The following is a 55,061-nucleotide window of genomic DNA, read 5'->3' on the forward strand; positions in this document are numbered from 1 at the left end:
AGTTCGGACGCCAGTTTCAAAGAAGCTAGATCGGGAGCGCGATTTGCGTCGATAGGGGTTGGCACGGCGACGATGAAGAAAGTAGCGCCTTTCAACATCTCCCGGTCGGTGGTCAGCCCTATCGAGGTCTCCTTGAGCGCCGTTGCGTCAACTTCCCCCGTACGATCGACGCCGCCACGCAATTCCCCGATCCGACGCTCGCTGATGTCAAAAGCTATGGTGCCGGGGAAAACCTTCCCAAAGGCAATGGCTACCGGCAGGCCGACATAACCCAGGCCGATAACTGCAATGCGTTCGGACATCCGTGGGGTTCCTCGAGCCACCTGTTGAGCCGACGTGCTTGTATGGCAGGCTGTTGGCCAATTCAACGATGCTCTATCGCGAAGAGGAATGTCTCACGAAAAATGGTCGTTGCCATTTTCATGTTGCCATCCGCCGATGCCATCGATGTTGTGGATAAAATCCAGCAGGACCGGGTTTCGAGCCACTCTCTGCTGCGGATTGGGGTGAACCGTCAGGTTCTGCCGGCCATCTACGCAGCGGCGGCCCTGACGACAGGGCTGATATTCTCTGCTGCCAATCCATAGGCCACTATCGGCCTCAATCGTGCCTTCTGATCAAACCAAATGCCGGGATCGGAATTCGCATCGGCACCGAGCGGATCTGCGAAATTTCAGTTTGGTCCTTGTGCATTGGCTGCGGACACGGCGTATCCTGCGTGTGGCGACCGATATCTGGTCGATCAGCATTTGCCTGGGAGCAGAAATTGGCCAGACTCTATGACAGCCGCAGACGCATTCTCGTTACCGGGGGCGCAGGGTTTATCGGCTCGCATCTTATTGACCGCCTGTTGGAACGAGGCGACGAAATCTTGTGTGTCGACAACCTTTTCACCGGATCAAAGCGCAATATCGACCATTTGGCCAAGCATCCCCGCTTCGAATTCATGCGCCATGACGTGACCTTTCCGCTCTACGTCGAAGTCGATGAGATTTACAACCTGGCGTGTCCGGCCTCGCCTGTTCACTACCAGTACGACCCGGTTCAGACGATCAAGACCGCCGTGCACGGCGCCATCAATGTTCTTGGATTGGCAAAGCGGCTGAAATGCAAAGTCTTTCAGGCCTCCACCAGTGAGGTCTATGGTGACGCGTCTGTGCATCCGCAGCCCGAGAGTTACTGGGGCAATGTAAACCCGATCGGGCCGCGCTCATGCTACGATGAAGGCAAACGCTGCGCCGAAACGCTGTTCTTCGACTATCACCGACAACATGGCTTGTGGGTCAAGGTCGCGCGGATTTTCAATACGTTCGGGCCGCGCATGCACCCGGCAGACGGCAGGGTTGTCTCAAATTTCATCGTGCAGGCGCTTCGTGGTGAACCGATAACCATTTCGGCGACGGCTCACAGACAAGGTCGTTTTGCTACGTCGACGACCTGGTGAGCGGCATGCTGCGCCTCATGGATACGGGGCCGGAGGTGACCGGTCCAGTAAACATCGGCAATCCAAGGGAAGTAACGATCAGGCGCTTGGCCGAACTGACGACGCAGATGACCGGATCAGGTTCGGATACAATTTACCGCGATCTTCCGCAAGACGATCCGCGGCACCGCCAGCCCGATATCACCCTTGCCAAAAGGCTTGTCGGCTGGGAGCCGACGGTGACTTTGGAAGCCGGGTTGCAACAGACGATCGACTATTTCAAAGCCCTGCTGCCGAAGGTTTCCACAAACTCGCCTTGACCCGGCACCGCAGTGCAACCGTCAGGTCTACCGATCACCGTCGTGGTAGCGACGCCTTTTGCAGTCGATTCCGGTAGGCTTGAAGTTTTTTGAATTCTAATTATTTTAAGCTTGAAGTTATTTGGCAGAATCCATGGCGCTTCATCCGTCCGAGCCGGGACACCGGCATTGGCGGAGAGCAGAAGGAGGAGGAAGATTTGCCGTTGTTCCGGAATAAAACTCCATGAACACAGCACGATTTTCCGAGAGTGTCACAGGCAAGATCGTCGATGGCGTTCTCATCGTCACGATCGAAAATCCGCCGGTCAACGCGCTGTCCCTCCATGTCAGGGCCGGACTGATGGCTGCGCTTGGGCGTGCGGCGTCGGATGAAGTGTCTGCCGTGGTGCTGACCGCCATTGGACGCACCTTCATCGGTGGCGCCGATATCAAGGAATTCGGCAAGCCCGCTATCGAGCCCACACTGCCTGAAGTGATCGAAGCGATCGAGAGCTTCGCGAAACCGGTCGTCGCGGCAGTAGGCGGCGCGGCGCTCGGCGGCGGCTGCGAGATTGCGCTGGCCTGCCACTATCGGGTGGCCAGCAAGGCGGCCAGCTTCGGCCTGCCCGAGGTCAAGCTCGGGTTAGTGCCTGGAGCCTGCGGAACCCAACGCCTGCCCCGCCTCATCGGCACGGTCGCCGCAATTGACCTGATCGGCACGGGTCGGCCCGCAAATGCCGACGAAGCGCTCGCTCTCGGTCTGATCGATACCATTGCCGACGATCTTCCCGAAGGCGCGCTCGATGTCGCCCGCCGTCTCGTTGGCCAACCGTTGCGGCGCACGGGCGCGCTTTCCGTCCCACGCTCGCAACCCGAAGCCGAAGCGGCAGCCGCAAGAAAGGTGCTTTCCCGCAGCCGTGGACAGATCGCGCCTGCAGAAGCCGTGAGATTGGTCCAGGCTGCGTCCACGGCCAAACTTGAGGACGGTCTTGCGGACGAACGCGCGACCTTCCTGCGCCTCCGGGATTCTCGCGAAGCGGCAGCGTTGCGCCACGTCTTCTTTGCCGAGAGGCAAGCCAGCAAAGTCGACAGGCTGGAGGGTGTCACGCCTCGCAAGGTCGAGACCGTCGGTATCGTCGGAACCGGCCTGATGGGTGCAGGCATCGCGGTCTCGGCCTTGAATGCCGGCTATGGCGTAATCGGCGTCGAGCAGACGGACGACGCCGCGGCAAAAGGATACGCGCGTATCGCCGGCCTTCTCGACAAGTCAGTCCAATCCGGCCGTCTCACCGATCATGCGCGCAGGGAGGCGCTGAGCCGGTTTGAAGCGGCCAGCGAAGCCGACAGGCTGGTGCAGGCCGATCTGGTCATCGAGGCAGTGTTCGACGATCTCGCGGTAAAAACCGAACTCTTCCGGAAGCTCGAACGTATCGTCCGCCCGGACGCCATCCTTGCGACCAACACCAGCTACCTCAACCCCGACGAGATCGCCTCTGCAACCGCCCGGCCCGAACGGATCGTCGGCCTGCATTTTTTCTCCCCGGCCAACGTCATGCGGCTCACCGAAGTGGTGGATTGCGCGGCGACGGCGCCCGATGTGCTCGCCTCGGCGATCGCCTTCGTCAGGAAGCTCGGCAAGCTGCCTGTCGTGTGCGGCGTTACCGAGGGTTTCATCGGCAACCGCATCTATTCCGCCTACCGCCGCGAGGCGGAGTTCATGGTGGAGGATGGCGCAGCACCCGATGAGGTGGATGCCGCGCTGGAGGCCTGGGGCTTCCCGATGGGGATCTTCGCGGTCAACGATATGGCTGGGCTGGAGATAGCCTGGGCGCGGCGCAAGCGACAGGCGGCGATGCGCGATCCGCAAGCACGTTATGTCGAAATCGCCGACCGGCTGTGCGAGGCCGGCCGCTTCGGCCGCAAGACCGGGCGCGGCTGGTACGATTATTCGGACGGCGAACGCAGGAGCGACCCGCAAGTAACGGCGCTGATCGAGGCCGTGCGAGCGGCCAACGGCATCGTGCCGCGCCGCTTTTCGTCCGATGAGATCGTCACGCGCTTACTGGCGGCAATGGCCGAAGAGGGCAAGGCACTGCTGGCCGAAGGCATCGCGGCGCGTGCCTCCGACGTCGATCTGGTGATGATCAACGGCTATGGCTTCCCGGCCCACAAGGGCGGGCCGATGTTCCACGCCGGAGACATCTGACGATCGAGCTAAGACAGCTTGGCGATGACGGCGCGCAGGGCTTCGCCGAAACGCCTGACCTCGTCGACCGTGTTGTAATGAACCAGCGAGGCGCGGATGGCGCCGCTGTCCATCGACAGGTTGAGACGCTTCATCAGCCGGGGCGCATACATATGGCCGTCGCGGATGCCGATCTGCATGTCAGCCATTTCCTCGACGATCCGCTGCGGCGACAGCTTGCCGATGTTGAAGCAGAATGTCGGCACGCGTTCGTTGATGCGGGCTTCCTCGGCGACGCCGTAGATCGTGGCATTGCATCCCTTGAGCACGGCGAGCATCTCGCGCGCCAGGAGCATTTCATAGTCGCGGATGGCGCCCATGCCGGCAACGATGTTGTCGCGCCGCGAGCGGTTGTTGGAGGGCGCCAGATTGCGGCCGATCAGTTCCAGGTACTGCACCGCGGCATCCATGCCTGAGACGTTCTCGTAGATGAAGGTGCCGGCCTCGACCTTGTAAGGCGGCTCGTCGGGGATGAAATCCTCGCGGAAGGTCGGCAGCCGCTTCAGCGTTTCGAAGCGGCCCCACAGAAAGCCCATATGCGGCGAGAAATTCTTGTAGCCGGAGCAGACGAGATAATCGCAGTCCCAGGCCTGCACGTCGATCAGCCCGTGCGGTCCGTAATGCACGCAGTCAAGGAACACTTCGGCGCCGGCCGCATGCGCGATCGCGGCCACCGAAGCGACGTCGACGATCGAGCCGATCGAATGCGCGGTCACCGTGCAGGCGACGAGACGGGTGCGATCGGAAACCAGCGGCTTGAGGTCGTCGACATGCAGGTTGCCGTCCTCGCGCATGCGCCACCATTTGAACTTGGCTCCGGCGGGCTCCAGCGCCAGCCACGTGGCGATGTTGGCGTCGTGGTCCATATCGGTGATGACGATCTCGTCGCGCTCTGTGTCCTTGGCCAGCATCTGGCTGATGCCGAGGCTGACCAGGCGAATGAACGAGGTGGCGTTCATGCCGAAGCAGATTTCCGACGGACTGTAGGCGTTGATCAGCAAGGCCACGCTCGTCCGAGCATCCGCAACCGATTGGTCGACCGTGACCGAGCGCCCATAGCGACCACCACGCTGCACATTGTGCGAGACCAGGTGATTGGTCACCGCGTCGAGCACGCTCTGCGGGATCTGCGCGCCGGCGGCGTTGTCCATGAAGATGAAATCACCGGCGCGCTGCAAGGCCGGAAACATGGCGCGGATGGTGTCGACCGGAAAGCCGCCGGCGGCTTGGGAATTGCTCAACTGTATCTCCTGCGAATGGCTTGGGAAGCGGGACGGTTGATGAGGTCAGCGCGTCTTCTCGGTCTTGAAGCGGTCTTCGAGCAGGCTGACGAGGCGGACCATGGGCCAGAGGAAGATGAGATAGACCAAAGCGGCGCCGATCAGCGGCGAGGGATTGGCATAGAGCGATTGCGCGTTGGTCGCTTCCTTCAACAGTTCAGGCAGCGCAACGGTGGAAGCGAGCGACGTGTCCTTGAACATCGAGACGCAATTGCTGGTCATCGGCGGGATGACGACTCGGATCGCCTGCGGCAGCACCACCTTGCGCAAGGTCAAAAGGAAAGGCAGGCCGAGCGCCTGTGCTGCCTCGAATTGGCCTTTCGGAATGCTCTCAATGCCGGAGCGGAACACTTCTGCTGAATAGGCCGACATGATGATGGCGAACGCCGTCACGGCGGAGGCCCAGGACGACAGACGGATGCCGAGGAAGGGCAGCGCATAATAGATCAGGATCAGCACCACCAGCACCGGCAGGGCCCGGAAGATGTCGGTGTAGCCGACCGCCAGCCAGCGCAGCGGCTTCGGCGCATAGAGCCGCAACAGGCTGATCCCCAGGCCAATGGGAATGCCGATGCCGATACTCAAAATGCCGAGCAGCAGCGTGTTCAGGAAGCCACGCAACAGCGCCGGCAGGCTGGACATGATCACGTCAGGATTGAAGAAGGTGTCGATCAGCGACATGGGAGCGTTCCCGAACCCCAGAGCAAAGGATGCTCAAGTTAAAACCAATCGACCTTGCCTCCGATGAGGCTATCCGTGTGGCAGCAGGCGCCGGAGCGTGAAATGAATCGTGCCGGCCTGGGAGCCGGCACGATTTAAGTGCATTGCCGGTCAGGCCTTGGGCAGCGGCATTTCCTTGACCGTCGAGGAATCGGCTGGCGCGTCGCTGCCGAACCACTTCTTGTGGATCGCGGCCAGCGTTCCGTCCTTCTTCATCGCGGTCAGCGCGTCGTTCAGCTTGCCGAGCAGCGGATGGTCCTTGCTCATCATCAGGCCGTACTGTTCGCCGGTCTTGATGCGCTGCTTGACCTTCAGGTCCTTCATCTTGGTGAAGGAGTATTCCATGCCCGGAATATCGCTGACGGCGGCGTCCACGCGGCCCGCGCTGAGGTCGAGCAGAAGATTCTGCTGCGTGTCATAGCCCTTCACGTCGCTGTAGCCGTCAGCCTCCTGATGCGCCTTGACCCAGGTCTCGCCGGTCGAGCCTGAAAGCACGCCGACGATCTTGCCCTTGAGGTCGGCCTCGGTGTTAACAGCGCTATCGGTCTTCGTCGCAATGCCCATGTCGGAGTCATAATAGGGCTGGGTGAAGGACAGCGTTTTCAGTCGCTCCGGCGTGATGGTGATCGAGGAGATCGCGACATCGATGCGGTTGGAACTGACAGCCGCGAACAGCGCCTGGAAGCCGAGGTCGGCAATGTCGGTGGTCATGCCGGCACGCTTGGCCGCTTCGTTGACGATGTCGACTTCAAAGCCCTCGAAAGTGCCGCTCTCGTTCTTGTATTCGAAGGGCGGATTGGTCGGGTAGGCGCCGACATTGAGCACATCGGCGGCAAAGGCGGTGGCCGGGCCGGCAGCGATGCCGATCGTGGCGGCGAGAAGAAGCAGGTTGCGACGAGTGAAGCTCATTTTGTGTTCCCTCTGGTTGTGATCGGGCGGGTTTGCTCCCGCACGGTTTGTTGCCGTCCCACCTCCCAGCGGGGCGTCAATTCATGGCGGCGACCATGCGCTCGAGCGCGGTCGCTATCTGGTCGCGTTCACGGCACACGCACATCCGCAGGAAGGCCGCTGCCGAATTTCCAAAGAGGTGGCCGGGAGCCAGCCCGACGCGCGCCGTCTCCAGTATCCTGGCGCAGGCCTGCCGGGCGTCGCTTTCGCCGTCCATGGCAAAGAAGGCATACATGCCTCCGCGCGGTTTCGTCGGCAGGATGATGCCGGGAATCTGGGCCAGTCTGTCATAGGCAAGGTCGAGGCCGGTTTTGATCCGCTGCCTGATCTCCTCGACCAGCGGCTCGCCTTGGCGGATGGCGGCGACAGCGCCTGCCTGGATAGGCGCGGCGGTGCCGCTGTTGATGTACTGCGTCATGGCGCCAAGCTGGTCGGCCACCCCCGACGGATGCGTCAGCCAGCCGATGCGCCAGCCGGTCATCGCCCACGCCTTCGAAAAACTGTTGACCGACAGCACCCGGTCGCCATCCTCGGCGATCTGCAGGATGGAAGGAGCAACATTGCCGTCGAAATAGAGCCGGCCATAGACCTCGTCGGAGATGATCCAGATGCCGGTGCGCCGACTGAAGTCGAGCAGCGCCTGCATCTCCTCGCGCGACGCGGTCCAGCCGGTCGGGTTGGACGGCGTCGACAGGAAGATCGCGCGTGTGCGCGCATCGCAAGTGGCGAACAGCCGGTCGAGATCGAGATGCCAGTCGCCCTTGAAGTCGAGCGAAAACGGCCTTGGCTCGCCCCCGATCAGATGGATGGCGTTGTGGATGTTGGGCCATTGCGGCGCGACATAGACGACGTTGCTGCCGGTATCGACCAGCAGTTCCAGCGCCAGGTACAGCGCCTGCATGCCGCCGGGCGTGACCGTGGTGCGCGCAATCGGGATCGTCCGCCCGTGAATGCGCGTTTGGTATTCCGACAGCGCCTCGTTCAGTAGGGGGTGCCCACGCATGTTAGGGACGTAGAACGTCTGGCCTTCATCGAAGGCGGCCTTCGCCGCGTCGCGGATGAAAGCGGGCGTCACCATGTCGCCTTCGCCGTACCAGAGCGCGATCACGTCGCCCAGTTCTCGGGCGCGCACGGCAAGGTTGGCAATGTTTTCGGTGTGCAGGTCACGGATCTGGGCACGTACGCCGTCGAAAGCATAACGCGCGCTGGACGATGACTGGGGCAGTATGAACGACAAGGACTGAAACCCCTCCCACCCGGAGCACCGCGACGGACTGCCCGGCAAGCCCCACCGGCACGACAGTCGCCATCGAGTTTGGATGCTATCCAATGTGCTGCGCTTTTCAAGGAAAAAGTTTTAAGCTTAAAAAGTTCTTGCCCGATCCCGCCCGTCTACCGCAGCTCGGCGCGCGCAGCGGTGCAGTTGGCCGCAGCGCCGGCGCCAAGAAACATCGTATCGCTGGCCAGCACGAAGAAGCTCGCGCCGATAGCGGCCCACTGGCTGATCGTCTGTGGGCTGGCGCAAAATATGCCCGATGTCCTGCCATGCGCGACGGTCGCGCGGATGATCCTTGTGATCGCCTCATTGAGCTTGTCCACGCCTTTCGGCCCGATCGCATCGATCGACACGGAGAGATCGCCGGGGCCGACGAAGACCACATCGATACCGTCTATGGCCGCGATCGCCTCGATGTTGGCCAGCCCCTCCGATGTCTCGACCTGGACCGCGACGACCACCCTGTCATTGGCCGCGGCCAGATATTCGGGAATGCGATAGCCATAGCCGGCCGCGCGGCCAGGCCCGACGCCGCGCTCGCCCAGCGGCGGATAGCGCGAGGCTTTCACCGCCGCCTCGGCCTGAGCAGCGGTCGAGACGCGCGGCACGAGCACGCCTTGTGCGCCGCTGTCGAGCGCCGCCTGGATAGCTTCCGGCGCATGACCGGGAACACGCACCATGGCCGGCACGCGATGCACGTCGGCCGCGCGCACCATGGTTTCGATCGTGTCGCGCGCGATCTGGGCATGTTCCCAGTCGATGCAGACGAAGTCGAGGCCGGTGAGCGCCATCACTTCGACGGCGACGGGATGGGGAATAGCGGCGAAGGAGCCGACGAGATTGGTCTTGCCGATGCACTTCTGACGGAACGCGCTCATATCCATCCCCCTTTTTTCCCCTCCGAATTTGATATCCGCAATCGGCGGCGAGGCGAAGCTATTTCAGGCTTGAAATATTTTTGCGCGGCCCTAGCGTGTCGGTCTCCCGCCACGAGTTCCCATGATGATCAAAACGCATCCCCTGCACGGCCCGAACAAACTGAAGCTGGGCGTCTTCTCGACCAATGCCGATGGCGGTCTGGCCATCACCGATGTGCCGGAACGCTGGACGGCAAGCTGGCAGGACAATCTGACGGCGGCGCAGATCGCCGACCGCGCCGGGCTGGAATTTATGCTGCCGATCGCGCGCTGGCGTGGCTTTGGCGGCCGCAACAAGGTGCGCGAATGGTCGTTCGAGACCTTCACCTGGGCGGCAGCCCTGGCGGTGGCCACCGAGCAGATCGGCCTGTTCATGACCGTGCATGTGCCGCTGGTGCATCCGCTCTATGCCGCCAAGGCGCTGGCAACTGTCGACCATATAAGCCATGGCCGCGCCGGTCTCAACATCGTCTGCGGTTGGAACCCGAAGGAATTCGGCATGTTCGGCACGCCTTTGGTTGAGAAGGGCTACGACCAGGCCGCCGAATGGATCGAAATCCTGGAAAAGCTTTACGCCTCGGACCAGCCTCTGGACTACGAGGGCACCTACTATCGCCTCAAGGAGGCGGTGAGCCGGCCGGCCAGTGTGCAGCAGCCGCGTCCGGTGACCATGAATGCGGCTTTCGGTGGCCCGGGCCGCGATTTCGCCGCCGCCCGATGCGATTATCTGTTCACGACCTTTTCGGAAATGAGCGATGCCGGCAAGCATGTCGCCGACATCAGCGAGCGGGCCGACAAGGTTGGCCGCAACGTTGGCGTCTACACGGTGGCGCATGTCGTCTGCCGTCCAACCATGGAAGAGGCGCAGGCCTACTACACGCGCTATGCCGTCGATCTGGCCGACCACGATGCGGTCGATGCCCATATGGCCGGCAAGAAGGAGTTCTCGCAGTCGCATGACCCGCATGCCTATGACCGCTACCGGCAGCGTTTCGCCGGCGGCGCCGGCACCTACCCGCTGGTTGGAACGCCGGAGACGATCGCCGCCGAGATGGCTGCCATTGCCGGGCATGGCTACCAGGGCATCGCGCTGTCGTTCGTCAACTACACCAGGGAACTGCCCTATTTCTGCGACCATGTGCTGCCGCTGCTCAGGCAGGCGGGGCTGCGCGGCTGATTATTCCGGAATGACGGCGGTGGCCTGAATCTCGATCTTGGCGCGATCTTCCACCAGCGCCACCACCTGCATGGCGGCCATCGCCGGAAAATGTCGGCCGATCACCTCGCGATAGGCCTCGCCGATCCCCTTGAGGTTGCCGAGATATTCGGCCTTGTCGGTGAAATACCAGGTCATCGCGGTGATGTGCCGTGGCTCCGCGCCGGCTTCCGCCAGCACGGCGACGATGTTTTGCAGCGTCTGCCGCACCTGGCCGGCGAAATCGTCGGTCTCGAACTGGCACTGCCCGTTCCAGCCGACCTGTCCGCCCACGAAGACGAGCCTGCCGCGCGCAGCAATGCCGTTGGCGTAGCCGACCGGTTTCGCCCAGCCCTCCGGCTGCAGGATCTCGTGCATTTTCAAGCCTCCCCGGTATTCTTAAAGATCAATCTCAAATCAAATACATCGCCGTCAGGCCGCACCCATCACCTGCCGTGCGATCACCACCTTCTGCACATCGGATGCGCCCTCGTAGATGCGTAGCGCGCGGATCTCGCGATAGAGGCTCTCGACGATATGGCCCTTGCGGACGCCGTCCCCCCCATGCAGCTGCACAGCCTTGTCGATCACCTCTTGCGCCTTGTCGGTGGCGAACAGCTTGGCCATCGCCGCCTCGCGGGTGACACGAGCCGCGCCCATGTCCTTGGTCCAGGCAGCGCGGTAGACCAGCAGCGCTGCGGCATCGATGTCCAGCGCCATGTCGGCGATATGGCCTTGCACCATCTGCAGCTCTGCCATCGGAGCGCCGAAAAGTTTGCGCTCGGCCACCCTGCTGATGCTTTCGTCCAGCGCCCGGCGGGCAAAGCCGAGTGCCGCCGCGCCGACCGTCGAGCGGAACACGTCAAGCACCGACATGGCGATGCGGAAGCCGTCTCCCGGTTTGCCGATCAGCGCCGAAGCCGGCACCCGCACCTGATCGAAGGAAAGCCGCGCCAGCGGATGCGGAGCGATCACCTCAAGGCGCTCGGTGATGCCAAGCCCCTTGGCGTCGGCGGGTACGAGAAAGGCGGAAAGTCCCTTGGCGCCCGGCGCCTCGCCGGTGCGGGCAAAGACGACGTAGAGATCGGCGATGCCGCCATTGGAAATCCAGGTCTTCTCGCCGCTGAGGATATAGAAGTCGCCATCGCGGATCGCCGTCATTTCGGTGTTGGCGACATCCGACCCGGAGCGTGGCTCCGAAAGCGCGAAGGCCGAGATCGCCTTGCCGGCCGTGGTCTTTGCCAGCCATTGCTGCTGGTCAGGCGTGCCGAACAGGCTGAGCGCGCCGGTGCCGAGCCCCTGCATGGCGAAGGCAAAGTCGGCCAACCCGTCATGGCGCGCTAGCGTCTCGCGCATGATGCACAAAGTGCGGACATCGAGCGGTCCCGGATTGTCCGTATCAAGCGCCGTCGGCTTCAACCAGCCGTCGCGGCCAAGCTTGGCCACCAGCTCGCGGCAGGCGGCATCGACGTCATGGTGATCGACCGGCAGGTTCCTGGCGCACCATGCTTCCAGCCTTTCGGCCAATTCGCGGTGGCGATCTTCAAAGAACGGCCAGTTGAGGAAACTCCTGTCAGCCATCAATTGCCCTCGAACACCGGTTTTTTCTTGGCGACGAAGGCCTTGTAGGCGCGCTCGAAGTCACGCGTCTGCATGCAGATCGCCTGCGCCTGCGCTTCCGCTTCGATCGCCTGGTCGAGGCCCATCGACCATTCCTGGTTCAACTGCGTCTTGGTGATGCCGTGCGCGAAGGTCGGGCCGGAGACGATGCGCGCCGCCATCTCGAGCGCGTCGGCCTCGAGCGCCGCCGCATCGACCAGCCTGTTGTAGAAGCCCCAGCGCTCGCCTTCCGCAGCCGTCATCGTGCGGCCGGTGTAGAGCAATTCGGCGGCACGGCCCTGGCCGATGATGCGCGGCAGAATCGCGCAGGCGCCCATGTCGCAGCCGGCAAGGCCAACGCGGGTGAACAGGAAGGCGGTCTTGGCCTCCGGCGTGGCGATGCGGATGTCGGCGCTCATGGCGATGATGGCGCCGGCGCCGACCGCGACACCGTCGATCGCCGCGATGATCGGCTTGCCGCAGTTGAGCATCGCCTTGACGAAATCGCCGGTCATGCGGGTGAAGGCAAGCAACTCCTTCATGTCCATCTTGACCAATGGGCCGATAATGTCGTGGACATCGCCGCCCGAGCAGAAATTGCCGCCATTGGACAGAAACACCACGGCGTCGACGTCGTCGGCATAGACGAGGTCGCGGAATGTGTCGCGCAGTTCGGCATAGCTGTCGAAGGTCAGTGGATTCTTGCGCTCCGGCCGGTCTAACCGCACCCTGGCGATCCTGCCTTCGACCTCCCACAGGAAGTGCTTCGGCTTGAGGCCGGCCATCGAACTCATTCGCGTCCCTCCCAGTTGCTGCGGAACGAGGTCAGCATGCCGGTCAGCCGGCGCGCATCCTCCTCGCTGACCTTGCCCAGCAATTCGCCGATCCAACCCTCATGCGCCGCGGCCATTGTGGCAAAGGATCTGGAACCCTCATCGGTCAGTCGCACCATGGATGTGCGGCGATCGCCATTGCGGCGCGCGCGCGCGACCAGGCCTTCCGAAACCAGCCGGTCGACAATGCCGGTGACATTGCCGTTGGAGACCAGCAGGAAGCGCGACAGATCGCTCATCAGCATGCCTTCCGGCGCGCGGTAGAGGGCGGCCATGACGTCGAAACGCGGCAGTGTCGTATCGAATTCTTTCTTCAGCCGCTCGCGCAGTTCCGCCTCAATCGTGCGCGAGGCGCGCAGCAGCCTGATCCAGAGACGCAGCCGGTCCTTGCCGGGTCCCGACGGCGCGGGCAATGGGCCGGCTACCATGTTTCGCCTCCTGAGATCGAAATCGCTTGTCCGGTAATCGACGCAGCCGCATCGCCGCACAGCCAGAGCACCGTCGCGGCAACTTCCTGCGGCTGGATGAAACGGCCTTGCGGGTTGGTCGAGGCAAGGCTCGCCCGCGCCTGCTCGACTGAGCGGCCGGTCTTTTCGACGACGCGCTGAATGGAGTCCGCCAGCATGTCGGTCTCTACGAAGCCCGGGCAAACGGCGTTGACGGTCACGCCGGATTTCGCCGTCTCGGCCGCCAATGCCCGCATCAGCCCGACCACCCCATGCTTGGCCGCCACGTAGGGCGCGACATAGGCGTAGCCTTTCAGCCCTGCGGTCGAGGCGACGAAGACGATCCGGCCCGCCTTGCGCGCGGCCATGCCGGCCAGCGCCGGCTTCACCGTCAGGAAGGCGCCGGTCAGATTGACGTCGAGCGTCCGCTGCCAGTCGGCAAGCGAGGTCCTGTGCGCCGGCGTGCTGCCGGCCATGCCGGCATTGGCGACGACGATGTCGAACGGGCCGCGCACGGCTTCCGCTTGCGCGTAGAGCGAAATCATCGCCGCCTCGTCGGTGACATCGGCTGACATGGCGTGGATGCGGTCGTTCTCGCCGGCCAACTTGGCAAGCTCGGCGTCGCGCCTCCCGCATATGGTCACCTCTATGCCGGCCTCGGCCAGCACGAGCGCGATGGCCCGGCCGACGCCGGAGCCGCCGCCAGTGACCAGCGCATGTTTGCCTGAAATCGCCAAGGCCGTCGTCATACTTTCAGCCCCGCCGCCGCATCGCGCTCGGCCAGCCGGTAGATCTGGTCGCGTCCGGGCAGATAGGGATCCGGCCATTTGACACCACGATCACCGAGCGTCACGGCTGCATGCAGCGTCCAGTAGGGATCGGCGAGATGCGGCCGTGCCAGGGCCACCAGGTCGGCGCGGCCGGCCATCAGGATCGAATTGACATGATCCGGCTCGTAGATGTTGCCGACCGCCATCGTCGCCATGCCGACCTCGTTGCGGATGCGGTCCGAGAACGGCGTCTGGAACATTCGGCCATAGACAGGCTTGGCGGCAATCGAGGTCTGGCCTGCCGAGACGTCGCATATGTCGACGCCGGCTTCGTGCAGCATCCGCGCGATCTCCACCGCATCGGCCGGCGTCACACCTTCGATGCCGACCCAATCATTGGCCGAAATGCGCACCGAGATCGGCTTTCGCGTCGGCCAGGCGGCGCGCACCGCATGGAAGATTTCCAGGGGATAGCGCATGCGATTTTCCCGCGAACCGCCATACTCATCCGTGCGCTGGTTGGTGACCGGCGTGATGAAGGACGACAGCAAATAGCCATGCGCGGCATGGATCTCGAGCATGTCGAAACCGCAGCGATCTGCCATCTCGGTGGACGCGACGAACTGGTCACGCACCTCGTCCATGTCGGCGCGGTCCATGGCTTTCGGCACCTGATTCTCAGGCGACCATGCAATCGCCGAGGCCGCCATGACCGGCCAATTGCCCGAGGCGAGCGGCACGTCGGTGCCTTCCCACCCGACACGGGTCGAGCCCTTGGCCCCGGAATGGCCAATCTGGGCGCAGATTTTCGCCTCGGTCTCGGTGTGGACGAAATCGACCAGCCGCTTCCACGCCACCTCATGTTCGGACGCATAGAAGCCGGGACAACCGGGCGTGATGCGTCCTTCCGGGCTGACGCAGGTCATCTCGATATAGACAAGCCCGGCGCCGCCCTTGGCACGCTCGGCATAGTGGGCGAAATGCCAGTCGGTCGGGCAGCCATCGACTGCCTTGTACTGCGCCATCGGCGAAACGACGATGCGGTTGTTGAGCTGCATGTCGCGCAGTTTGAACGGCGCGAACATCGGTGCCCGGCGCTGCCTGTTGCCGCCTGCCCCTGCCTGGCGCTGGAACCATTCCTCGGCGCTTTCAAGCCATTTGGCATCGCGCAGCCGCAAATTCTCGTGGCTGATGCGTTGCGAGCGGGTCAGCAGCGAATAATTGAACTGCACCGGATCGAGGCCGAGATAGCGCTCGACCTCCTCGAACCACTCCAGCGAATTGCGCGCCGCCGACTGCAGCTTCAGCACCTCGGTGCGCCGCGCATCCTCATACTTGCGGAAGGCGGCGTCGAGGTCCGGTTCGGTTTTGACATATTCGGCCAGCGCCACCGCGCTTTCCAATGCGAGCTTGGTCCCGGAGCCGATCGAGAAATGTGCCGAGGCCGCCGCGTCGCCCATCAGAGCCAGGTTCTTGTAGGACCAGCGTTCGCACAGCACGCGCGGGAAATTGATCCAGGCCGAACCTCTGATGTGATTGGCATTGGTCATCAGCGCGTGGCCGCCGAGATGTTTCTCAAAGATGCGCTCGCAGACGGCGATGGATTCCTGCTGCGACATGGCGCCGAAGCCGAAGGCAGCCCAGGTCTGTTCGCTGCACTCGACAATGAAGGTCGCTGTCTCGCTGTCGAATTGATAGGCGTGCGCCCACACCCAGCCATGCTCGGTCTTCTCGAAGATGAAGGTGAAGGCGTCGTCGAATTTCTGGTTGGTGCCGAGCCAGACGAATTTGCATTTGCGGGTGTCGATGTCGGGCTTGAAGACTTCGACGAAGGTGTTGCGCGCCCTTGAGTTCAGCCCATCGGCGGCGACGACCAGATCATGCGTCTCCATATAGGGCTGAGGGTCGGCGATATCGCTCTCGAACATCAGCCTCACGCCAAGTTCGCGCGCGCGTCGCTGCAGCAGGACCAGAAGCCGCTTGCGGCCGATGCCACAGAAACCGTGGCCCGACGAGACCGTGCGCACGCCGTCATGGATGACGGCGATGTCGTCCCAATAGGCGAAATGCTTCTTGATCCAGACAGCGCTGACCGGGTCGTTTTTGGCAAGGTTGTCGAGTGTTTCGGCCGACAGCACGACGCCCCAGCCGAACGTATCGTCGGCGCGATTGCGCTCGAACACCGTGATCTCGTGGGCGGCGTCCCGCAGCTTCATTGAAATGGCAAAGTAGAGGCCGGCTGGTCCGCCACCGAGAACCGCAACCTTCATCCGTGCGATCTCCTCTTCGCTTGCTGCATATTAAGTATCGCGCCGGAGACAAAATATTTCAAGCTTAAAGTTTCATGTTGGAACGATTGCTGGACACGGGTGGCGCGCCTGCGGGCTGGCCCCGCAAGCGCTCTGGAAATCACTTGTCCGGGTTCTTCGGGCTCCACAGCACAGTCTCGGCACCCTTCTCATAGGCCATCCCATCGGGATAGCTGATCGCCTCCAGCTGCAATCCCCATGGCGCCTGGAAATAGAGGATGGTCTGGCCGGCCGCCGGACCTTCCTTGACCGGCAGCGGACCCATCCGCGTCTTCACCCCCTTGCTGTCGAGATAGGCTTTCGCCGCGGCGACATCATCGACATACATGGCAATGTGGAAGCCGCCGATATCGCTGTTCTTCGGAGTCAAATCCTTCTGGTCAGGCGCGGTGTACTTGAACAGCTCGATGTTCGATCCATAACCGCAACGCACCATGGTGACCTGCTCGATGACAGCCTTCGGATCGACGCCCAGAAGATCCTGCATGAAGGTGCCCTTGTCATCGGCGAACGGACCGAACGACATCGCCTTCTTGCAGCCGACGACTTCGGTGAAGAAGTCGACTGCCTGCTTCATGTCGGGCACCGTGATGCCGGTGTGGTCGTGGCCGCGCATGCCGGGGATCGCATCGGCCGAAGCCGTTCCCATCGAGCAGAACAGGATCGCGGCAAGCATCGTGCCGCGGGCTGCGTAATTCATATTACCCTCCGTTCGCGGGCTGATTTTGCCCTCATGCACGTCCGAAGCCCGCTGTTCGGCGTGGTGGGTGAACAGTCCTATGCCGGCGCTTTCGTTGCTGGCCGCAACCAGTCCGCGTCGATCTCAGGCAGTGGGATGGCGGCAAGCAGGTCGCGCGTGTAGGTCTCCCTGGGGTTGTCGAACAGCGCATCGGTGGCGCTCGCCTCGACGATCCTGCCCTCGCGCATGACGATCACTTGTTGGCACAGCCGCCGGATGACCGACAGGTCGTGGCTGATGAAGGCGACCGTCAGCCCCATCTCCGCGGCCAGTCTCTCCAAAAGGGTGAGGATCTGCGCCTGCGTCGATACGTCGAGGCCGGAGACGATCTCGTCGGCCAGCACGAATTTCGGCGAAAGCGCCAACGCGCGCGCAATTCCGACGCGCTGGCGCTGCCCGCCCGACAGTTCATGACGATAGCGACTAGCGAAGCTTTGCGGCAGGCCGACGCGATGCAATGCCTCGGCGACGCGTTCCTTGAGCCTGTCGCCAAGCCCATTCTGCTTGAGCGGCGCGGCAATGATGCCGGCGATGGTGCGACGCGGGTTGAGCGACGACATCGGATCCTGGAAGATCATCTGCAGGTGGCGGCGCAGAGGTCGCAGCTCGGCATCCGGCAGATGGGCGATATCGCGGCCCTCGAAATGGATGCTGCCGACGCTCGGCTCCAGAAGTCTGACAAGCGTGCGGCCGAGCGTCGATTTTCCGGACCCGGATTCACCGACGATGCCGGTCACCAAGCCCCTCGGCAAATCGAAATCCAGGCCTCTCAAAATCTCGGCCAGCGGCGCGCGCCCGATCAGCGGCTTGCGGGTCATGTCGGCTAGCGCCACCTTCAGCCCGCGCACGGAAAACAGCGGCTCAACCATGCGGCCCTCTCCACGCCTGGTCGGAGGCGGCGATCTCCGCAGCGAGTCCTGCCAGCACCGTCTCATCCACCGGCTTCAGCGAGGCAAAGGGATCCGTGTAGCGCGGCGTAGCGGCCATCAATGCCCGCGTATAGGGATGCTCAGGCGCGGCGAAGAGAGCGGCTGTGTCAGCCTCTTCCACCACCTTGCCGGCGTAGAGCACAGACACTTGCTGGCTGATCTTTGCAACGACGCCGAGATCGTGGGTGACGAACAGGATCGCGGTGCCATGCTCGCGCTGCAGCTCGGCGATCAGTCGCAGGATCTGCTTTTGCACGGTAACGTCGAGCGCGGTTGTCGGCTCGTCGGCCACGATCAGCCGTGGCTCGGCGGCGAAGGCGGCGGCGATCAGCACGCGCTGGCGCATGCCGCCGGACAGCTCGTGCGGATAGCATTTCAGCACCCGGTCGGGATCGCGGATCTGCACCTCATCCAGCAATTGCCGGATACGCTTGTCCGCCTTGTCACCGTTCCAGCCGAGAATGCGCACCAGCCGGTCAGTCATCTGCGGACCGATGCGGCGCGACGGGTTGAGCGCAGTCAACGGATCTTGCGGGATCAGCGCGGTGCGAGCGCCGATCAGCGTGCGCCTTGCCTTGGGCTGCAGCCTGCCGAGGTCTTCGCCTTCGAGCTGCATGGCGCCTTCGACGATGCGCACGCTTGACGGCAGCACACCGAGCACCGCCTTGCCGATCATCGTCTTGCCGGCGCCGCTCTCGCCAACAAGAGCACGCACCTCACCCGGCTGCACGGAGAGCGACACCGAGCGCAGCACGCGCTGGCCGTTCGGCAGCACGGCGCTCAGATTGGCAATATCCAGGCAAGCGCTCATCGCAGCACCGGATCGAAGCGTGTCTTCAGCGCCTCACCGAACTGGCTGAACGACAGCACGGTGAGGATCAGCGTTACAAGCGGAAACACCAGCACCCACCAGGCCTGATGGATCGACAGCCGGCCCTCGGCGATGATGCCGCCCCAGGTCGGATCGTCGGTCGAGATCGACAGATTGACGAAGGACAGGATGGACTCGACGATGACGGCGATGCCCATCTCCAGCGACAGCAGTGCCACGATCGACGGCACCACATTGGGCAGCACCTCGCGCAGCATGATGCCGATGCGGCCATAGCCGGCGATGCGGGCGTTCTCGACATAGTCCATGCGCGACTGGCCCATCGCTTCGGCGCGGATCACCCGGCAAAAGCGCGTCCAGTCGATTATGACGATGGCGAGGATGACGGAACTGAGGCCGGTGCCGAGCACCGCGACCAGCAGGATGGCGAACAGCACCGGCGGGAATGCCATCCAGACGTCGACGATGCGTGAAATGATGCGGTCGGCCCAGCCGCCGAAATAGCCGGCGACCAGTCCGAGCGTCGAGCCAACAAGGCAGGCGGCGATCGCCGCCGCGAAAGCGACGATGAAGGCGATACGGGCGCCGAAGATCAGCCGGGAGAGGAGATCGCGGCCGAGGCTGTCGGTGCCCAGCCAATAGCCTGATTCCGCACCACTCATCCAGAATGGCGGCAGCCGTTCCAGCATCAGGTCTTGCGCCAGCGGGTCCTGCGGTGCGACCAGCGGCGCGAAGATCGCGGCCAGCAGCGCCAGCAGCAGCCAGCCGCCGGCCAGCCACAGCCTCGGGCCCAGTCCGCGCCAGGCGATGCGTGCCTCATCCATGGCGCAGCCTCGGATTGAGCAGCGCGTACATCATGTCGACGCCAAGATTGATCAGCACGAACAGCAGCGCGAACACCAGCACGATGCCTTGGATCAGCGGCAGGTCGCGGTTGATGACGGCATCGATCGCCATGTTACCGAGCCCTTCGTAGGAAAACAGCCGCTCGACGATGACCGTGCCGCCGATGAGGAAGGTGAACTGGACGCCGACGAGAGTCAGTGTCGGCAAGGCAGCGTTCTTCAGCGCCTCGCGCAGGATAACCTGCGTTTCCGAAAACCCCTTCACCCGCGCCAGCACGACATAGTCGAGGTCCAGCACTTCCTTCAGCGACTGTTTCAGCAACTGCGCGATGATTGCGGCCAGCGGCAGCGCCAGCGCCACAGCCGGCATCAGCATGTGCTTCAGGAGATCCCAGGTCAGGTCGAGGCGCAGCCGAAGCAAGCTCTCGAAGAAATAGAACTGGGTGACGAAGGGCAGATCGAGCTGCGGCGACACGCGGCCGGAAATGTCGAAGATCGGCACCAGCACGCCAAACAAAAGGATCAGCACGAGGCCCCACAGGAAATCGGGAATGGAAAGGGCGGCACCGCTGGCGATATCGATGCCGGCTTCGACCGCCGTGCCACGTTCGCGGGCGCCGAGGATCGCCGTCGTGCCGCCGAGCCCAACCGCCATGATCAGCGCGACGATGGCGAGTTCCAGCGTTGCCGGCAAGCGGTTGAAGACGAGGCTGAGCACATCTTGCCTGAGCGAAATCGAGGTGCCGAAATCGCCCCTGACGACGCCGGACAGCCAGATGAAGAATTGCTGCACGATGGTCTTGTCGAGCCCGTAGAGTGCACGCAGCCGGTCGATGTCGGCATCTGTCGCACCGGGGGGCAGCATCATGGCGATCGGGTCACCAGGCGCGACGCGGATCACGACGAAGACGACGACAGCCACGCCGAACAGCGTGATCAGCATCGTCAGCAGACGGATCAGGAATCGTTGCAGGAGCATTCTGGTGTTGGCCCAGTGCGTTTCTAACGAAGAGCCCCCTCATTCGTCCGCTTCGCGGCCACCTTCTCCCCGAGGGGAGAAGAGGTCACGGACAGCTGAGCTGGTCTCTTCTCCCCAGCGGGGAGAAGGTGGCCCGAAGGGCCGGATGAGGGGGCCGCTCAGCGAAGGGTGGCGCCCACAAGCCGATATCAGGCCGGGGTCATCAGCGCCGGCAGCAGCGCGCCGGACACATGCTGCACCACGTTGACGCCCTTGGCATGCACGATAGGTTGCGCATACTGAATCAGCGGCAGCACATAGGCCTGCTCGGCGATATACTTGTCGACAGCCTTCCAGCCGGCGATGCGCTTGGCCTCGTCCTTCTCGCCCCAGAGCGGATTGATCATGTCGATCAGATCCTGGCTGTCCCACACCGAGTGCGGGCTCGGCCCATACATGGCAAAACCCGTCGACGTCGTCGGGTCGCCGATGGCGTTGCCCCAATTGTAGAAGGCGGCCGGCGCCAGCTTGTCGGCGGCGCGCAGTTCATAGTGCTTGGCGATCTCGTAGACCTCGATCGTCGCCTCGATGCCGACCTTACGCCACATGCCGACGATTGCCTGGATCATCTCATAATCCTTGGGCTTGAAGCCCTTGGTCGTCTGGATGGTGAACTTGACCGGTTTTTCCGGCGAATAGCCGGAAGCCGCGAGCAGCTCCTTGGCCTTTTCCGGATTGTGCTCGACCTTGATCGAGGCGTCGAAGGCCGTGTACTCCGGGGTCTCCAGCGTAGCGATCGGTTGGCCATAGCCGCGCAGCAGCCGCTTGACCAGAAGCTCCTTGTCCACAGCCATGACGGCGGCCTGGCGGACGTTCTTGTCCAGCATCGCTTCGATGTCGTTGAAGAAGATCATGCCGATGTCGGAAACGGGCTTGCACGAGCCGGCAAGCCCGTCCTTGGCGATCAGCCGGTCATACTCTTCATAGGGGACCTCCAGCGTCACCTGCGAGGAACCGGATTCGATTTCGGCAACGCGGCTCGCCGCATCAGTGACGAACTTGATCGTCACATTCTCGAAGGCCGGCTTGTCGCCCCAATAGTGCGGGTTGGCCTTCAGTCGGAGGAAAGCATTTCGCTCGAATTTTTCCACCATGTAAGGGCCGGTGCCGATCGGCGCCTTCTCGAAACCTTCGGCGCCGACCTTCTCATAATAGGCCTTCGGCAGGATGTAGCCGGTCAGGAACGACATCCATTTAAAGTAGACCGGATCGAACTGCACGACGTCGCCGGTGATCTTGTTGCCGTCGATCTTGAAATTGTTGACGTTCTTCCAGACGAACTGGATCGGATTGCCGGTCTTTTCGTCGCCCGCCCGCTGCAGCGACCAGACCACGTCCTCGGGCGTGAAGGGCGAGCCGTCATGCCAGGTCACGCCTTCGCGCACCGTCATCGTCACCTTGGTGCGATCCTCGTTCCAGCCCCATTCGGTGAGCAGGCCAGGCGCAAAGGACAGGTCCGGCTTTTGCGGAATGAACTGGTCGAACACCGACTGGTAGAGGCCCTGGATCGTCGGGTTGACGGCCGAGGGTCCGGTGGTCGGATCCCAGGACGGCAGGTTGACGTTATAGGCGATGGTCAGCTCGCCCGCTGCCGCCTTGGCGATCTCAGGCAGGCCGATCGCCGCCACCCCAAGTGCCGCGGCACTGTATCCCAGCAATTCTCGTCTGTTGATTGTCATGGTCGTTCCCCTTGTTGGTTTTGTTGTCTTTGCGCGGCACTATCAGTTTATCGATCCGGGCTTCGTGGGCAGCAGCGCCTTGCCTCTCGTCGCCTTCATGAAATCTTGCGAGCTACCTCCCGCCAAGCTGTTGCGCGAGCATGAAGCCGGAGGCCGCGCCGGTGCCGGCGCCGGGCCATGTCGCGGCGCCTATGAGATGCAGATTGCCGACCGGCGTGTTCCAGCCGGCATAACCGCGCGCCGGGCGGAACAGGAAATTCTGTGCCAGATGATGGCTGCCGCAGACCTGGTCGCCACCGACGAGATTGGGGTTCTCACGCCCGAGGTCGATTGGCGAGAACACTGCACGGCCGAGGATTTTCGGGCGCAGTCCGGGTGCGTATATCTCGATGATGTCGAGCACGCGCTCGGCGTAGGCATCCTTGACCTGATCCCAATGCGCGGGCGCGATCCTGCCTGCCGCATCGCCCAGGATTTCGGCAGGCAGCATGCGCACCTGCACCCACAGCACATGCTTGCCCTGAGGCGCGCGCGACGGATCGATCGCGGTCGGCTGGCCGACGACCAGCACCGGTTCGTCCGGCAGCATGCCCGCCATCGCCTGCTGATAGGTGCGCGACATCGCGTCGAGCGACGGCGACAGATGCACATAGGCGAACTGCCGAAGCTCCGCGCCGGCGCGCCAATCGGGCAGGTCGTCGAGCGCCAGATGGATCATCATCGTGCCCGGCGCGTGCCTGAATTTCTGCATCGCCGTGTCGAAGCCGGCGTCGCCGGAACCGTTGGGCAGCAACTTGCCGGTCAGCGCCCTGGGCGCGACGCCGGCAATCACTGCCTTGGTGGCCGTATGTGTCTCACCTGAAGCGAGTCGCACGCCCGATGCCTTGCCGCCGGCAACGGTGATCTCGGCAACTTCCGCCCCGGTGACGATCGTGCCGCCCGCCGAGGTGACCATACCTGCCAGCGCCCGGATGATCGTGTCGGCGCCGCCCTTGCCTAGCACCATGCCAAAGCTCTGGTTGGCGATCGATTCCAGATAGGGGAACACGGCGCCGCCGGCGATGTCGGGTGCGAAATCGAGATGCATGCCCCAGGTGGCAAGCGTTGCCCGCACATAAGGCGACTCGAAGGTCTCCTCCAGCCAGGCGCGAGGTGACGACAGCAAAAGCCGGCCGGTATCGAGCGCGCCTGACATGCCCTTCTTGCGCCACAGGTTCCAGGCGGTGCCGGCAAGCGCGCGGGCACTCATCGGCGATCCCAGCAGCCGGAACAGATGCTCGGCCTCAGCAGGAAAGGCGGCAACGAGCTTGCGCCACGTCGCGGCATCGGCGGCGGAGAACGCGGCCAGCCGCGTGGCAGTCCTTTCCAAGTCATTGCTGACGCCGAACCAGCGTCCGTCCGGAAAGGCGCTGGCGAAACAGTCGGCGACCGGCGCGAACTCAAGACCCTGCGCTTTCAATTCATTTGCATATTTCCGGTGGAAGGCGGAGCCGGCAAACAGGCTCAGATTCATTGCACCGAAATCGTGCCGGAACCCTGGGAGGGTGTATTCGTGGGTCTGGACGGCACCGCCGATTGCTGCGCTGCGCTCGAAAATCCCGGTTTTCCAGCCTTTCAGCGCCAGATGCGCGGCGCATGCCAGACTGTTGTGGCCCGCCCCGACGAATATGGCGTCAAACTCGCTCACGCCCCGTTCCCATTTCCTTTATGCTTAAAGATAATTGCAGATGCATATGTTTTCGTCTAGTAGGATATTAAGGGCCGAGACGAGCCTTGATCTTCACCAGAAAGAGGGAACTTCAGACCATGGACACGCAAAAACTCCTCGGCGAAGTCGCCGGCCAGCTGCTTTCAGGCGCCATCAGGGTGGTCGACCTCTCTGCGCAACTCGGACCCGACACGCCTCTTATCAAGCTGCCGCCGGAGCTTGCCGTCGACACGCCAAAGGTCGAGATCCATAACATCTCCCGTTATGACAAGAACGGCCCGTGGTGGGCATGGAACTGGCTGAAGCTTGGGGAGCATTCGGGCACGCATTTCGATGCGCCGCAGCATTGGATCAGCGGCAAGGACTATCCGGACGGCGCCACCGACACCATTCCGGCGCAGAATTTCATTGGTCCGGTCAATGTCATCGACTGCTCGAAGGAAGCCGCCGCTGACCACGACTTCCTGCTCACCGTCGACCACATCAAGGCGTGGGAAGCCAAGCATGGCGCCATCAACGCCGGGGAGTGGGTGGTGATGCGCACCGACTGGTATAAGCGCAATGGCTCGGAAGCCGAATTCCTCAACGCCAACGAGACCGGCCCACATACGCCAGGTCCGACAGCCGAAGCCATCCAGTTCCTGATCAGCAAGGATATCAAGGGCTGGGGCTCGGAGACGATCGGCACCGATGCCGGCAAGGCAGGCGGGATGGAGCCGCCATTTCCAGCCCACACGCTGATGCACAAGGCGAACCGCTATGGCCTCGCCAGCCTCTGCAACCTCGACCAGTTGCCTCCAAAGGGCGCCATCCTGATCGCCGCACCGCTCAAGATCGAGCATGGCACCGGCAGCCCTATCCGCGCGCTGGCGCTTGTATCCAACGGCTAGGTGAAAGCACGCCAAGGTGAGCCAGCCGGATCACATCATCGTTGGCAGCGGCATCAACGCGCTGGTCTGCGCGGCGATGCTCGGCGGCAAAGGGGCGCGTGTGCTCGTCCTCGAGCGCAATGACCGCATCGGCGGCTGCATGCGTACCGAGGAGATCACCGCTCCCGGCTTTATCCATGACGTGATGGCAACCACCTTCGTGCTGTTCATCACCTCGCCGGCTTTTGCGGCGTTGGGCGGCGATCTCGCCAGGCACGGGCTGGAATTCTGCCACACCGGCACGCCAACTGGCGTGCTGCGGCCGGACGGCAGTCATGCAGTGCTCACCACCAACCGCGCCGCCAATGTCGCGGCAATCAATGCGATTGCCGCCGACGATGGCGACCGGCATGCGGACGATGTCAGCGGCATCGAGCGCAATGCCGGCCTGTTGTTCGGCCTGCTCGGCGGCAGCCTGTGGTCCTATCCGACGGCGAAACTGCTGGCCGGCGATGCCTGGCGGCGCAGCCCACGCGGCCTTGCCGCCTTTCTCGGCGAAGCACTGGTGCCGGCGCGCAGCTGGCTGGAAAGCACCTATCGGTCCGAGACAATCCGCGCGCTGTGGGCGCCCTGGGTGCTGCACGCCGGGCTCGGACCGGAAGACGCCTTCTCAGGGCAGATCGCCAAGGTCATTGCCTTCGCGCTGGAAGCGGCCGGGGCGCCGATCGTCAAGGGTGGAGCGAAGACCCTGCTCACCGCCTTCGAAGCTCTGATAAGGGAACGTGGTGGCGACATCCGTACCGTCGCCGATGTCGCCTCGATCGTCCAGAGCGGTGGCCGCGCGACCGGCGTACGGCTCGCCTCGGGCGAAACGATTACAGCAAACAAGAGCGTCATCTGTTCGGTCACGCCGACGCAGCTTTACCACCGGTTGCTCGGCAGCGAGGCTCCCAAGGCCGATGTCGAAGCGACACAGAAATATCGCTACGGCAAAGGCAATTTCCAGATTCACTATGCGCTGAACAAGCCGCCGGCATGGCGCGGTGCTGGCCTGGACCAGGTGGCATTGTTGCACCTGACGCCGGGGCTCGATGGCGTCTCGAAAGCCTGCAACGAGGCGGCGCGCGGCATGCTGCCCGAAGTGCCGACCATCTGCGTCGGCCAGCCGCATGCGCTCGATCCGTCGCGCTGCCCGGAGGGCAAGGCGATCCTGTGGCTGCAACTGCCCGAGGCGCCCAGGCACATCAAGGGCGACGCCGCAGGCACGCTGCATGCACCGGCTGACGGACAATGGACCGAGGCGCTGCGTGAAGCCTACGCCGACCGCGTCGAAACCATTCTCGCCAGCCACATCGATGGCTTCAAGGGCAGCGTGATTGCGCGCCGCGCCTATTCACCGGCCGATCTCGAAGCGATGAACATCAATCTGGTCGGCGGCGACCCGTATGGCGGGTCGTCCACCATCGACCAGTCGTTCCTGTGGCGGCCGTTCAAGACCAGCCGCAACCATCAGACCGGCATCAAAAACCTCTATCACATCGGCGCCTCCACCCATCCGGGTGCAGGGCTCGGCGGCGGCTCCGGCTTTCTTCTGGCGGGCAGGCTGTGATGGAGCAGAAGGTTCCGGAAAAGCGCCAGCGCATTTCGACGCTTGGCCAGATCGGCCTGCAGCAATTCGCGCCCTATCTGATGAACCGCATCATGGGGCGCTACAACGCCACCTTGCGCGACGATTTCCGCAAGCAGGGCCTGACCATTCCGCAGGTCCGCACGCTCGCCGTGCTGTCGGTCACCGACGGTGTCACCGTCAACGACCTCTCGGTCTACACCGTCATCGAGCAGTCGACCTTGAGCCGCACGCTCGACACGCTGGAAGGGCAAGGCTTCGTGCGGCGCGAGCAAGGCGTCACAGACAGCCGCATCCGCCATGTCTTCCTGACCGATGACGGCCGCGCCGAGTTCGCGCGCGCCTGGCCGGCAATGCATGACGCGTTCGAGGCGATGTTCGACGATGTCGACGACGCCGAATACGCGGCGCTGATCGCCACATTGCAGAAGATGCTGAAGAACATTCGCAAGCACGACATCTAGACGTTAGGCGCCGGCCGCACCGCCGGCAACGGAAGGTTGGAAAAATGGCCGAACGCTCTTTTGCCAAGGAAGTCGAAAAACTCAGGCTCGGCGCCGGCGAGGAATTTGCGGGCGAAGGCATTCTCGCCATCACCAAGGCGCTGCTGCAATGCGGCGTCGGCTATGTCGGCGGATACCAGGGCGCGCCGATCAGCCATCTGATGGACGTGCTGGCCGACGCACAGGAGATTCTGGGCGAACTCGGGGTGCATTTCGAGGCGAGCGCCTCGGAAGCCACCGCCACCGCCATGCTGGCGGCCTCGGTGCATTACCCCATTCGCGGTGCGGCGACCTTCAAGTCGACCGTCGGCACCAATGTCGCGTCCGACGCACTGGCCAACCTCGCCTCCGGCGGCGTCACCGGCGGCGCGCTGATCATCGTCGGCGAAGACTATGGCGAAGGCTCCTCGATCATGCAGGAGCGCAGCCATGCCTTCGCCATGAAGAGCCAGGTCTGGCTACTCGACCCGCGCCCCAATTTGCCGTCGATCGTCAAGGCGGTGGAGGATGGTTTCGAGCTGTCCGAGGCATCCAACACGCCGGTGATGCTGCAGGTGCGCATCCGCTGCTGCCATGTGCATGGCCATTTCATCGCCAAGGACAACAAGCGCCCGCCGATGACGGTGGCCGATGCGCTCGACGCGCCGCGCCGCGACACCGGCCGCATCGTGTTGCCGCCCGCCTCCTTCCTGCACGAGAAGGAGAAGGTGCAGAAGCGCTGGCCGGCGGCGGTGGAGTTCATCGCCAAGAACAAGATCAACGAATTCTTCGGTTCGGACCATGGCTCGGTCGGCATCGTCATGCAGGGCGGCATGTACAATTCGGTCATCCGCGCCTTGCAGCGGCTCGGCCTTGCCGACACCTATGGCGAGACGGATGTGCCGCTCTACGTTCTCAACGCCGTCTATCCCCTGATCGATGACGAGTTCCTCACCTTCTGCGAAGGCAAGCAGACGGTGCTCGTGGTCGAGGAGGGCCAGCCCAACTACATCGAGCAGGCCTTTGCCGCCATGCTGCACAAGGCCGGGCGCGGCACCAGGCTGGTCGGCAAGGAGTATCTGCCGATGGCCGGCGAATATACCGGCCAGGTCATGCTGGACGGCATCGGCGCCTTCCTGCGCGCCGAGGCCCCGCATCTCTTGCCGGGTGAGGTGCGCGCGCCCAACAAGGTCGGCGACGGCGTTGACGCCGCGGACCTGATCAACGTCGTGCCGGGACGTCCGCCAGGCTTCTGCATCGGTTGCCCGGAGCGGCCGATTTTTGCCGCGACAAAGCTGGTCGAGCAGGAACTCGGGAACCACCACATCGCATCCGACATCGGCTGCCATTTGTTCTCGATCATGCCGCCTTTCGAGCTCGGCGCCACCACCATGGGCTACGGGCTGGGGCCGGCATCGGCATCGGCGTTCAATTCGCCCGACGCCAAACGGCGGTCGATCTCTTTCGTCGGCGATGGCGGCTTCTGGCACAATGGCCTGACCTCCTCGATCGGCAACGCGGTCTTCAACAAGAACGACGGCGTCATCGTCATCGTCGACAATTTTTACTCCGCCGCCACCGGTGGGCAGGACATCCTGTCGTCGCGTGCGGGCAACAAGACCAAGTCGACCAAGCATCCGATCACCGAGGCGGTGAAGGGCATGGGCGTCAAATGGCTGCGCCATGTCGACCGCACCTATGACATCACCAAGATGCAGGACACGTTACGTGAGGCGCTGACGACGGACGAAAAGGGTCCCAAGGTCATCGTTGCCTCGTCTGAATGCATGCTCAATCGCCAGCGCCGCGAAAAGCCGCTGGTCGACAAGGCGATCAAGGGTGGGACTCGCGTCGTCAAGCCGAAGTTCGGCGTCGATGAGGATATCTGCACCGGCGACCATGCCTGTATGCGGCTGTCCGGCTGCCCGTCGCTGTCGGTAAAGTCGCTCGACGATCCGTTGCGCGACGATCCGGTGGCATCGATCGACCAGAGCTGCGTCGGCTGCGGCAATTGCGGTGAAGTGGCGGATGCAGCGGTGCTGTGCCCTTCCTTCTACCGCGCCGATGTCGTGCACAATCCCCGCCGCTGGGATCGTTTTCTGGAAGGCACGCGCCGCGCCGTGATCGGCCTGCTGCAGCGGCGCCGTGAAAGCCGCAGGTTGACGTTCGCCGATGCTTGACCAGGCTTCGCCCTTGCGCCCGAAATCCGATGCCGCCGATACCGAGCCGGTGATCAAACTCGCTTTGCTCGCGGTCGGCGGCCAGGGCGGCGGCGTGCTCGCCGACTGGATCACCGATGTCGCCGAGCGCAATTCCTATGTCGCGCAATCGACCTCGGTCGCCGGCGTCGCCCAGCGCACCGGCGCTACGATCTATTACGTCGAGATGGCCCGCGACACCGGCCGGCTGCCGGTCTTTGCCCTTTCGCCTTCGCAAGGCGATGTCGACATATTGATCGCCGCCGAGCTGATGGAAGCCGGCCGCGCCATCATCAGGGGCTTCGTCACGCCCGATCGCACCACGCTGATCACCTCCTCGCACCGTATCGCCGCGGTGTCGGAAAAGATCGAGCCGGGTGACGGCCGGGCCTCGTCTTCCAAGGTACGCGCGACGGCGGAAGCTGCATCGAAACGCTTCATCGCCTTCGACATGGAAAAGATCGCCGCGGACAATGGCTCAATGATCTCGGCCAGTCTGCTTGGCGCGCTGGCCGGCTCCGACGCATTGCCGTTCACGCGTGAAAGCTATGAGCAAGCGATCGGCGCCGGCGGCCGGGGTGCGAAAGCCAGCCTTGCTGCCTTCGCCGTCGCCTACGACCGCGCGCGCGGTACGACGGCCCCCGCGCCACAGCCGGCAGAACCGGCCACGGTCGACCCCGCTCCGGGTTCAGGGCGTGTGAGCGGTCCGCCGAACCTGCTGCAGGGTTGGCAGGCGCTGGCCGCCCGCATCGACCTGATGCCCGCGGCGGTGCGCGACATGGCGCTCCGGGGCCTGAGAAAGGTCGTCGACTACCAGGACATCTCCTATGGCGGCGAGTATCTCGACCGGCTCGACCAGGCGGTCGCGCTGGATAGCGCTGAACATGCCCATGCATTGTCCATCGCTGCCGCCAAGCATCTGGCCAACGCGCTGTGCTACGACGACATGATCCGCGTCGCCGATCTCAAGACACGTTCGACGCGTGACCGGCGGGTGCGCAAGGAGGTGGGCGTCAAGGACGGCTCCATCCTGCAAGTGACCGAATATTTCCATCCGCGCATCGAGGAGTTCTGCGGCACCTTGCCGGCGGGGTTTGGCAGCTACATCGAGAACCGGCCGAAACTTGCCGGCTTTCTCGACCGGCGCATCAATCGCGGCCGGCGCATCCGCACCGACAGCTTTGCCGGCTTTGCGGTCCTCTGGTTGATTGGCGGCCTGCGCCGCTGGCGGCGGCGCCTGTTGCGCCACAAGGTCGAGACGGCGCATCTGGAGCGCTGGTATGCGCTGGCGCTCAGCCACGCGCCTCAGGACTACGCGCTCGCCGTCGAAATCTTGAACTGCCGCCGGCTGATCAAGGGCTACAGCGACACCCACCTCCGCGCCCAGTCCAAATTCGATCGCGTGCTGTCGGCGCTCGATCTGGTCAGGAGCCGCGATGACGCTGCCGACTGGATCAGGCGGTTGCGCGAAGCTGCGCTGAAAGACGAGAAAGGCGACATGCTCGATGGCGCGCTGAAGACGGTGGCATCGTTGTCTGATCATGGTGTGGGAAGAGGTCGAGCTTAGGCTGGTACCTCTACGCTACTGCCGCCGTTTCCCTACTCCCACTGGATTCGCGGATTGAACACGCCGCTTCAAGCGATCGCAGCTCGGCTTCCACCCGGATTGCGGGAAGCGTTGCCGGCGGATCTGCCGGGCGTCAGTCGCGCGATATGGACAGCCCCGAGAGAAGCGGAGCGTACGCGGCGAGCCTGCGGGATACGAACTCTGTGAAGAGCCGCACCCGCTTCGTCTTGCGTGTCTCGCCTTGCGTGAGAAGCCAGAGTGTCCCATGCATGGGCACGTCGATCCCCGGCACCCTCACCAGCAGGGGGTCGGTATCTCCGACGAAGCACGGCAGTTTCGTTATCCCAATCCCCTGGTGCGCCGCGATGATCTGCGTCTCGGCGTCAGGTGTCCTGAACGGTACTCCCGTGACGTGAACTTCTCCCTCGCGCGCCCAGTCCGGAATTCCATGATTGTCTATGCCTATCCATCGGATGGGATCAAGCGTGCCCGCACGCCACGCGGCTAGTCGATCGCGAGACATGTAGACGCCGCTGAACAGCTCCGGTCCCTTCAGGCCGTGAAGATTGAGCGGCAGGGTCTTGCGGTCGGCGACAATGCGGATCGCGACGTCGGCCTCTCGGTTGGTCAGATTTGCCAGCTCACCGGACGACAAGATTTCCATCTCGATGTCGCGATGCAAACGCGCGAAGTCGGCGAGATCCGACATGAGCAGGTGTGTGGCGAGGAACGGTGGAAGCGTCACCCGCAAAAGTCCGCGCGCGCTCTGGTCACGACCGAAGACGCGCGTCTCCAGCTGGTGCGACGACGCTTCCATCTGGGTCGCGAGATCGAGGACCTCTTCGCCCGCAGCCGTCAGGCGGTAGCCGGAAGGCAGCTTTTCGAACATCTGCGCCCCGAGGCGTTCCTCGAGCTGAGCGATGCGTCGCAGCACGGTCGAGTGGTTCACACCGAGGTGCGCGGCGGCAGCACGCACCGAGCCGCCGCGCGCGGCGGCAAGAAAGTAGCGGACGTCATCCCAGTCGATCATGGTGCATTCCTGCGCAGCGCAGTGCGGCTTGCAAAAGCCCATACTAACACGATCAGCCGTAAGTTCGTGCGGTCATCGTGGCGTTCAATCATCTATTGGATCGTTTTCGCACCAGCGATGTGCGCGATTGCGCACTCACCGCCCGACTTCGGCGAACCCATCTTGAGGCTCTCGCGGGACTTTCCCGTATAGCCAAAGACACGAGACGGCGAAACGAAGGATGCATGACATGAACAGACTGAATGGAAAGACCGCTGTGATAACCGGCGGCGCTACGGGCATCGGCCGCGCCGCAGCCAAGCGCTTTATCGAGGAGGGCGCCTTCGTCTTCATCTTCGGCCGCCGGCAGGAAGCGCTCGACGCCGCCGTGGCTGACCTTGGGCCTAATGCCCGCGCGGTTATGGGCTCGGTCTCGGATGAGGCCGACCTCGACCGACTCTACGCTGCGGTGAAGGCCGAGCGCGGAAGCCTCGACATCGTCTTCGCCAATGCCGGGGCGGGAAGCCCGCTTCCGCTCGGCCAGATCACCGCCAGGCACATTGACGAAACCTTCGACACCAATGTGAAGGGTACGATCTTCACGGTCCAGAAGGCGCTGCCGCTGATGAGCCAGGGCGGTTCGATCATCCTGACCGGGTCGAGCGCCGGCACCACGGGCGCTCCGGGGTTCACTGCCTATAGCGCGAGCAAGGCGGCAGTGCGCAACCTGGCGCGGACCTGGGCGGAGGACCTGAAGGGCACCGGCATCCGGGTAAACGTGTTGTCGCCCGGGGCGACGGCGACCGAACTCGCGAAGGAGGCGTTGGGCGAGGAAGGCCAGAAGGCCTACGGCGCGATGACTCCGCTCCAGCGCATGGCCGATCCGGCGGAGATCGGGGCCGTGGCCGCCTTTCTCGCGTCGCCGGACAGCAGCTTCATGACTGCCAGCGAGGTCGCCGTCGACGGCGGCCTGGCTCAACTCTGACCCCCAGCGCGGTCCGTACCTGGCCCGTGCGCAACGAAAGACAAAGAATTATGAAAAAACTCGAAGGCAAGATCGCAGTCATCACGGGCGGAAGCAGCGGGATCGGATTGGCCACAGCCAAGCGCTTCGTAGAAGAAGGAGCGCACGTCGTGATTACCGGGCGAAGAGAGAAGGAGTTGAAGGAGGCCGCAGCCTTCATCATGAAAAACGTTACGACGGTCGTGGGTGACGTGTCGCTCCTGGAAGATCTGGATCGCCTCTATGCCGTCGTGAAGGTGAAACATGGTCATATCGACATTCTCTTCGCCAACGCCGGCGCGGGGACGATCGCACCGCTCGCCGTCGCTACCGAGGCACATTTTGATCAGACCTTCGATGTGAACGTGAAGGGTCTGTTCTTTACGGTGCAGAAGGCCCTTCCCCTGTTCAAAGACGGCGGTTCGATCATCCTGAATTCTTCAGTGTCGAACGTGTTGGGGCTTCCAGGGTTTAGTACCTACGCCACGAGCAAGGCGGCTGTACGCAACTTCGCGCGCGCTTGGACACTGGAATTCAAAGACCGCAAAATCCGCGTCAATGCAATGAGTCCGGGACCAATCGAGACGCCGGCCTTGGAGACAACGACTGGCCTTACCCCTGAGCAAGCCGAGCAAGCGGCCGCCCAGTTTGCGTCACAGATCCCAATGGGTCGCAGGGGCAAACCAGAGGACATCGCGGCTGCCGTAACGTTCCTCGCCTCCGATGAAAGTTCTTTCGTCACCGGCGTGGATCTCGCCGTCGACGGAGGCATGGCGCAAGTCTGACCCCGGCATTAGCACCAGATCGGAGAAGTACTATGAACTATGCAATCGTAGGATTCGGCAATATCGGACGGGCCCTTGCCAAGGCGTTTGCCCGAAACGGCATCGAAGTTTCCGTTGCAACCACACGCGACCCGGAAAGCTTTGCCGCCGATGCGGCCGCGATCGGACCCACCATCATCCCCAAAAAACTGGCGGAAGCCATCAAGGCGGACATCATCTTTTTGGCTGTCCGCTTCGAGGCGCACCCGAATGTCGCGAAGGCGCTCCCCACATGGCAGGGGAAGACGATCATCGATGTGACCAATGCCTATGGCGTGCCCCCTGAGGAACTGGGAGGACAACCTTCTTCCAAGTTCATCGCGCAGGCCTTCTCTGGCGCAAAACTGGTCAAGGGCTTTAACCATTTGGTCGCCCCGGTGCTTGATCAGGATCCGGCCGTACATGGTGGCCGGAGGGTCGTGTTCCTGGCAAGCGACGATGACGCTGCCGCAACACAGATTGGGGAGCTTGCGGAAAATCTCGGTTTCGCGCCGATCAAGCTTGGCGGGGTGTCGGAAGGTGGCCTGCTGGTCCAGGCGCGCGGAGACAGCTGGGGTCGTCTCATCTTTAAGGACTTGGTCAAGTTCGACTGACGAGCACGACGTCCACACCGGTAAAGAGACAACGCAGGCGATCGGAACTCGGATCGGATCAAGCGCGATCCGATCCGAGCAAATGGAGAAATCATTATGAGCACCGAGAAGAATATCCACTCCTAAGGAGATTTCGATGTACGACCAATCCAAGGTGTCCGAATTAATCCGGTTCGCACGAATCGAGGCGGGCTCCACCGTGATCGACGTCTACCCTGGCGACGGAGACTGGACGCGCCTCTTCTCCGACATCGTCGGATCAGAGGGGCGGGTCTACAGCTTCGTGCCGGCCGAAGTCGCCCACTTCAAGCACGATCCGGTCGGCCTCATGCGGACGCTCGCGAAGGAGCCGGGCCGAGAGAACGTCGAAGCCGCCTCGGCGGATCTCGTCGCGATGCCGGAGGTCACGCCGCCAGCGGATGTCCTATGGCTGCACCTGTTTTACCACGATCTTCACACCGCCCTGGTCCAGAAGAAGGGTGCGACGGCCGCCGACTTCAATCGAGCTGTCTACAACCGGCTGAAACCCGGTGGGTCCTACGTCATCGTCGACCACGCCGCCGCCGCTGGGTCAGGCACGAGCGACAAACGGTCGCTGCATCGGATCGACCCTGCATCCGTCCGCGAGGAGGTGGAGGCGGCCGGCTTCGTGCTGGACGCGGAAAGCACCGTGCTCTTGAACAGGGATGACCCGCACTCGATCAAGGTGTTCGATCCCGCGATCAAGGGCGAGACCGATCGCTTCGCGTTTCGGTTCGTGAAGCCCTGATAGCTCCCGGCGCCGACTTCATGTCCAGTTCCCCAATGGGCCAATCAACTCGGGTTCGCACCCGCCAAGCTGGGAAAGGTCAACGAGGATAGCGCGCTGTGCACGCACGCGATGCGGCAGCGCCTTGAAGGCGTCCGAGGTGATGATGGCACAAGGTTCTGGAGCACACCTGCCGCAGGTTCCTGATCTGAACTTGATGAAATGACGGAAGTCGCCGCGCCGTTGAGGGAGCCGGCGCATCCTTCAGGGGATGCGCCGGCTCAACGGTTCAAGAATGGTGGATTTCCGTTCCCAGCACCTTCAGGCATTCACGGATGAACGCCGCAAGCGCGGTCCAGCCTTTGGCTGAAACCATGGTCCCATCGACATAGGCGTCGGTGGGAGACAGATCGATGTAGGTGCCGCCGGCAAGCGTCACCTCCGGCTCGCAGGCGGCGAGCGCCGCCACCTTCTTGCCGCGCACGACGCCGTCGACCGCGATCAGAATCTGGACGCCATGGCAGATCGTGAAGATCGGCTTCTTGGCCTCGTGAAAATGGCGCACCATTGCCTGTATCCGCTTGTCGGTGCGGATGTATTCGGGGCCACGACCGCCGGCGCAATAGACAGCGTCGTACTGGCTCAGCTGCTTCTCGGCGTCGGCGAAGGTCTTGTTGATCAGCGCGTTATGGCCGGGCTTTTCGGTGTAGGTCTGATCGCCCTCGAAATCGTGCAGCGATGTCTTGATCATGTCTCCGGCGCTTTTGTCGGGGCACACGACATGAACGGTGTGTCCCACCGCTTCCATCGCCTGCTGATAGACGAAGATTTCATACTCCTCGGTGAAATCACCGGTCAGCATCAGGATTTTTTTGGCTGGCATGTCTTTTCCTCTCGGCTTGTTTCAGGGGCGAGGTGCACTGCGCGCCTCGCTTCCCGGGATCGAAATCGGCTCAGAACGGGGAATAGAATTCGTAGGCGGCAGGCTGGGCGGACAGCGGCGCGCCGCGCTTGAGGGTGCCTCTGACAAGCAACATCGCCAGGCTACTCGAACGCAGGCAGGAGCCTGTCCCGCGAATTTTCGATGTGCGCGCGCATGGCTTTTTCGGCGGCGTCCGGATCGCCCGCGGCAAAGGCAGCGAGAATAGCCTCGTGCTCGTCGAGCGCCTCTTCGGTCACCCTGGAGTGATACATCAGGCGGAAGATATGGAAGTGGGTATGCTGGTGATTCAGTGTCTCGCGAATGAGTTCGTTTTGGGCAAACTCGACGATCTTGTCGTGGAAGATCGCATCCTGACGGGCGAAGTTCGAATAGCGCAGGCGTTCGTCTTTCCCCACCCGCCGAGCCATGACGCCGGCCGCCTCCTGCAGCGCGGCAAGGCGCTCGCCGTCCATTGTTGCGGTGGCTTTGGCCGCGGCGGCAGGTTCAAGCAATAGACGCAGCTCGTAAAGCTCGTCGAAGCGCCGGCGGGTGATTTGTGGGGCGGCGCGATAGCCGATCAGGTGGGTTTTCAGAACCAGCCCTTCCCCCTCCAACCTGCCAAGCGCTTCACGAATGGGGGTATGCGAGACGTTGAATTCCTTGACGAGATTGTCGACGGTGATGCGCGATCCCGGAGCAATCCTCAAAGACATGAGCTGCGCGAAGATTGCTTCGTAAACGTCGCCAGCCAGACTGTTGGCGCGCTGAATACGACCGGTCGCACGAGCTTCATTGTCAACCGTCAGGTCCGTGTTCTGCATCGTTTGCCTCTTGACAGAACCATCCACTAACATGATGCTCCGCGAAACTCAATCCTATATCATATACGATTTTATGAGGGTATCGCATGATCACGACCTGCAGCGCCGAGGTCGGCCTCCGGCACGAAGCCAAGCCTGTCGGCTTCCAATCCGTCTTCGCAGGATCTTGTGCATGAGCTTGTTTGCAGCGGCGCGCCTGCCGAGCGAGATTCTGTTCGGCAAAGGCCAGCGCCATGTCCTGCCTGCCATTGCCGCCAAATATGGGCGCCGCGCGTTCGTCTGTACCGATGAGCGATTCGCGGCGACGTCGCAGTTCGCCGAGATCCTCGCTGGCTTGCACAACGCGGCGATCGAGACGTTGGTCTTCGACCGAACGCTGCCGGATGTGCCGCGCGACAGCGTCGCCGCCTGCATTGCGCAAGCGAAAGATTTCAAGCCGGACATGGTGATCGGCATCGGGGGCGGCAGCTGCCTCGACATGGCCAAATGCGCTGCACTTCTGCTCAGCCACGGCGGCAGGCTCGAGGACTACTATGGCGAGTTCAAGGTACCCGGCCCTACCCTTCCGGTGATCGCAGTGCCGACGACGGCTGGAACAGGCTCCGAGGTGACCCCCGTCGCCGTGATCTCCGACCCGGATCGGACGCTGAAAGTGGGTATCGCCAGTCCGCATCTCATCGCAGCAGTGGCGCTTTGCGATCCGGATCTGACGGTGACCTGTCCACCATCCTTGACGGCGATCGCCGGCGCCGACGCGCTGACGCACGCAATCGAGGCCTTCACAGCGGCCAAACGCGGCGCGGACCCTCATTTGCCGCAACAGCATGTGTTCATCGGCAAGAGCGCTCTGACCGACCATTTCGCGCTTTTGGCCATCAGGCTGCTCGGCCGCAGTCTGGAAAAGGCATATCGCGACGGATCGGACGAGGATGCGCGCGCCGACGTGATGATCGGAGCGCTGGCCGCCGGTTGCGCCTTCGGTACGGCGGGAACGGCCGCCGCCCATGCGGTGCAGTATCCCGTTGGCGCGCTTACCCACACCCCGCATGGCCTGGGGGTGGCCACGATGCTGCCCTATGTGATGACCTACAATCTGGCCGCAGCAGCCGCGGAGATTGCGGAAGTCGGCACTGCTCTTGGCCTTTCCCATCAGGGCGGCGGCGCCGATGCCTTGGCGCACGCCACCATCCGTGAGGTGAGCCGGCTGTTTGGCGCCATCGGCATCACACCGACATTGGCCGAACTGGGTCTTCCCGAAGACAAGATCGACTGGACGGCTGAGCAGGCGCTGGGCATCGACCGGTTGATCAAGAACAATCCGCGCCCGTTCGACCTCGCCGCGATGCGACAGCTGGTCAGGGCTGCCTATGACGGCGACATGTCCGCCGCCATGATGTGATCGACCAGGAGTTCATCCAATGAACATTGCCGCAGGCATATCCGACGAGGATCAAGATATGTTCGACTACGCCACGGTCTCGCACGGTCTCTACATTGGCGGACGCTGGCGGCCCTCATCGGAGGGCCGCGTGATCGAAGTGGTCGATCCCTCGACCGAAGCCGTGATCGCTGCGGTTCCCGATGCAACGCTCACTGATGCCGCCGCCGCCGTCGACGCTGCCGCGAAGGCGGCCGCCGGCTGGCGCGAGACCCCGCCACGCAGGCGATCGGAAATCCTGCGGCGCTGCTTCGAACTGATGACCGACCGGATGGAGACGTTGGCTGCGCTGATCTCGCTGGAGAACGGCAAGGCGCTGCGCGATGCGCGCGGTGAAGTCGCCTACGCCGCTGAGTTTTTCCGCTGGAACGCCGAGGAGGCGGTCCGCATCAGCGGCGAGTTCGGCCTTGCACCCTCGGGCGCGAACCGGATCATTGTCGACTACCAGCCCATCGGCATTTGCGTGCTCATCACGCCATGGAATTTCCCAGCCGCCATGGCGACACGCAAAATCGCTCCGGCGCTCGCGGCCGGCTGCACGGTGATCCTGAAGCCCGCCAGCGAGACGCCGCTGACGGCCTATGCGCTTGCGGCGCTCTACGAGGAAGCCGGCGTGCCGCCCGGCGTCGTCAACGTCCTGACGACCTCGACCCCCGGACCGGTGACGGCGGCCATGCTGGCCGATCCGCGCGTGCGAAAGCTGTCCTTCACCGGCTCGACCGGCGTCGGGCGCGTGCTGCTGGCCGAAGCCGCAAAGCACGTCATTTCCTGTTCCATGGAGCTTGGCGGCAACGCACCCTTCATCGTCTTCGACGACGCCGACCTGGAAGCCGCCCTCGACGGTGCGATGGTTGCCAAGATGCGCAACGCCGGCGAAGCCTGCACGGCCGCCAACCGGCTTTACGTCCAGGCCGGCATCCATGATGCTTTCGCGGAAGGCTTGAGCAAACGCATGGCGGCACTCAACGTGGGCCCGGGCACAGACTCAGACACAGAATGCGGGCCGATGATCACCAGGAAGGCTGTGCACAAGATCGACCGGCTTGTGCAGGACGCCGTTGCCCGCGGCGCCAAAATCCTGTGTGGTGGCGGCGTATCTGAAGGCAGAGGCTTTTTCTATCCGCCAACGGTGCTCAAGGACGTGCCGGCCGACGTTGCCATGGCTCACGAGGAGATCTTCGGTCCCGTGGCGCCGATCAGTCGCTTCGAAAGCGAGGCGGATGTCATCTCCAAAGCCAATGACACCGAATACGGTCTCGCTGCCTACATCTATACGCGCGACCTGGGCCGGGGGATGCGCGTGGCATCGAAGATCGAGTCCGGCATGATCGCGCTCAACCGCGGCCTGATGTCGGATCCGGCGGCGCCCTTCGGCGGAGTCAAGCAAAGCGGGTTGGGGCGAGAAGGCGGCCAGAAGCATGGCGTTGCCGAGTTCATGGAGGCCAAGTACATCGCCGTGACCCTGTGAGCGGACATCACGCCAAAGATCCGTTTCGCATTCGCGATCATGTGGTCGAGTTCGACGACATGGTCGCCGAGATCGTTCGCAGAAGCGAGGACACCAGGGCGAATGTTCCCATGGTCGCCGATGTCGCCTACGGGGCTGACGCCACCGAAACCGTGGATCTGTTCTTTCCCGAGGGCAAACGGGACCGCCTGCCGGTGCACATGTTCATCCACGGGGGCTATTGGCGCATGTTCTCCAAGCGCGACTATTCCTACGTCGCCGAGACCGTTACGAACGCAGGTGCGATCGCGGTCATTGTCGACTACGCGCTGATGCCGACCGTCAGGATGGCCAGGATCGTCGACCAGGTGCGCCGCGCCAAGCGATGGGTATTTGACAATGTCGCACACCATGGCGGCGATCCCGGCCTGCTGACCGTTAGCGGTCATTCCGCCGGTGCGCATCTGGCAACAATGCTTTTCGACGGTGACGAGCGGCCTTCCGGCATCAAAGCTGCGCTGCTGCTTGGCGGCCTCTACGACCTGAAGCCATTGCAGATGTCGTTCCTTGCCGCCGAGATCGCGATCACCGACGAGGAGGCCCGCCGATTCTCGCCGATCGATCACAGTTTCGATCCATCCGTGGACGTAGATATCTTGGTCGGCGCCGATGAAACGCCGCCGTTCCACAGCCAGGCCGCACTCTTCACGGACCACCTTGACACACAGGGACTGACTGTTTCGCGCACCACCCTTGGTGGGGCCAATCACATGAGCAGCGTCCGTGACCTTGGCTTGGCTGGTACCGAGGCCGCGTCACTGCTGGCCCGCGTCGTGGCCGCCTGAGACTTCCGCCAGAAGCGCTGCTGGACGCGACCGTTCTGCAAAGTAGCGTCGCAGCATCGGGTACCGACAGCGGTGGCGAATCTCCCGCCACCGGTCCCCATACCGTAAGCCCGCCGTCGATGTCGACGTCGACGTGGTTCATGCTTTCCAGCGTGATTGAGCTTGATAACCGATGTCGGCGATCGCCGTCATGCCGGCAGCGCAGTTGAGTTCCCAAAGCCAACCGGCCAAAGATGCCCCTCAGGGGAGAGCGGGCCGGCGTTCCGTAACCTCGCCTTCAGAATATGATAGCCCGCGGCACCCGGAGAAGGGAATCTGCGCTCTCAAACCAGCATCGACTGCTGGGCGAAGATGCCCGCCGTCGCGCCGTGCGATATTGCCAGGGTGACCGATGGCGGCGTGAGGGGGTTGGCGAGGTCGCCCGCGGCGTAGATGCCGGGCATGCTGGTTTCGCGGCGCTCGTCGACCTTGAGGATTACGCCGAGGGGCGTATCGACCGTGGCGAGGCCCAGTGATTCATGCAGGCCTGCGGATGGCTTGTTGCGCGGATGCGCGAACAGGATGTCGACCGCGACATTGGGGCCGGTATCGAGCTTGACGGTGGCGTTATGCCCCCCGTGATGGGCGATCTCGATGATCCGGCCGTCGACGACAGGTATGTTGCGGCGCGCCAGACCGGCCCGGATATCGGGCGGAATGTCGTGACCATCGGCAAAGACCGTCAACCTGTCGGTCCAATCGTGGAACAGCCTGACCTGATTCATCGACTGTGGGCCGGACCAGACGAGGCCCCAATGCTGGCCGGCGACTTCAAAGCCGTCGCAATAGGGGCAGGGCACGATGGACGTGCCCCAGCTTTCGGCAAAGCCCGGAACATCAGGCATCTGGTCGACGACGCCATAGCTCAGGATCAGCCGGCGCGCGCCCAGGCTTCCGCCATCGCCAGTGAGCACGGAGAAATCGTCGATGGCCCCGGACAGGCTGTCGGCCCGGGCATTGACCAGCTTGATCGTGGGATAGCGCGCCAGCTGCCGCCGCGCCTCGGCCAGGATGTCCAGCGGCGGCTTGTGATCGTGGCCGAGCAGGCCATGCGAGTGGCCGGCGAAGCGGTTGCGCGGCAGGCCGGTATCAAGAACGGTGACCTTGCGGCGGGCACGGCCGAGTTGCAGGGCGCCGGCGAGACCGGCAAAGCTGCCGCCGATGATAATGACGTCATCCATGATGGGCTCCGTGTTGTGGATGAGGGGCCGGTTGGACCTGGTTGAAACCTACCCATCGGCTTGCGCATTTCAGAAACTACATGGTATCGTAATCCAAGAATTAGGATACTGTCAAGGACTGGAATTGTCGTGACCGAAAATAGCCAGGGCCGGCGCGGCCGGCCCGCCAACGAGGCGCTTGGCCAAACGATACTCGACGCTGCGTCCGAACTCTTTGTCGAATTGGGGTTTCAAGCGACGACATTGGACAAGGTCGCCCAGCGGGCGAAGATATCCAAGCTCAGCATCTATCGGCACTTCGAGAACAAGGAGGCGCTGTTCAGCGCGGCCATCGCGTCCGGCTGCCATCAATTGTTTGCACCACAGGCCCTTCTTGAAGGCATCGACGGTTCGGTCGAGGATCATCTCATGGCGGTGGGATCATCCCTGCTTCGCACGCTGTTGAGATCAGATGTCCGCAGTGTCGAAGCCATGGTAATGGCCGACCAGACGAATCCAAGGTCGTTAAGCAAGCTCCATTTCGAAGCCGGCCCCGCCCATGTCATCGCCCAAATCGAGGTCCTGTTGCGTCAGTTGCACGCGAAGGCGGTTCTGAACGTGCCCGATCCTCTCCGGTCCGCCCGCTTGTTTGCCGCGCTTTTCAAAGGATCCGATCTTTTGATTATCGCACGCTTCGATCAGGCGAGAGCGGCGGACGACAACGAAGTCGAATCCTATTGCCGGTCGGCCGTCGCCATGTTCATCGCTGCGCACGGCTAGCACTCTGCCCTGCCCGCTAATCATTGTATTTCTGCGAAATACTCCGCTAGAGCCGCCGTCGCGATGGCGCCCATCCACCTCGTGTCGATCGCGTCGGGTCGGACTGCGCGCCCGCCCGTGAGCGGCATCTCCTACCTGCCCCGGTCACAGCGCTGCTTCGGCCGACCCTGTGCGGGCGAGGAAGAGAATGCCGGTTACGGACGCCAGAATCGAGCAGATGACGTGTCAGCCGCCGCGAAGGACACCTGCGGACGGAACGTTTTTGGTACACTTGAGTACGTCCATTCGTGGGTCGGGGCCCAGCGGCTCGTGCCCGACGCGCCCCGGGGAGGCCGCTGGTGCCCGCGACGCTTCCAAGGTGCGGGTCTGGAATGGCCCAAAAATTCTCTCGAGCTCCCGGAACATCGGTCCGCCCCTGTGGTTCGACAAGCAGCGGCACAGTCGATCCAACCAGGCATCGGCCCGCTTAGGACAGGCGCGAGGTCCCTACCCACAGATCTTGCGAAAATAGGAGCAAGCTATGCGAGCGTTGGTCTGGCACGGCAAGGAAGACATACGCTGCGATCAGGTTTCGGACCCGGAAATTGAGGATGAACGTGACGCGATCATCAAGGTGACGAGTTGTGCCATATGCGGCTCCGACCTTCACCTCTACCACAACTATGTGCCAGCCATGCTGCCCGGCGACATCATGGGCCACGAGATGATGGGAGAGGTCGTTGAGGTCGGCAAGGGCGTCAACGGCGCTCTGAAGAAGGGAGACCGCATCGTCGTGCCGTTCACCATAATCTGCGGTGAGTGCGACCAGTGCAAGCGACAGAACTTTTCGGTTTGCGAACGCACAAACCGCAAGAAGAATCTCGGTGACAAGGTGTTCGGGCACACCACCGCGGGTCTGTTCGGCTACACTCATTTGACCGGCGGCTATCCTGGGGGACAGGCGGAATACATGCGTGTGCCGTTCGCCGATGCCACGCACGTAAAGGTGCCTGACAGCCTTACCGACGAGCAGGTTCTCTTCCTCGGCGATATTTTTCCTACCGGATGGCAGGCGGCGGCACAGTGCGACATTGAGCCCACCGATACGGTTGCGGTGTGGGGCTGTGGCCCAGTCGGGCAGATGGCCATACGCAGCGCCCTGCTGCTCGGCGCGAAACAGGTGGTGGCGATCGATTGCCTGCCGGAGCGGCTTTCCATGGCCGCGGCCTGCGGCGCCATCGCCATCAATTTCGCCGAGGAAAGTGTCGTCGAACGACTGCGGGAACTCACCGGCGGAAAGGGCCCGGAGAAGTGCATCGATTGCGTCGGCATGGAAAGCCACGTCTCGCTGGCCCAGCCCGATACCGTCTACGATCGCGCAAAGCAGTTGATGCTGATAGAAAATGATCGACCGCACGTTTTGCGTGAGATGATCTATGTCTGCCGGCCGGCCGGCGTGATCTCGATCCCCGGCGTCTACAGCGGGCTGGTCGACAAGATTCCGATGGGACAGGCAATGAACAAGGGGCTCACCTTCCGAATGGGGCAGACCCATGTCAACCGTTGGACCGAGGATCTGTTGCGCCGCATCGAAGATGGCCAGATCGACCCATCCTTCGTCATCACACATACCGTGGGGCTCGAGCAGGGACCCGAGATGTACAAGGTGTTTCGCGACAAGCAGGACAGCTGCATCAAGGTTGTACTGAAACCGTAGGGAAATCGTCATGAACGTGATTGCCAAACTTACCAACATCACCCGATCGCCTGGCGATCCCAAAGTGCTGAAGACTGGGCAGAGTGCGGTCGCGGCCTCCGATGGCCTTGCCCGCAAGCTCGGCTGGTTCAGCATCGCGCTTGGCGTCGCCGAGCTGGTTGGCGCCGAGCGGATTGCCGGCGCGCTCGGCATGCGCGGCAAGGAAGATCTGATCCGCGCTTATGGGGCGCGGGAAATAAGCAGCGGCATACTCTCGCTTTCAGTGGACAAGCAAGCGGGGCTGTGGAGCCGGGTGGCCGGCGACGGCCTGGATATCGCGACATTGCTGACAGCGTATCGGCATGGCAACCCAAAGCGCGATAATGTGGGCCTTGCGCTTGCGATGGTCGCCGGCATCACATTGCTCGACATCATCGGTGCGAAAAGCGTGACCGCGCGCCACTCTCGGAGGGGGACCAAGCCACGCGACTACAGCGATCGAAGCGGCTTTCCCGGAGGCACTGCCGCAGCCCGCGACCGTGCCCGCTCGCAGCGCAGCCAGAAGGCCGGCGCAGCCTGATAGAGATTGCGGAACCCTGGCGGCATGCGACCTGGACAGGTGGCATCTCGTCAGGCCCTAACGCCAGAGGTGGTAGCTCTCGGCGAGCCGAGTTTGCTGGAACAGAGTGGACCGTCGCGCGGCCGTTCTCGCGTCTCCTGGGTCACCGCCGCGCATGGGTTGTGTGGCCGGCGTTAAAGGCAGGAGGCAAGCAGCGATGCGACCAGGCGTCTAGCCTTCCATGTCTCTTACCTTGGCCAGGTTCCGGCGATCCTCAGGCCGAGCCGCGTTCGGGAAGCTTGGTCTCTTCCGCCACCCCTTTCCGCAGGTCTCGGCGCGAGCGTTCCGCTTCGTCGGAATTATTATCGTCGTCTGTCCGCTCGAGTTCGCGATCGATTGTCTCGCGCGACCCCTCTGCCGGATCCTGTTGCGGAGATGTGTTCGGGCCGGTTTCGATCTTGCCGTCGCCGGGAACGGTGCGGTCGCCAGACTTCGTCATCTTCAGCTTCCCTTTCATCTGTCATCTGCCTCGGCATCTCCGATGGCATGAATTTGGCCGCTTCCTGCCGAACCGGATCGTCGACGCTTTGTTCCGGGAAAGCCCCCGCAGGTTCGTGCTGGTCGGCCCGGGGCATTGGTCGATGCCCATGCCGGGAAGCATCCTATGCCAACGAGTCGGCGGCAGCCTCATCGATGTCGTTATCAACATGTGGGCTGTTTCGGCCCGGACACGCGAGCACGCCAGGCTCGCGGCGAGTTTTCGAACCGAAGCAGATGCGCAGCGTAACAGCTGGATGTATAGGGAAAAGGCTGCCTCATCCACGACATCGCGCTTCGGGAGGGCCGGCGGCATGCTCGCCTGGGCGGTCCGGCAGCTGGTAGCGAACTGGTCATAGGCCTTTGCAAAGCCGCGTCGATGAAGCGGGTGCGGGTAGCGCTGGTCGTCGAGGCATCTGTCAATCGGAGACAAGCGCGACCACTTGTGACCTCGCTGTTTTTTCCACCGGACTCGACATCTCACTATCATAGTTGATTGTGGCTACCGGTGACCCTGCGTAATGGATAGCCATTCCAACTCTCCAACAGGAAAACGGTATGTTGTATCCGGGTCGGTTTTTGGGGCCAAGCGACATTGAGATGCTCGCCCAGGTTTGTCACACGGTCTGCAAAGAGCGCGCCCTACCTCTTGCTTCGCAGAACGGAGAGCGCATAGCTGCGCATATACTCAGGCTGTTTATGAACGGCTTGATTGGGCAGAATGAACTGCTCGATGCCGAGAGGAACTGGGCTCGTCGGCCTGACCGTTCGGTCCAGCAGACGATGTCAACTACGCGCACATGAGAGGCCGCGTGACCCAGACTTGGTCGTCGGAAAGCCGCCAAGGCCAGTTGGGAACAAACCTGACGTTTAAGCGTTTGTAGAGCCCTTCCACCGGGCAACTCACCGAAATGCTTCTTGCCGTGAATGATGCGATGTCGACGGCCGTTTTGGCGGGCAGGAGCGCCAATGCGGAAATAGTCGGCGTGGTCGACCTCACCAACAAAGCTGAGGTCGACATCGGCATCACCAGCTTGGGAAGAGCCATCCAGTTCGTGGCCAACGCCTCGGTGCTTGGATACGACATTCGCGGCGCCATGGTCTTCTATGGCGCGCCCGGTACCCCGAGCCTAAGGGCGAGAGAGTGCGAGCGCTTGTGGGCGCAGTTTGGCGGCGCGCTTCTACAGCCGTAGCTATCAGGACGTTCGCCCCACCCGTTCATGGGCGCACGGAGCTAGGCGCTAACCAGCCGCAGCGGGAATGGCTCGGTGCTAGGTCTAGCGCGCGACCGCACCAAGCAGCTTTTCGGTGAGCGGCTTTGAGCGGTTGAGCCAGCGTGAGAGCGTTCGGCCGCATACCTGCCGGTGCCTGCTTTCATGTGACTGGGCGGGGCTATCGGGGAGCCGGGTTGACCACTGGGCCTTAGCCGAGGGAAGCACAGTACGGCAACCTCGCTCTTTGCTGGCTAACATCCTTCCGCTCTCAGGGACCGGACCATGCGCACAACAACAGGGTCATACGGTTTCTTTTCGGATTTCCGATAATTCATTGTGAAAAGCGCGGCACGCTCGTTGCAGACCATAATTGCACGGACATAGCGAATCTCACCATTCTTGACCCCGGAGTAGCTGGCCCATTTCGGGGCTAGGCGCCGATAGGTCAGTCGCCAACCGGCCTTTTCGTCCTCGATCATGCGATGTTCAATCTCGGCGCGAAAACTTGCTTTGCCCAGTCGCGCGCCCCAAACGACCAGAAACGCGTCTCTTGGGCCCTGAAAAGCCGCGCCCTGCTCCGAATTCTGGGTCAGGACGAAATTCGGAGGAATATCGAAACTAAAGCCAAGCTGTCGGACGCCGAAGGGCTGCCACGCCTCGGCCTGAAGCAACGTGGTCCAAAAGAGAAAAACTGTAAGTCCGAGCAGTAGGCGTCGCATTGCTCTGATTTAGCGCTGGCTAACATGGTGTCCAGACGGACAGAGGTCCGTGACATAAAAATATGCATTATGGCCGCGCAGCATACGGACGCGGAATTCGCTATTGACGGCGTGCGGTCGAAACGGCTTCCGTCCCACGAAAGGAGAGGACGCAGAGGGAATTGGTGCGTCGGTATGATCGACTGGCAGAAAATTGGCGAGGCCGAATGTCCAACGTTCATTGCCCGCAAAAATGGGCGCCGGCTTCCTCTTGTGCCTAGGGAAGAAGAGCCGAAATTATTCCCTGACGAAGACCCTGATCTACCTCAGACGGGGGGCAGGCCCTGTAACTTCGCCGTGACCTGATCCCCTTCGGGGAACAATCAGATCGAGCTCAAGTTTGGCCTTCCAAGCGAAAGCATTGATGGAGCATGCCATGAGATTTCCACACAGCACGACGGCCGCGACCGCCGTTTTCATTGCCCTGACCTCCCCCGCGCTCGCCCAGACAAGCGGAACACCATCACCCTCGACACCTGCACCCGCTCCGGCAACCGAACCGCCGGCCGCCGGACAGTTGCCGGATGCGGCCGGACAAGCGGATGCACCAACACGCGAAATGATCCGCCAGATGGTTGAGCAAGCTGTCCGGGAGAGAATGCAGCAGGATCGCGGTTCCGAAGAAGGTTTCCGCGAGGAAGACAGTCGCAACTATCAAGGCGATCGCAACGAGGGTGCTGACCGCCACGATGAAGATGGCGGCCGTTGGCAGAACCACGGTGGCCGCGATCGTGGACACAGAATGGCTGGACGCTGGCATCATCAGCTGATGCGCGGTGCCGGCATGCGACTGATGTTCGGGCTGTTGGACACCGATGGCGACGGATCGGTGTCCGAGGACGAGGTTCAACGCGCGGTGGGCAGGATGTTCAGTAGCATTGACGAGAATGGTGACGGCAAGATCGATGCGGACGAGATCCAGTCCTTCATGCATGGCTCCAGCATGCATGGCACTGATAGCGAGGACACGCCGTAGCTGTCTTCAAAGTGAATGCTCTCCCTAGGACAAAGCGGGCGAGCGCCTGGCGGTCGAATTCGAAGCGGTGTCTCTTGGCTGTTAGGCGCGGCGGCCCTAACAGCACCCTCCAGCCTTGCGCTATTCCCGCAGTCCCGTGAGACGCCAGCCGTGACAAAAAAAAACGGCTGCGCAGTGCTGATCAAGGAACGATCGAAGCCGACCAACGCAGGGTCACTCGGACGCCCGGTCCTCCAGCAGAACGAAGGATGCGGCGATCAAGTCGTCGCCATTGATACGTCCTTGGCTGTCCTCCAACATGGTTGCAACCTTGTGGAAGGCCATCATTTCACCCGCGTCAATCTGCGCTTCACGCATCTTGGCTGTGAGATCAGCCACGCGATTTCCTAACGAATGTGATTTTGCAGTCTCGCAATTCGACATGATTAGTCGTCCTTTGCCTTGGGGTTTCACGCTGCCGAACGCAATGCTTCAGCGGATGTTCCGAATTTGGCCATCAGTCTTATGGGATAGGACTTGCGTCTGATGGCGGTTGGAAGAAGCCCGAACGGCGGAACACCCAGCCGGAAGCCGTTGATCGAAGTCCCTTGTCGCCGGTTGAGATCCCGCCATCTTCACTGTCGAGAGGGTGGCGGGATCGCCTTCCGAGGAGCGAGCACATATGAGAGTAATAGGTATTCGCAGATGTACTCACGGCCATCCTGCTCGCTTCTTTTATCTGCGCATGTTCATTCTTTTCGGGAAACCCCATCTCTCCAACAACACGCAACACCGCGTTGCTACCCATGATGATGCGATGACAACTGCATCAACAAGCAAAGCGTCTTCGCCTAAGGTGCGATTGCCGGGGGCTTTCGACTTGAAGGTCGTCCAACGGGTCCCGGTGGTCAGGCGGTGGCGTTCAGCGGGAGCCAGGTAGACTCATCGCGAAATCCCGCAGCGAGGCATGTCGCAAGTCCTCCTCACCGCGTGCGGAGACCGAGCGCGGAATCCGCCTGGTTCGTTGTAACAGGCATGCCAAGATGAGTTTCGGCGCCTGGACGCGGAAAAACCCGCCAGCGTGAGCCAGCGGGCCTTGTGATGGGATGGCCCGCGCGTGCGGTCAAGGCTGCGCGGGCCGACCATGATGAATGAGGGGACATCTTGGTCACCGGCACGACCGATGAAGAACGAGCCGGGTGTGACAAAACACCCTTGGAGCGAGGATGTTCCCGTCCGCACAAAAACGCCCGCCGGCGTGAGCCGGCGGGCAGCCGCTATTTTGCCGTCAAGCGGACAGACCGCTTGCGGCCCACCCACTGCAGCATTTTCCACTTTGAGCCGAAATCATTCTCAACTATGGTTCGCCAGGCTTAAGGCATGGGGGATTGCCGATGGTTTTATCACGCAGGGGTGTCGTGCTCGGCGGTCTGGCGCTGGTCGCGGTCGGTGGAACCAGCAATATTGTTCAAGCCGCGGGGGCAAAATCCTTTTTCGCCGGTACCGCCAGCGATAACGATTTCGTCTATCGCAAGACCAACTTCGCCAAGATCGACAAGAGATGGCATCGCCAGATCGTCAAGTATTTCAGCAGCGAGCCGGTCGGCACCGTCGTGGTCGATACCCGCCACCACTTCCTCTACCTCATCATGGAAAACAAGACTGCCATCCGCTACGGCGTCGGCGTCGGCAAGGAAGGCTTCAAATGGTACGGCCGCGCGACGATCGATCGCCGCGCGCTGTGGCCGCAATGGGTCCCGCCCCCCGAAATGCGTGAGCGCAAACCGGACTTACCGCCCATGATCGCAGGCGGCGCGTCCAACAATCCGCTCGGGCCGCGCGCGCTCTATCTGTACCGCGACGGCGCCGACATCGGCTACCGCTTGCATGGCACGCTGGAGCCATGGAGCATCGGCACCGACGCTTCCAGCGGCTGCATCCGCATGTTCCCCGAAGACATCATCGACCTCTACCAGCGGTGCCCGATCGGCACCGCGGTGGAGGTCCTGCCGCACATCGCCGACCAGGCGCCCGCTTCCACCACTGTCGAATGATTGGCGCATCATGAACCGCATGATTGAAAACACGCGCCGGCTGCTCGCCGCCGGCCTGCTGGTTGTGGCCACATCCTGCTCGACCAGCAACACGCTGGCCCCGTCGACGCCCGACGTCACCAACGCCGAGATTGCCGGCTTCCAGAACGTGCAGCCGGGCAGCGAGGAGGATTTTATCCTCAATGTCGGCCGCCGCACCTACTTCACGAAAGGTTCGGCCGCGCTCGATTCTGTCGCCAAGGCCACCCTCGACACCCAGATCGCCTGGTTGACAAAGCATCCGCGCTGGCTGCTCAAGCTGCAGGGTTTCGCCGACGATCCCGGCGCAAGTGAAACGGCGCTGTCACAGCAGCGCGCCGATGCGGTGATGGACTACCTCGCCGCCGGCGGCATAGACCGGAACCGCATGTGGGCCAAGGGCTACGGCAAGGACAGGCTCGTCCGCGACTGCCCCGACTCCGCCTGCAGGTCGCAGAACCGCCGCGTTGTGTCTAATTTGCGCGATGAGAGGGACGAGTCGTAGAGGCTGCTGTTTTGCTGGTCGCCAAATCAGTCTCACAACGCGACGGCGGCATGGCTGCAATGCGCCTATCGGGGACATTCACCCAGCGTTTGCCCCTCCCCGAAAGCTGACGCTCCGGTGAACCCGGAATGAAGTCAGCCTCGCGTCTACCAACCTCCGGTTCAGGGTCTGGTGGGTGGCTTCGGCATGCGCCTCGACCAGTTTGCGGACGTGGCAGTTGTCCGCGATCCTGATCGCGCATGAGCCTCGCCAGATGTCAGTGTGCTACCGGGAGTTGGCGCCGTGGAGCTGGCAGGTACGCTCGCTCAAAGCATCGGCCGTCCACCGGTGACCTCGTAGAGTGCGCCGGTGGTGTAGCTCGACCCTTCCGAGGCAAGCAGCACATAGGTCGCTGCAAGCTCTGCCGGTTGCCCGGGACGCTTGAGCGGTGTGTTCTTCCCGAACTCCTTGACCTTCTCAGAGGGCATTGTCGACGGGATCAGCGGCGTCCAAATCGGCCCGGGAGCGACCGCGTTTACCCGAATGCCGCGTTCAGCTACCAGTCCTGCAAGTCCGGCGGTGAAGTTGGCGATCGCTCCTTTGGTAGTGGCGTAGGCAAGCAGTGCCGGCGAGGGACTGGTCGCGTTGATTGAGGATGTGTTGATGATGGTCGAGCCGGGTTCCATGTGCTTCACTGCTTCCTGGGACAGATAGAACATCGCATAGACATTGGTGCGAAAGGTGAGATCCCATTCCTCCGCGCTGATGTCCTCCAGCTTCTCGAACGACGCCTGGTGGGCTGCATTGTTGACGAGGATGTCCAGGCGCCCGCATTCATCGATAGCTCGCTGCACAAGCGACCGCGCGAAGATTTCGTCCGAGATGTCGCCGCGTGCGAGCACCGCCTTGCGCCCCGCTTCCTCGACCAAGCGCGCCGTCTCCTGCGCATCTTCGTCCTCTTCAAGATAGGAGATCATGACGTCGGCGCCTTCGCGTGCAAACGCGATAGCCACCGCCCGGCCGATGCCCGAGTCCGCGCCGGTGATCAGCGCGACGCGGTCCATCAGCTTACCGCTGCCGCGATAGCTCTCCTCTCCGTGGTCGGGCCGTGGATCCATCTCGTCGGTGTAGCCGGGCATGTCCTGCTGCTGTTCGGGAAGCGGCGGCTGAGGATATTTCTGCTGGGCATCCTGCATGTCAGCTCCTTTTTTGGCTGGAGTTGCGGTTGTGTCGATCCGGTTCCGTGATCGGTCCCTTGGCGGCTTTCGAGCCACCGCCCCATTCCTCGGCCTTGCACGCTTGGTCGCCGCCCATGAGGTCCGGCGAACTGCGATTTGCGGTGCCGCTGTCGGTCTTGTTCAACTCGTGCTCCTTCTTGCGTGTCGTCAGTCTTTCTCGCCGGCGGTAATCATCGACCTCAGCGGCTCTTGCGCCACATTCGCCTCGATTTCCGCGCGTCCGGGAGTGTCCGATAGCGCCTTGCGGAAATTTTTCGCATAATCCGGTGGCATCTTCGGTGGCATCATCGGTTCGTACGGGTCGACCACGGCCTCGATGACCACCGGACCCTCAGCAGCCAGGGCAGCGTCGAGAACACCTTCCACCTCCTCGGCGCGAGAGACGCTGTAACCAATGCCGCCCATGGCTTCGGCGGCCATGGCGAAGTCGATGGGCTGGAGTTCGCAGGCGAATTGCGGGTTACCGAGGAACATCATCTGCTCCCAGGCGATCTGATTGAGCATGCCGTTCTTGAGCACGAGCACCTTGAGTGGGACCCGGTACCGAACTGCCGTCGAGAACTCGCCGAGTTGCATCGCGAGACCGCCGTCGCCGACGACCGCGAAGACCGGCCGGCCGGGAAAGGCCAGGCCCGCGGCGATCGCATAGGGCAGTCCGCATGCCATCGAGGCCAGCGCGCCCGAGACGCCGAAGGCCTGCCCGTCACGCAGCTCGATATGGCGGGCCGCCATCTCGGTGTTCTGGCCGGAATCGGCAACCAGGATCGCATCATCGGGCAATCGTTTCCCAAATGCGCGTGTGACCACCTGGGGCTTGAGCGAAGTGGCGGCCTTTTGCTCCGACTGCGCCATCATCTCGCGCCAGCGTCGCATGCCCGCCTGCGCCTTCTCGAGGAAGCTGCGATCATCCTTGCGCTTCAGGCGCTTGTTCAGCAGTCGCAGCGTCACGGCGGCATCGCCGGCAAGGCCGGCCTCAACGGGATAGCGCAGGCCGATGCGCTGCGGGTCGCGCTCGATCTGCACCCCGCGCGCCTGTCCCGGCTTCGGGTAGTATTCGATGTAGGGAAAGCTCGAGCCGACGACGAGCAGCGCGTCACATTCCTCCATGATTTCCTGCGACGGCAGCGTGCCGAGAATTCCGATGCCGCCAGTCGTCAGCGGGTGATCGTCGGGCAAGGCAGCCTTACCGAGCAAGGCCTTTGCGACGGGGGCACCAACCAGCTCCGCCGTCTCTTCCAACTCGTGCCTGGCACCAAGCGCGCCCCGACCGGCGAGGATCGCGGCCTTCGTCGCCCCGTTCAGGATCTCGGCGGCTTTCGCAAGTTGTTCTTCGTCGGGAAGCCTGCTTCCTTCGAACCAACGATCCGGCGTATGCGACGGTTTGTTGCGCTTCGAGCGCTTGGCCTGGTCGAGCGTGTGCTCCTGCACATCGCTGGCGATCGACAGATGCGCAACGCCGCGACGTGCCAGCGCCGACCTGCAGGCGAGACCGGCCAGGCTTTCCATATGCGCCGCGTCGGAGACCTGCGCGTTGAAGACGGCGACATCGCTGAAGACGCGCGTCAAGTCGACATCCTGCTGGGTGAAGGTCTCGATGAGGTCGTGGAACTGCATGCCGGTAATGGCGAGCACCGGCGCTTGGTCGAGCTTGGCATCGTAGAGTCCCGTCAGGAGGTGTGTGCCGCCAGGGCCGGAAGTTGCGAGGCAGACACCGAGCTTGCCTGTCCATTTTGAGTAGGCGCACGCCATGAACGCTGCGGATTCCTCGTGTCGCACCTGAATGAAGCGGATACGGTCCTGCCGTCTGCGCAGCGCCTCCATGATGCCATTGATGCCGTCGCCCGGCAGGCCAAAGATGATATCGACGTTCCAGTCGATCAGCGTCTCGATGAGGATGTCCGCGGCGGTCGGCATGTCTCAGTCCTACCGCGATGCGGATCCCGCCGCCTGGCTGCTCTTGTTCGCGGTCTTGTCAGTCTTACGCTGGTCTTTGTCGCCGCCGCGATTGCCGCCATGCAAGTCGTCGGAAGATTGAGCGGTCTTGCCGTCTTCCAAATTAGTGGCCATGCGCAAAGCTCCCTTCATCCGGCCTGCCTAACCAGAAAGTCGGTGAGATGTTCCGTGCCCGAAGGCAAGGCCGCCTATTCAGGTGCCGAAGGCAAAGGTGTCAGTACCACCCGATGAGGCGCTGTTCGGCAGTCAGCGGCTGAACAGGCGAGGTGCGATCGAACAGACGAAGGCATCGAACTGCTGCGAGGCCGAGGATTGCATGTAGTGGCCGAGGCTGTCTGATCGCCAAAAGCTCTCGCGGCAGAGCTGGCCGATGTTCAGGTCGCGTCTTCGCAGGTCCCTATAGCCAGAGCGCAACGCCGCCCGGACCGTCCCCATAGGCGAACTCCTCGCACCCCTCGTCGACGATTTCTCGCGCGGGATTCCGCCTCAGTGGCGAAAGGACTCGTTCGTCGCGCACACCGCGGCGGGCGATGTGCGCCTCGACCATGCGGTGCCTGGCGTGCCGGTAGTCTGGGATGGCTCCTCGATAGCCTTAAAAAGACGGCAGGCTTAGTCGTCCTGCCTGCGCTTGTGGTGCTCGCTCTCCTGGTTTTCGCCGCGGATCATCTGGCGATCGTCCTTGTCGGTCAATTCCACGCCCTCGTCGCGCAGATTGGCGCCGTCTTGCCGCGCCTCGCGCTCCTGCTTGGTTCTCTTCAGCTCATCCTCGGCATTGAAATCGTCGCCGGCATTTCTGGTGTTCTCGCGCTTTTCGATGATGCGCAGCTGCTGCTCGTGGGTCTTCCGGCCGGCCATGGCAAGGCGCCTCCTACTTGTTCGTGCGTCCGGTCTGGTCAGGATTGATGCCGCCCTGAGGCGTGACGTCGTTCTCGACATCGCCTTCGAACGTATTGTCCCCATCGAGAGCATCGTTCTCGTCGAGCATATCGCCGCCCTTGACCGCGCCCTTCGAGGTGCCGATTCCCGGGTTGTCTCGCAGATCCTTGTCCGTGGGCTGTTTAGTCTTGGGGTGTTGGTTGGTCATGGAATTTCTCAGCGCTGGTTGAGCTTGGACGAACGACGGTCCTGGCGCTGTCCAACTTCAACGTGGAGAAAATGTTCCGGAACATATTCGCTTGTCAGGTGCGCGTAAGCGGCCATGCGGCCGCCGTCTCGGCTAGCGAAACTCCAAGCA

At 62.7% G+C, this 55,061-nt stretch carries 55 protein-coding genes and 2 pseudogenes (1 of these 57 only partly in view); 23 read left to right on the forward strand and 34 right to left on the reverse strand.

Going from position 1 to position 55,061, the window contains the following annotated elements; all coding sequences use genetic code 11:
• Window positions 1-302: the 5' end (the start) of a nucleotide sugar dehydrogenase gene (locus ACYG9Y_RS19970; protein WP_023738341.1), read on the reverse strand. 979 nt of this gene lie to the left of the window's left edge; the window shows 302 of its 1,281 coding nt (coding positions 1-302); the start codon lies at window positions 300-302; its stop codon lies beyond the left edge, outside the window.
• A 102-nt stretch (window positions 303-404) separates the two neighbouring features.
• Between ACYG9Y_RS19970 and ACYG9Y_RS19975 the strand changes: the two genes are divergently transcribed.
• From ACYG9Y_RS19975 to ACYG9Y_RS19985, 3 genes and pseudogenes are all read left to right on the forward strand, one after another.
• On the forward strand, window positions 405-587 hold the full coding sequence (locus tag ACYG9Y_RS19975; RefSeq protein ID WP_023667816.1) for a hypothetical protein: 183 nt from the start codon (window positions 405-407) through the stop codon (window positions 585-587).
• A gap of 179 nt (window positions 588-766) precedes the next feature.
• Window positions 767-1,743, forward strand: a pseudogene (locus ACYG9Y_RS19980) (UDP-glucuronic acid decarboxylase family protein).
• Window positions 1,744-1,966: 223 nt separating this feature from the next.
• Complete coding sequence (locus tag ACYG9Y_RS19985) at window positions 1,967-3,928, forward strand: 3-hydroxyacyl-CoA dehydrogenase NAD-binding domain-containing protein (RefSeq protein WP_023738340.1); 1,962 nt, start codon at window positions 1,967-1,969, stop codon at window positions 3,926-3,928.
• Window positions 3,929-3,936: 8 nt separating this feature from the next.
• On the opposite strand, the gene ACYG9Y_RS19990 is transcribed toward ACYG9Y_RS19985, so the two are convergent.
• The 5 genes from ACYG9Y_RS19990 to ACYG9Y_RS20010 all read right to left on the reverse strand — a co-directional run bounded on the left by ACYG9Y_RS19990 (window position 3,937) and on the right by ACYG9Y_RS20010 (window position 9,069).
• Window positions 3,937-5,208: a cysteine desulfurase-like protein gene (locus ACYG9Y_RS19990; RefSeq protein ID WP_023738339.1), complete on the reverse strand. Its 1,272-nt coding sequence runs from the start codon at window positions 5,206-5,208 to the stop codon at window positions 3,937-3,939.
• A 45-nt stretch (window positions 5,209-5,253) separates the two neighbouring features.
• A complete protein-coding gene (locus ACYG9Y_RS19995; RefSeq protein ID WP_023667812.1) occupies window positions 5,254-5,928 on the reverse strand; it encodes an amino acid ABC transporter permease in 675 nt (224 codons plus the stop codon).
• Between the two features lie 150 nt (window positions 5,929-6,078).
• Entirely contained in the window at window positions 6,079-6,876 is a 798-nt protein-coding gene (locus tag ACYG9Y_RS20000; RefSeq protein WP_023682726.1) for an ABC transporter substrate-binding protein, read from the reverse strand.
• A 76-nt stretch (window positions 6,877-6,952) separates the two neighbouring features.
• Window positions 6,953-8,152, reverse strand: a complete 1,200-nt coding sequence (locus tag ACYG9Y_RS20005; RefSeq protein WP_023667810.1) for a pyridoxal phosphate-dependent aminotransferase — start codon at window positions 8,150-8,152, stop codon at window positions 6,953-6,955.
• Between the two features lie 155 nt (window positions 8,153-8,307).
• Window positions 8,308-9,069, reverse strand: a complete 762-nt coding sequence (locus tag ACYG9Y_RS20010; protein ID WP_023686922.1) for an HpcH/HpaI aldolase family protein — start codon at window positions 9,067-9,069, stop codon at window positions 8,308-8,310.
• Between the two features lie 124 nt (window positions 9,070-9,193).
• Here ACYG9Y_RS20010 and ACYG9Y_RS20015 point away from each other — a divergent pair, with 124 nt between their 5' ends.
• Complete coding sequence (locus tag ACYG9Y_RS20015) at window positions 9,194-10,285, forward strand: LLM class flavin-dependent oxidoreductase (RefSeq protein WP_352609230.1); 1,092 nt, start codon at window positions 9,194-9,196, stop codon at window positions 10,283-10,285.
• Here ACYG9Y_RS20015 and ACYG9Y_RS20020 read toward each other — a convergent pair whose 3' ends face one another.
• The 14 genes and pseudogenes from ACYG9Y_RS20020 to ACYG9Y_RS20085 all read right to left on the reverse strand — a co-directional run bounded on the left by ACYG9Y_RS20020 (window position 10,286) and on the right by ACYG9Y_RS20085 (window position 23,989).
• Window positions 10,286-10,681: a RidA family protein gene (locus tag ACYG9Y_RS20020; RefSeq protein WP_023738338.1), complete on the reverse strand. Its 396-nt coding sequence runs from the start codon at window positions 10,679-10,681 to the stop codon at window positions 10,286-10,288. It abuts the gene before it with no gap.
• Window positions 10,682-10,735: 54 nt separating this feature from the next.
• The gene (locus tag ACYG9Y_RS20025; protein WP_023738337.1) at window positions 10,736-11,884 is read right to left on the reverse strand and encodes an acyl-CoA dehydrogenase family protein; all 1,149 of its coding nucleotides are present in this window, start codon (window positions 11,882-11,884) and stop codon (window positions 10,736-10,738) included.
• A complete protein-coding gene (locus ACYG9Y_RS20030; protein ID WP_023738336.1) occupies window positions 11,884-12,696 on the reverse strand; it encodes an enoyl-CoA hydratase family protein in 813 nt (270 codons plus the stop codon). Before ACYG9Y_RS20030 ends, ACYG9Y_RS20025 begins: the two co-directional genes overlap by 1 nt.
• Window positions 12,693-13,163 carry a MarR family winged helix-turn-helix transcriptional regulator gene (locus ACYG9Y_RS20035; protein ID WP_023699860.1) on the reverse strand — a complete coding sequence of 157 codons (471 nt, stop codon included), beginning with the start codon at window positions 13,161-13,163 and terminating at the stop codon, window positions 12,693-12,695. The genes ACYG9Y_RS20030 and ACYG9Y_RS20035 overlap by 4 nt, the downstream gene beginning before the upstream one ends.
• On the reverse strand, window positions 13,157-13,930 hold the full coding sequence (locus tag ACYG9Y_RS20040; RefSeq protein WP_023699861.1) for an SDR family NAD(P)-dependent oxidoreductase: 774 nt from the start codon (window positions 13,928-13,930) through the stop codon (window positions 13,157-13,159). Before ACYG9Y_RS20040 ends, ACYG9Y_RS20035 begins: the two co-directional genes overlap by 7 nt.
• Window positions 13,927-16,221: a bifunctional salicylyl-CoA 5-hydroxylase/oxidoreductase gene (locus ACYG9Y_RS20045; protein WP_023738335.1), complete on the reverse strand. Its 2,295-nt coding sequence runs from the start codon at window positions 16,219-16,221 to the stop codon at window positions 13,927-13,929. Before ACYG9Y_RS20045 ends, ACYG9Y_RS20040 begins: the two co-directional genes overlap by 4 nt.
• Window positions 16,222-16,360: 139 nt before the next feature.
• Window positions 16,361-16,960 carry a VOC family protein gene (locus tag ACYG9Y_RS20050; RefSeq protein ID WP_023738334.1) on the reverse strand — a complete coding sequence of 200 codons (600 nt, stop codon included), beginning with the start codon at window positions 16,958-16,960 and terminating at the stop codon, window positions 16,361-16,363.
• Between the two features lie 77 nt (window positions 16,961-17,037).
• Window positions 17,038-17,868, reverse strand: coding sequence for an ATP-binding cassette domain-containing protein (locus tag ACYG9Y_RS20055; protein WP_023738333.1), 831 nt, complete (start codon window positions 17,866-17,868; stop codon window positions 17,038-17,040).
• Window positions 17,861-18,739 (reverse strand): ABC transporter ATP-binding protein, encoded by an 879-nt coding sequence (locus tag ACYG9Y_RS20060; RefSeq protein ID WP_023686914.1) that lies wholly within the window; start codon window positions 18,737-18,739, stop codon window positions 17,861-17,863. Before ACYG9Y_RS20060 ends, ACYG9Y_RS20055 begins: the two co-directional genes overlap by 8 nt.
• The gene (locus ACYG9Y_RS20065; protein ID WP_023738332.1) at window positions 18,736-19,584 is read right to left on the reverse strand and encodes an ABC transporter permease; all 849 of its coding nucleotides are present in this window, start codon (window positions 19,582-19,584) and stop codon (window positions 18,736-18,738) included. The genes ACYG9Y_RS20060 and ACYG9Y_RS20065 overlap by 4 nt, the downstream gene beginning before the upstream one ends.
• Complete coding sequence (locus ACYG9Y_RS20070; protein ID WP_023699867.1) at window positions 19,577-20,584, reverse strand: ABC transporter permease; 1,008 nt, start codon at window positions 20,582-20,584, stop codon at window positions 19,577-19,579. Before ACYG9Y_RS20070 ends, ACYG9Y_RS20065 begins: the two co-directional genes overlap by 8 nt.
• Window positions 20,585-20,626: 42 nt before the next feature.
• Window positions 20,627-20,739, reverse strand: a pseudogene (locus ACYG9Y_RS20075) (endonuclease domain-containing protein); the annotation flags it as partial.
• Between the two features lie 33 nt (window positions 20,740-20,772).
• Window positions 20,773-22,302: an ABC transporter substrate-binding protein gene (locus tag ACYG9Y_RS20080; RefSeq protein ID WP_023686913.1), complete on the reverse strand. Its 1,530-nt coding sequence runs from the start codon at window positions 22,300-22,302 to the stop codon at window positions 20,773-20,775.
• Between the two features lie 112 nt (window positions 22,303-22,414).
• Window positions 22,415-23,989: a phytoene desaturase family protein gene (locus ACYG9Y_RS20085; RefSeq protein ID WP_023699869.1), complete on the reverse strand. Its 1,575-nt coding sequence runs from the start codon at window positions 23,987-23,989 to the stop codon at window positions 22,415-22,417.
• Between the two features lie 119 nt (window positions 23,990-24,108).
• Here ACYG9Y_RS20085 and ACYG9Y_RS20090 point away from each other — a divergent pair, with 119 nt between their 5' ends.
• From ACYG9Y_RS20090 to ACYG9Y_RS20110, 5 genes are read left to right on the forward strand one after another with little or no spacing between them, the layout of a single operon-like run.
• The gene (locus ACYG9Y_RS20090; RefSeq protein ID WP_023708108.1) at window positions 24,109-24,900 is read left to right on the forward strand and encodes a cyclase family protein; all 792 of its coding nucleotides are present in this window, start codon (window positions 24,109-24,111) and stop codon (window positions 24,898-24,900) included.
• Window positions 24,901-24,916: 16 nt separating this feature from the next.
• A complete protein-coding gene (locus ACYG9Y_RS20095) occupies window positions 24,917-26,488 on the forward strand; it encodes a phytoene desaturase family protein (RefSeq protein WP_023738331.1) in 1,572 nt (523 codons plus the stop codon).
• Window positions 26,488-26,970: a MarR family winged helix-turn-helix transcriptional regulator gene (locus ACYG9Y_RS20100; protein WP_023686909.1), complete on the forward strand. Its 483-nt coding sequence runs from the start codon at window positions 26,488-26,490 to the stop codon at window positions 26,968-26,970. The genes ACYG9Y_RS20095 and ACYG9Y_RS20100 overlap by 1 nt, the downstream gene beginning before the upstream one ends.
• Window positions 26,971-27,014: 44 nt before the next feature.
• Window positions 27,015-29,168 carry a thiamine pyrophosphate-dependent enzyme gene (locus tag ACYG9Y_RS20105; protein ID WP_023699872.1) on the forward strand — a complete coding sequence of 718 codons (2,154 nt, stop codon included), beginning with the start codon at window positions 27,015-27,017 and terminating at the stop codon, window positions 29,166-29,168.
• Window positions 29,161-30,753: an indolepyruvate oxidoreductase subunit beta family protein gene (locus ACYG9Y_RS20110; protein ID WP_023699873.1), complete on the forward strand. Its 1,593-nt coding sequence runs from the start codon at window positions 29,161-29,163 to the stop codon at window positions 30,751-30,753. Before ACYG9Y_RS20105 ends, ACYG9Y_RS20110 begins: the two co-directional genes overlap by 8 nt.
• Window positions 30,754-30,886: 133 nt before the next feature.
• On the opposite strand, the gene ACYG9Y_RS20115 is transcribed toward ACYG9Y_RS20110, so the two are convergent.
• On the reverse strand, window positions 30,887-31,783 hold the full coding sequence (locus tag ACYG9Y_RS20115) for a LysR family transcriptional regulator (RefSeq protein ID WP_023699874.1): 897 nt from the start codon (window positions 31,781-31,783) through the stop codon (window positions 30,887-30,889).
• A gap of 229 nt (window positions 31,784-32,012) precedes the next feature.
• Here ACYG9Y_RS20115 and ACYG9Y_RS20120 point away from each other — a divergent pair, with 229 nt between their 5' ends.
• The 4 genes from ACYG9Y_RS20120 to ACYG9Y_RS20135 all read left to right on the forward strand — a co-directional run bounded on the left by ACYG9Y_RS20120 (window position 32,013) and on the right by ACYG9Y_RS20135 (window position 34,951).
• Window positions 32,013-32,747 carry an SDR family NAD(P)-dependent oxidoreductase gene (locus tag ACYG9Y_RS20120; RefSeq protein ID WP_023699875.1) on the forward strand — a complete coding sequence of 245 codons (735 nt, stop codon included), beginning with the start codon at window positions 32,013-32,015 and terminating at the stop codon, window positions 32,745-32,747.
• Window positions 32,748-32,797: 50 nt separating this feature from the next.
• Complete coding sequence (locus ACYG9Y_RS20125) at window positions 32,798-33,550, forward strand: SDR family NAD(P)-dependent oxidoreductase (protein WP_023738330.1); 753 nt, start codon at window positions 32,798-32,800, stop codon at window positions 33,548-33,550.
• A gap of 32 nt (window positions 33,551-33,582) precedes the next feature.
• The gene (locus ACYG9Y_RS20130) at window positions 33,583-34,182 is read left to right on the forward strand and encodes an NADPH-dependent F420 reductase (protein ID WP_023738329.1); all 600 of its coding nucleotides are present in this window, start codon (window positions 33,583-33,585) and stop codon (window positions 34,180-34,182) included.
• Between the two features lie 136 nt (window positions 34,183-34,318).
• A complete protein-coding gene (locus ACYG9Y_RS20135) occupies window positions 34,319-34,951 on the forward strand; it encodes a class I SAM-dependent methyltransferase (protein WP_023738328.1) in 633 nt (210 codons plus the stop codon).
• A 268-nt stretch (window positions 34,952-35,219) separates the two neighbouring features.
• Here ACYG9Y_RS20135 and ACYG9Y_RS20140 read toward each other — a convergent pair whose 3' ends face one another.
• Entirely contained in the window at window positions 35,220-35,813 is a 594-nt protein-coding gene (locus ACYG9Y_RS20140; protein WP_023667783.1) for a DJ-1/PfpI family protein, read from the reverse strand.
• A gap of 161 nt (window positions 35,814-35,974) precedes the next feature.
• On the reverse strand, window positions 35,975-36,673 hold the full coding sequence (locus ACYG9Y_RS20145; RefSeq protein ID WP_023667782.1) for a GntR family transcriptional regulator: 699 nt from the start codon (window positions 36,671-36,673) through the stop codon (window positions 35,975-35,977).
• 172 nt (window positions 36,674-36,845) lie between these two features.
• Here ACYG9Y_RS20145 and ACYG9Y_RS20150 point away from each other — a divergent pair, with 172 nt between their 5' ends.
• Genes ACYG9Y_RS20150 through ACYG9Y_RS20160 form a run of 3 tightly spaced genes read left to right on the forward strand, consistent with a single transcriptional unit; the run spans window position 36,846 to window position 40,403 of the window.
• Complete coding sequence (locus tag ACYG9Y_RS20150) at window positions 36,846-38,072, forward strand: iron-containing alcohol dehydrogenase (protein ID WP_023738327.1); 1,227 nt, start codon at window positions 36,846-36,848, stop codon at window positions 38,070-38,072.
• Window positions 38,073-38,130: 58 nt separating this feature from the next.
• Complete coding sequence (locus tag ACYG9Y_RS20155; protein WP_245260408.1) at window positions 38,131-39,579, forward strand: NAD-dependent succinate-semialdehyde dehydrogenase; 1,449 nt, start codon at window positions 38,131-38,133, stop codon at window positions 39,577-39,579.
• Window positions 39,576-40,403, forward strand: coding sequence for an alpha/beta hydrolase (locus tag ACYG9Y_RS20160; RefSeq protein WP_023738325.1), 828 nt, complete (start codon window positions 39,576-39,578; stop codon window positions 40,401-40,403). The genes ACYG9Y_RS20155 and ACYG9Y_RS20160 overlap by 4 nt, the downstream gene beginning before the upstream one ends.
• Window positions 40,404-40,726: 323 nt before the next feature.
• Here the strand turns inward: ACYG9Y_RS20160 and ACYG9Y_RS20165 are convergent, their stop codons facing one another.
• Window positions 40,727-41,623, reverse strand: coding sequence for an NAD(P)/FAD-dependent oxidoreductase (locus tag ACYG9Y_RS20165; protein ID WP_023738324.1), 897 nt, complete (start codon window positions 41,621-41,623; stop codon window positions 40,727-40,729).
• 129 nt (window positions 41,624-41,752) lie between these two features.
• On the opposite strand from ACYG9Y_RS20165, the gene ACYG9Y_RS20170 reads away from it, so the two are divergent.
• The 3 genes from ACYG9Y_RS20170 to ACYG9Y_RS20180 all read left to right on the forward strand — a co-directional run bounded on the left by ACYG9Y_RS20170 (window position 41,753) and on the right by ACYG9Y_RS20180 (window position 44,637).
• Entirely contained in the window at window positions 41,753-42,382 is a 630-nt protein-coding gene (locus tag ACYG9Y_RS20170; RefSeq protein ID WP_023738323.1) for a TetR/AcrR family transcriptional regulator, read from the forward strand.
• 520 nt (window positions 42,383-42,902) lie between these two features.
• Window positions 42,903-44,078: a zinc-dependent alcohol dehydrogenase gene (locus tag ACYG9Y_RS20175; RefSeq protein ID WP_023738322.1), complete on the forward strand. Its 1,176-nt coding sequence runs from the start codon at window positions 42,903-42,905 to the stop codon at window positions 44,076-44,078.
• A gap of 10 nt (window positions 44,079-44,088) precedes the next feature.
• Window positions 44,089-44,637, forward strand: a complete 549-nt coding sequence (locus tag ACYG9Y_RS20180) for a hypothetical protein (RefSeq protein ID WP_023710080.1) — start codon at window positions 44,089-44,091, stop codon at window positions 44,635-44,637.
• A 253-nt stretch (window positions 44,638-44,890) separates the two neighbouring features.
• On the opposite strand, the gene ACYG9Y_RS20185 is transcribed toward ACYG9Y_RS20180, so the two are convergent.
• Window positions 44,891-45,115 carry a hypothetical protein gene (locus ACYG9Y_RS20185; protein ID WP_156929751.1) on the reverse strand — a complete coding sequence of 75 codons (225 nt, stop codon included), beginning with the start codon at window positions 45,113-45,115 and terminating at the stop codon, window positions 44,891-44,893.
• A gap of 973 nt (window positions 45,116-46,088) precedes the next feature.
• Between ACYG9Y_RS20185 and ACYG9Y_RS20190 the strand changes: the two genes are divergently transcribed.
• Window positions 46,089-46,346: a hypothetical protein gene (locus tag ACYG9Y_RS20190; protein ID WP_245260390.1), complete on the forward strand. Its 258-nt coding sequence runs from the start codon at window positions 46,089-46,091 to the stop codon at window positions 46,344-46,346.
• Between the two features lie 272 nt (window positions 46,347-46,618).
• On the opposite strand, the gene ACYG9Y_RS20195 is transcribed toward ACYG9Y_RS20190, so the two are convergent.
• Complete coding sequence (locus ACYG9Y_RS20195) at window positions 46,619-47,038, reverse strand: hypothetical protein (RefSeq protein ID WP_245260389.1); 420 nt, start codon at window positions 47,036-47,038, stop codon at window positions 46,619-46,621.
• A gap of 463 nt (window positions 47,039-47,501) precedes the next feature.
• Here ACYG9Y_RS20195 and ACYG9Y_RS20200 point away from each other — a divergent pair, with 463 nt between their 5' ends.
• Complete coding sequence (locus ACYG9Y_RS20200) at window positions 47,502-48,101, forward strand: EF-hand domain-containing protein (RefSeq protein WP_023738317.1); 600 nt, start codon at window positions 47,502-47,504, stop codon at window positions 48,099-48,101.
• Window positions 48,102-48,314: 213 nt separating this feature from the next.
• Here ACYG9Y_RS20200 and ACYG9Y_RS20205 read toward each other — a convergent pair whose 3' ends face one another.
• Window positions 48,315-48,479, reverse strand: a complete 165-nt coding sequence (locus ACYG9Y_RS20205) for a hypothetical protein (RefSeq protein WP_348524243.1) — start codon at window positions 48,477-48,479, stop codon at window positions 48,315-48,317.
• Window positions 48,480-49,474: 995 nt separating this feature from the next.
• Here ACYG9Y_RS20205 and ACYG9Y_RS20210 point away from each other — a divergent pair.
• Together ACYG9Y_RS20210 and ACYG9Y_RS20215 are read left to right on the forward strand one after the other, a co-directional pair.
• Window positions 49,475-50,134: a L,D-transpeptidase gene (locus ACYG9Y_RS20210; RefSeq protein ID WP_023682764.1), complete on the forward strand. Its 660-nt coding sequence runs from the start codon at window positions 49,475-49,477 to the stop codon at window positions 50,132-50,134.
• Window positions 50,135-50,144: 10 nt separating this feature from the next.
• A complete protein-coding gene (locus ACYG9Y_RS20215; RefSeq protein ID WP_023667764.1) occupies window positions 50,145-50,657 on the forward strand; it encodes an OmpA family protein in 513 nt (170 codons plus the stop codon).
• A 305-nt stretch (window positions 50,658-50,962) separates the two neighbouring features.
• Here the strand turns inward: ACYG9Y_RS20215 and ACYG9Y_RS20220 are convergent, their stop codons facing one another.
• The 7 genes from ACYG9Y_RS20220 to ACYG9Y_RS20250 form a co-directional block, all read right to left on the reverse strand.
• Window positions 50,963-51,775 carry an SDR family oxidoreductase gene (locus tag ACYG9Y_RS20220; protein ID WP_280790897.1) on the reverse strand — a complete coding sequence of 271 codons (813 nt, stop codon included), beginning with the start codon at window positions 51,773-51,775 and terminating at the stop codon, window positions 50,963-50,965.
• Between the two features lie 58 nt (window positions 51,776-51,833).
• Window positions 51,834-51,998, reverse strand: a complete 165-nt coding sequence (locus ACYG9Y_RS20225) for a hypothetical protein (protein WP_023695159.1) — start codon at window positions 51,996-51,998, stop codon at window positions 51,834-51,836.
• Between the two features lie 23 nt (window positions 51,999-52,021).
• Window positions 52,022-53,788 carry a thiamine pyrophosphate-dependent enzyme gene (locus tag ACYG9Y_RS20230; protein WP_023738315.1) on the reverse strand — a complete coding sequence of 589 codons (1,767 nt, stop codon included), beginning with the start codon at window positions 53,786-53,788 and terminating at the stop codon, window positions 52,022-52,024.
• Between the two features lie 9 nt (window positions 53,789-53,797).
• Window positions 53,798-53,959: a hypothetical protein gene (locus tag ACYG9Y_RS20235; protein WP_023751093.1), complete on the reverse strand. Its 162-nt coding sequence runs from the start codon at window positions 53,957-53,959 to the stop codon at window positions 53,798-53,800.
• A 114-nt stretch (window positions 53,960-54,073) separates the two neighbouring features.
• The gene (locus tag ACYG9Y_RS20240; RefSeq protein ID WP_023707234.1) at window positions 54,074-54,262 is read right to left on the reverse strand and encodes a hypothetical protein; all 189 of its coding nucleotides are present in this window, start codon (window positions 54,260-54,262) and stop codon (window positions 54,074-54,076) included.
• Between the two features lie 174 nt (window positions 54,263-54,436).
• Window positions 54,437-54,682, reverse strand: coding sequence for a hypothetical protein (locus ACYG9Y_RS20245; RefSeq protein ID WP_023738313.1), 246 nt, complete (start codon window positions 54,680-54,682; stop codon window positions 54,437-54,439).
• A 13-nt stretch (window positions 54,683-54,695) separates the two neighbouring features.
• Window positions 54,696-54,911: a hypothetical protein gene (locus ACYG9Y_RS20250; protein ID WP_023667757.1), complete on the reverse strand. Its 216-nt coding sequence runs from the start codon at window positions 54,909-54,911 to the stop codon at window positions 54,696-54,698.
• Window positions 54,912-55,061: the final 150 nt, after the last annotated feature.

The organism is Mesorhizobium sp. W050 (assembly GCF_054719535.1).

What these genes read in the sequence shown, in the direction of transcription:
- ACYG9Y_RS20015 (WP_352609230.1), top strand. Translation starts at nt 9,194, where the DNA reads ATGATCAAAACGCATCCCCTGCACGGCCCGAACAAACTGAAGCTGGGC.
- ACYG9Y_RS20140 (WP_023667783.1), bottom strand. Translation starts at nt 35,813, where the DNA reads ATGCCAGCCAAAAAAATCCTGATGCTGACCGGTGATTTCACCGAGGAG.
- ACYG9Y_RS20125 (WP_023738330.1), top strand. Translation starts at nt 32,798, where the DNA reads ATGAAAAAACTCGAAGGCAAGATCGCAGTCATCACGGGCGGAAGCAGC.
- ACYG9Y_RS20105 (WP_023699872.1), top strand. Translation starts at nt 27,015, where the DNA reads ATGGCCGAACGCTCTTTTGCCAAGGAAGTCGAAAAACTCAGGCTCGGC.
- ACYG9Y_RS20250 (WP_023667757.1), bottom strand. Translation starts at nt 54,911, where the DNA reads ATGACCAACCAACACCCCAAGACTAAACAGCCCACGGACAAGGATCTG.
- ACYG9Y_RS20165 (WP_023738324.1), bottom strand. Translation starts at nt 41,623, where the DNA reads ATGGATGACGTCATTATCATCGGCGGCAGCTTTGCCGGTCTCGCCGGC.
- ACYG9Y_RS20045 (WP_023738335.1), bottom strand. Translation starts at nt 16,221, where the DNA reads ATGAAGGTTGCGGTTCTCGGTGGCGGACCAGCCGGCCTCTACTTTGCC.
- ACYG9Y_RS20185 (WP_156929751.1), bottom strand. Translation starts at nt 45,115, where the DNA reads ATGACGAAGTCTGGCGACCGCACCGTTCCCGGCGACGGCAAGATCGAA.
- ACYG9Y_RS20100 (WP_023686909.1), top strand. Translation starts at nt 26,488, where the DNA reads ATGGAGCAGAAGGTTCCGGAAAAGCGCCAGCGCATTTCGACGCTTGGC.
- ACYG9Y_RS20020 (WP_023738338.1), bottom strand. Translation starts at nt 10,681, where the DNA reads ATGCACGAGATCCTGCAGCCGGAGGGCTGGGCGAAACCGGTCGGCTAC.
- ACYG9Y_RS20145 (WP_023667782.1), bottom strand. Translation starts at nt 36,673, where the DNA reads ATGCAGAACACGGACCTGACGGTTGACAATGAAGCTCGTGCGACCGGT.
- ACYG9Y_RS20220 (WP_280790897.1), bottom strand. Translation starts at nt 51,775, where the DNA reads ATGCCCGGCTACACCGACGAGATGGATCCACGGCCCGACCACGGAGAG.
- ACYG9Y_RS20035 (WP_023699860.1), bottom strand. Translation starts at nt 13,163, where the DNA reads ATGGTAGCCGGCCCATTGCCCGCGCCGTCGGGACCCGGCAAGGACCGG.
- ACYG9Y_RS20175 (WP_023738322.1), top strand. Translation starts at nt 42,903, where the DNA reads ATGCGAGCGTTGGTCTGGCACGGCAAGGAAGACATACGCTGCGATCAG.
- ACYG9Y_RS20065 (WP_023738332.1), bottom strand. Translation starts at nt 19,584, where the DNA reads ATGGATGAGGCACGCATCGCCTGGCGCGGACTGGGCCCGAGGCTGTGG.
- ACYG9Y_RS20050 (WP_023738334.1), bottom strand. Translation starts at nt 16,960, where the DNA reads ATGAATTACGCAGCCCGCGGCACGATGCTTGCCGCGATCCTGTTCTGC.
- ACYG9Y_RS20155 (WP_245260408.1), top strand. Translation starts at nt 38,131, where the DNA reads ATGTTCGACTACGCCACGGTCTCGCACGGTCTCTACATTGGCGGACGC.
- ACYG9Y_RS20070 (WP_023699867.1), bottom strand. Translation starts at nt 20,584, where the DNA reads ATGCTCCTGCAACGATTCCTGATCCGTCTGCTGACGATGCTGATCACG.
- ACYG9Y_RS20240 (WP_023707234.1), bottom strand. Translation starts at nt 54,262, where the DNA reads ATGGGGACGGTCCGGGCGGCGTTGCGCTCTGGCTATAGGGACCTGCGA.
- ACYG9Y_RS20000 (WP_023682726.1), bottom strand. Translation starts at nt 6,876, where the DNA reads ATGAGCTTCACTCGTCGCAACCTGCTTCTTCTCGCCGCCACGATCGGC.
- ACYG9Y_RS19975 (WP_023667816.1), top strand. Translation starts at nt 405, where the DNA reads ATGGTCGTTGCCATTTTCATGTTGCCATCCGCCGATGCCATCGATGTT.
- ACYG9Y_RS20030 (WP_023738336.1), bottom strand. Translation starts at nt 12,696, where the DNA reads ATGAGTTCGATGGCCGGCCTCAAGCCGAAGCACTTCCTGTGGGAGGTC.
- ACYG9Y_RS20110 (WP_023699873.1), top strand. Translation starts at nt 29,161, where the DNA reads ATGCTTGACCAGGCTTCGCCCTTGCGCCCGAAATCCGATGCCGCCGAT.
- ACYG9Y_RS20055 (WP_023738333.1), bottom strand. Translation starts at nt 17,868, where the DNA reads ATGGTTGAGCCGCTGTTTTCCGTGCGCGGGCTGAAGGTGGCGCTAGCC.
- ACYG9Y_RS20060 (WP_023686914.1), bottom strand. Translation starts at nt 18,739, where the DNA reads ATGAGCGCTTGCCTGGATATTGCCAATCTGAGCGCCGTGCTGCCGAAC.
- ACYG9Y_RS20120 (WP_023699875.1), top strand. Translation starts at nt 32,013, where the DNA reads ATGAACAGACTGAATGGAAAGACCGCTGTGATAACCGGCGGCGCTACG.
- ACYG9Y_RS20090 (WP_023708108.1), top strand. Translation starts at nt 24,109, where the DNA reads ATGGACACGCAAAAACTCCTCGGCGAAGTCGCCGGCCAGCTGCTTTCA.
- ACYG9Y_RS20135 (WP_023738328.1), top strand. Translation starts at nt 34,319, where the DNA reads ATGTACGACCAATCCAAGGTGTCCGAATTAATCCGGTTCGCACGAATC.
- ACYG9Y_RS20200 (WP_023738317.1), top strand. Translation starts at nt 47,502, where the DNA reads ATGAGATTTCCACACAGCACGACGGCCGCGACCGCCGTTTTCATTGCC.
- ACYG9Y_RS20235 (WP_023751093.1), bottom strand. Translation starts at nt 53,959, where the DNA reads ATGAAGGGAGCTTTGCGCATGGCCACTAATTTGGAAGACGGCAAGACC.
- ACYG9Y_RS20115 (WP_023699874.1), bottom strand. Translation starts at nt 31,783, where the DNA reads ATGATCGACTGGGATGACGTCCGCTACTTTCTTGCCGCCGCGCGCGGC.
- ACYG9Y_RS20150 (WP_023738327.1), top strand. Translation starts at nt 36,846, where the DNA reads ATGAGCTTGTTTGCAGCGGCGCGCCTGCCGAGCGAGATTCTGTTCGGC.
- ACYG9Y_RS20180 (WP_023710080.1), top strand. Translation starts at nt 44,089, where the DNA reads ATGAACGTGATTGCCAAACTTACCAACATCACCCGATCGCCTGGCGAT.
- ACYG9Y_RS19995 (WP_023667812.1), bottom strand. Translation starts at nt 5,928, where the DNA reads ATGTCGCTGATCGACACCTTCTTCAATCCTGACGTGATCATGTCCAGC.
- ACYG9Y_RS20010 (WP_023686922.1), bottom strand. Translation starts at nt 9,069, where the DNA reads ATGAGCGCGTTCCGTCAGAAGTGCATCGGCAAGACCAATCTCGTCGGC.
- ACYG9Y_RS19985 (WP_023738340.1), top strand. Translation starts at nt 1,967, where the DNA reads ATGAACACAGCACGATTTTCCGAGAGTGTCACAGGCAAGATCGTCGAT.
- ACYG9Y_RS20025 (WP_023738337.1), bottom strand. Translation starts at nt 11,884, where the DNA reads ATGGCTGACAGGAGTTTCCTCAACTGGCCGTTCTTTGAAGATCGCCAC.
- ACYG9Y_RS20130 (WP_023738329.1), top strand. Translation starts at nt 33,583, where the DNA reads ATGAACTATGCAATCGTAGGATTCGGCAATATCGGACGGGCCCTTGCC.
- ACYG9Y_RS20230 (WP_023738315.1), bottom strand. Translation starts at nt 53,788, where the DNA reads ATGCCGACCGCCGCGGACATCCTCATCGAGACGCTGATCGACTGGAAC.
- ACYG9Y_RS20040 (WP_023699861.1), bottom strand. Translation starts at nt 13,930, where the DNA reads ATGACGACGGCCTTGGCGATTTCAGGCAAACATGCGCTGGTCACTGGC.
- ACYG9Y_RS20210 (WP_023682764.1), top strand. Translation starts at nt 49,475, where the DNA reads ATGGTTTTATCACGCAGGGGTGTCGTGCTCGGCGGTCTGGCGCTGGTC.
- ACYG9Y_RS20080 (WP_023686913.1), bottom strand. Translation starts at nt 22,302, where the DNA reads ATGACAATCAACAGACGAGAATTGCTGGGATACAGTGCCGCGGCACTT.
- ACYG9Y_RS20215 (WP_023667764.1), top strand. Translation starts at nt 50,145, where the DNA reads ATGAACCGCATGATTGAAAACACGCGCCGGCTGCTCGCCGCCGGCCTG.
- ACYG9Y_RS20245 (WP_023738313.1), bottom strand. Translation starts at nt 54,682, where the DNA reads ATGGCCGGCCGGAAGACCCACGAGCAGCAGCTGCGCATCATCGAAAAG.
- ACYG9Y_RS20190 (WP_245260390.1), top strand. Translation starts at nt 46,089, where the DNA reads ATGTCGACGGCCGTTTTGGCGGGCAGGAGCGCCAATGCGGAAATAGTC.